A 57,671-nucleotide genomic window follows, 5' to 3' on the forward strand; every position below is an offset into this window, starting at 1 on the left:
AGGACAGGAACGCCGAATAGGGTTTTAGTATCCTCAATAGATTCAAGACCTAGAGCCATAAGAGCTTTATCAAGTGTTAGAGCATCCGCTTTATTAACCACTAACAAACGCCCCTCTACTTCACTAGGAAGGCTTTTAATCATTTCATTGACTTTATCTAGAGCTGCTGTCTCTGTAGCTGTTACAGTCTCAGCCATAGCTTTTAAATCCTCTAGAGCTTTGGTAGCACAGAGTTTATTAACTTCTGTAATAATGGCTTGCTCATAAGCATCTAGAGCCTGAGTATCGGCAATAGCTTGAGTAGACATGCGGATTAGATAAGTAACATCTGTAAGCTTAAGAGGCACCCATTCGAAGGAAGCACCAGAAGCAGTGATAGCATCAGCTTCATTAGCCTGTACGGTAGCAGGTTCAACAATATTAAGGGCTGTTAATGCTATTACACCATTAGGAGCAGCTAGGGTTTCTACAGCATCAAATAGAATTGATTCACGATAAGTATTATAAGCAGTAGTAGGAGTCTTAACAGAAGGCTGTTTACCTAGTACAGTGTTTGTAATATCTGTACTTCCCGCTTTAACCTCTAGACTACGCCAATGATACATAGGTGATCGAGTACTCTCTGAAATACCAATATAAGAACGCAGAGGAATATTAGAATCACCTTTAGAGATCATCTTAGATAGCTCGTTAACTGATTTCTTTTCAAAACCTTTAGTTTGTTTAAGAGCATGTACTTGGTTAGAGATCGCATCGATCTCTTCAATCCTTTTAGTAGATAGTTTCATAGTTATAAGTCCTTCTATAACTGTATTAAAATAAGTTGATGGGTTCTTTAAACTCTACCCATTAAAGAGCATTCCGTAGTTTTTATTGATTTTATATCGTTGTTTACTCAACTATTAGCATCACATAGCTAGACGCAAGATTTTCCAATAATCATATTAACTGTATAAGATAGCCCTTCTAGCTTTCTTAAATCATTTCTAATAAGATTCTCTTCTTTCTTGAATCGTGTGAATTCTTCATGTAAATCCTTCTGATAATCACTCATTACTGAAAAGATAATTGATTCAATTCCATTATTTGTTAAATTGACTATCTTATTATCATATAAACCTCTTTCAGCATAAGCTTGATACATCCCATTAAGGATTGATAACTTTTCTCTGATAGTAAAAGAACTAGAATAAATACCATCTACTTCAAACTTTTCATAAGCATTCGTATAAAGTGCCTTCTCTGTAAGATTATCTTTATCTACAGCGAAATTATTAAAAGGCTTCATAATCTGAGAATGTAGGAGTTTACGCTTGTCTTTAACTTGATTTAATTTCTTCCAAGTTACATTAGTAAGCTCTTTGATATCTTCTTTAGTAGTTAGCATTTCTTTGTTAACTTCTCTAATCTTGTCGATAATGCTTTCTCGTGTTGGTTCTTTCGGTGTTGTTTTGATAAGTTTCATAATATAATCATCCATGATATTAAGTGTTTCGTTGTAAGGTGTTAAAAAGAGAGGGGAAAAGGGAAGGAGTTAAAACCTTAACCCCTCTAAAACTAAGCGTTATGCTATATTAAAAGGAAAGGTAATTAGTAGGAGCTAAATAATTCGTAGTTAGAAGGTAACTAAAAGGAAATTTCTTAAGCATATATCTCAACCCCTACCCCTTCATATACTGCGGCTAAATCCCACACTTTTTACTATCTATCATATACTGCCCCTAAATGTGTGGTTTTTATTAAATCTAGGCTTATTCCAGAGGATAGATAGAAAGGCTATAGGGTAAATGCTCTAATAATAGCCACGGAAGCTCCTGTATGGCTCTCTAATAGACTTTAGGGCATTAAGATAATATATTACATTAGATAAAGAAAAAACCTCTTAGAATCACTCTTAGAGGCATATAGGTAATATGGGGATTAATTGGAAGTTACGTAAACTATTGAATTATTTTCTCTCTCTAGCTCTGTTACGTCTGTTATTTCCCATAGTTGGGATACTTTAGCTATTACTTTAAGGGGGTATCTAGGAGTAACAAAAGTCCTTACCTTCTCATTGTCAGTGAGTTTTAAAGTATAGGTATAGTTTTGAGAGTCTATTGTTAGTCCACTGAAACTAGATAGAATATCCCTTACCTTTAATCTAGCCTCTATTGCATCAGGCTCGTTATCTTCTCTTTCTGCATTGGCTAGTATGGTTCTCATTAGTTCCATATCTTGTAGGTGAGTAGTATCACCTTTATAGCCTTCTCTTTGTGTACCTAATTCTAACTTTCTCTCTTTAAGTTCGTGTAATGGTTTAGAGCCATTAATTAGAGTATCAATATCAATACCCATAGATTCAGAGACTTGTTTTAACTGGATTATAATTTTCTCTTTCTCTGTTTCAATCTTATCTAACTCTAAATCAATCTTCGCTAACTGTTCATTATTTACACTCCATCTGTGAGCATATAGAGAGGGGTCTAGTAAATGCTCATGTAAGAAGCGGTAGAACACTTTAAGAGATATGTTTTTACTTGGACAGCCTGAACCCTTCCTAGACTCTCTACAGCGTATATAGGGGATTCCTGCCCCCTTAATCATCACTAACTCTGAACCACAACAATTACATTTACCAATACCTTTTAAGATGTTCTTATGTGAAGTAGTAGAGCCACCCTTAGTATTTTTCATTGCAATAGCTGACTTATCTATCACAACTTGAACCCTATCAAATAAATCCTTGTCTATTATAGATGGGTAGTGATTACTAATTATTAATCCTGTAGGAGTTTTAATTTTATTATTGATGTAATTAGGACGGTACTCACCTAGCACAGCTCTATTTCTTAAGGTGTTAGAGATAGTAACAGCATTCCAAGTTTTACCAGTAGGAGAGGTAATACCCTCATCATTGAGTAGCTTTGAAATCTTATAAGCTCCAATACCCTTTATCCTTAAATTAAATATACGCTGAAGGATAATTACTTTCTCGTTAGGGATATATGATTTCTTATCATCAGAGACACTTAGCCAGAAAGGACAGGTTTTAGTTTTAATTGCGTTTTCTGGGTTATCTCTCTTAGCTTGCCATGCAGCCTTAACACGTTCTGATTTAAGCTGTGACTCTTTGTGAGCACGTTCCATATGAATAGAGGCAATGATAAAATGACTAGCATCCATCCCTTTACGATAGATTGTACCATCCTCGATAGTCACAATATCGACATACTGAACTAACTCTACTAGCTGTGTAATCGCTGTCTCAATGTTAGCTCTAGATAGACGGTCTAAGGATTCAACAATAAGGATAGAGCCTTTCTCAATAGCTCCACTCTCACAGGCTATTTTAAACTTAGATAATCCAGAGTCTTCTAACTGGTTTGCACCTGTCCAACCTGATACCCCCAAATCTTCATACCGTACATCTGATAATTGATGCCCGTTATCCTTACACCATTTAACCGCTAACTCTGTTTGTCGTCTGTATGAATCCCCTAGCTCCTGTTTTTTGGAACTGAAACGGATATAGCTATATGCTGCCATTGCCTAAACCCTTGTAGATACTGCTAAAGATTGGGCTTAGTCTACCAGAGCTTTTAGTTTATGCCTAGCATACGTCTTAGCGTGTTGTCTTTATTTATAAAGTGATGTTTAAGTGCGGCAAAGGCGTGGGCGGCAGCCATTAAAATTAGAGCCCATGCAGCGTAAAAATGGATTAGGCCAGCGGTATCTGCTTGATTTTCAAATAGTGCTCCAGCCCCTGGGACATTAAACCAATTGAAAACATCGATACCTCTACCATCTTCTGTAGAGATCAAATAACCTGAAACAAACAAAAGAACTAAGGTCACATACATTGCCAAATGCACCAGCTTAGCGCCCACCTTTTCTATTGCACTTCCTTCCAATTTTGGTGACGGCGTCACAACCTTCCAAACCAAACGGAAAAGTGTCAAACCAGCAAGTAAAAGGCCAATCGATTTATGCCAATGCGGTGCAGTACGATACCATTCGCTGTAATAAGATAAGTCGACCATCCACAGGCCAACAGCAAACATACCAATGACAACAAATGCTGACACCCAGTGAACTAAGCGGGCCACGGCGTTATAGTTTTTTACTTCCGGCTTCATTACATTTTCCAAGTTAAATGAATCTCTTTATCACAAAGAGTACTAATGCCCCTTTGTGTATAACAGATTATTTACCATTCTTTACATAGGGGAAACGTACGCGCCTTGATGATGTCGTTCGAAAATTTTGAAGGAACTTTTTTAATACAAGACTAATAAGCTATTGGTAATCGCTTATCTGCTCAATTTCGTAGAGTTCATCAGAAATATCCATCATTTTTCGCTCCATTATTGCCTGAGCATCTTTGATACCTTGGTTGTAAAATGCAGGACCAAACTTGGCGGTGATAAAATCAAGCATAAAATCAGCATCAAACTGACCGATCTCAACATCGAGCTCTTGTTCCATATAGTTCTGTAGCGCCGTTGCCATTGCCTGTTTTTGATGTGATGTAAATTCAATCTTAGACATAAACCCTTAACTCTATGCGTTTTTTTGAGTATTAAGTGTAACTGAGTTTAACAAGCGCGTGGTAATGTAAGCGCTTAAACTGGGAACTACGGAGAGGTTAACCTTGTTACTGGATGTGTTGATACAAAGTGTGAATGAATTCCAAGCTGATTGTATGAAGCTATGTGAAAAACACTACCCAACCATACATAACCGTGGAATGAGTGAGCATCATCTTGGTTTAGCATTTGCTCGTCGCCTTTCACGAACCTTAAAAGAGTTTGGTCATAGCTACGACTATCAGCCTCTTGATACCACCTCAACTTCGTCAGAGTATCCTCACCACTACCGCGTTACTTCAGAATTAGGCACAGTTTGGGTATTAACTTCGCACCTCGTGAGTGCCGGAAGTTCTTGTAGAAATAAGCAATTTAAAACGATTGCTCAATGGCAAGCAGAGTACGGTTATGCGGTGCAACCAAATGATCTTTTGCTCTTACTTACAGATCATTGGATTACTAGAAGCAAACAGAGTAGAGAATTACTCCACTGGTGGACAGGACAACTGCCTGATGAAATAGACGAATACCGTACCCAAGGGATAAGCTTGTTCGAAAGCGAATCTCAGCTATCTCTTTCTCTAGAGAACAATTTTGATTTAAGCCCCTACTACGTCAAGTTTACCCATCCCTTAAAACGCTCTAATGATCAGCAACTGGTGCGCAAATACATTCAGCTGTTTTCCGTCATTCAGCTAAGTTAGTTGCTAATTGTCACATTCAATTCATTTTATCCAACCATACTTTAACTATAGTTGGACGGAATGATGCCTTTGTGAAAAAACTTAAGCGATATCAATATGAGCGTTATGCAGTTCTATGTAACTTAGCCTATTCAAAAGTACTCAAACAAACCCGTTATGGTTTTTCTCCCAAAGGCCAGCGAGTCGTGTTTAATCGTTTCGGCCAACCAATGATGCGCGTTCTGTGGCACGATGATCATGAAGAGGTTATCGTGGTGATTAAAGGATCACATAATCTGCCTGATTGGCTTTTAAATCTCGCTTTATGGAAACGAAACCTAAAGCAGCTTGGATTAGACTATTCGGTGCATGCCGGTTTTCGGCACCAAATCCTACAACAATGTACCGCCAAGCATCCAAACGATCTCATCAACACCAGTGTTTATACGCAGTTGATGTCAATCCTTGAACCGCTACTTTCCAACGGAAAACGCGTGACCTTTACTGGACATTCATCCGGAGGCGCAATCAGTTGTATTTTGGCTGATGCTCTGGAGAAGAAACACACTAAATCAGTCAAACGTATCGTTACCTTTGGTCAACCGGCATTTGGCGGATATGCAATGACCCGCAATTACAAATTGAAGCATAAAACGTATCGTATTTGCTGTGATCTCGATATCGTGACCTTCCTTCCACCAATCCCAGGTCTATATCTCCACATTGGTAAGCTATTGTGGCTGTACAATGGTAAAATCTATGAAAACACATCAACCGTGGTACGTTTGGGGCGCTCAATAACTTCTTGGGTGCTACGACCTTTCTCTTACCATTTGATGTCCAAATACATACGAAATAAAGACTTTTTTGATGAACGTTAACTAAAGCTTGTTTGCGCGGGTTATCGTGTAGAAAAGTCTATCAATATCTGTTTTCAATGAGATGTACTTTATAGTTATAACAACTTAATCAATAAAGCATTGACACATTTACGTCGCAGTCAATATTATGTCAATTAGTTTGCACTATCTCATACGGAAAAGAGACCGAGGTCTGTTGTTTAATGATTCTCACAAGCAAAAGTCAATTTCAGCGATGCTTAGAATATACTCCCGAGCAACAGTTTATCGCTCGATACAAAGAGTTTGTTCTTTCAAGCGTTTACCAGCCTATATATGATTCTTTCGACAACGTTGTTGGTGTGGAAGCTCTCGTTAGGATCAAAGACTCGGCTGGCTCCGCATTGCGACCTGACTTGTTTTTCGGCTCTGATGAATATTCTGAAATAGACAAAATTAATGTTGAACGCCTAAGTCGTGTCATTCATATTCGCAATTTCGCACAATCTAAATACCATTCAAAGAAACTGTTTCTTAATGTTCTTCCAATCGCAGGAGAAAAGCTTGCTATTGAGGATTTGGAACACGGGCTGCTGGCGAAAAGAATCAAGAAGCTGAACTTGAAAAACTCTCAGATCGTGATGGAGCTCATTGAGTTAGATTGTCAAAACCAACAATACCTCAACCTAGCAATGGAGAAGCTGAACGAGAACGGCTTTAATATTGCTATCGATGATTATGGGGTAAACGCCTCAACACAAGAGCGTGTTCATCAAGTTAATCCCCACATACTTAAACTCGACCGTTCATTACTCATTAAGTACTGTAATAATGATCACGAGCCTTTAATGAATGCAATTACCCTAGCGAAACGCATCGGCGCATTAACCGTCATCGAAGGGATCGAAACAAAAGAACAACTAGAAATGATGCGATCTCTAAACATCGATCTCTACCAAGGATTTTTCCTTGCGATTCCCGAAAGCCTACCGCCTAATTCTATTGACAAAACTGGGTAACTTTTACTGGCCATTAGTTATCAAACAAATCATTTCAACACAATTATTAACATCTAAAATACAAATCATAAATAGATTTTCTCACTATCTTTATAAAACAAATTAATTTATTGCTCTAGATCATCAGACTCAATGTTAGCACTCGTGCTATTGGATGAAGTTTTGTACATTCCTGTTCATAGTTTGAAACAGTTTTATACAAGTCCAATAATTTTAAGGTGATTCTCATGCTGGAGCTTATTATAGGGTTAGCGATAACAATAGTCGTTGGCTACTTCATCGTAAAAGGGTACAAGCCTGCCGGGGTTCTTTTAACTGCTGGTATAACATTGCTGATACTGACGGGTGTTTTGGGCCACACGGTTCTTCCCGCTAAGGTAGCGTCTACAGGTAACATGGTTACAGATGCCCTTGAGTATGTGAAGTACATGCTTCAATACCGTGGTGGTGGCCTAGGTATGCAGATCATGTTGCTATGTGGCTTCGCTTCTTACATGACTCATATAGGCGCAAACAACGTTGTCGTAAAACAGTTTTCTAAGCCACTTTCAGTTATTAAGTCGCCTTATGCCCTTCTTGTCGCTGCGTACATCGTTGCTTGCCTCATGTCTTTGGCTGTAAGTTCAGCAACAGGCTTGGGTGTACTTCTTATGGCAACGCTTTTCCCAATGATGACCGCTATGGGGATCTCACGTCCAGCGGCCGTCGCCGTTTGTGCCTCTCCCGCTGCAATCATTCTTTCTCCTACTTCAGGAGACGTCGTGATTGCTGCAGAAAAATCAGGCTTAGACCTTGATGTGTTTGCAGTACAAACTGTATTACCGGTTTCAATTTGTGCGATTATTGTTATGGCCGCTGCCGCTTTTTTCTGGAACAAGTATCTCGACAAGAAAGATAACTCTCCGATGGAACGCGTTGATGTATCTGAAATTGAAGTAAAAGCTCCAGCCTACTATGCAGTTCTACCTTTCTTACCAATTGTTGGAGTGTTCTTGTTTAACGGCCGCACGATTCCAGGCTTGAAGCTCGATATCTACACAATCGTCGTTCTCTCAATTTTCCTTGGTGCTCTGATTGACTTCATTACAAAGCGATTCAAAGGTAAAGAGACGCTGGAAGACCTTGAAGCTTGTTATCAAGGAATGGCTGAAGCGTTTAAAGGTGTAGTAATGCTGTTAGTCGCGGCTGGTGTTTTCGCTCAAGGCCTGATGTCTATCGGTGCTATTGATAACCTATTGCACTTAGCTGAAACCGCTGGCGCTGGTGGTATTGCATTGATGCTGATTTTGACAGGCTTGACTGTCGCAGCCGCCATTGCGACAGGGTCAGGCAACGCGCCATTCTACGCTTTTGTGGAACTCGCGCCATCATTAGCAGCGAAGATGGGACTTAACCCTGCATTCCTCATCATCCCAATGCTACAAGCCTCTAACCTTGGTCGCACCGTATCACCAGTTTCAGGTGTCGTTGTTGCAACTTCAGGTATGGGCAAGATCAGTCCTTTCGAAGTGGTAAAACGTACTTCTGTACCCGTGCTTTGTGGTCTAATTACCGTTATCTTTGGCACATTGGTTTTGGTTCCGATGGCTGCCTAGTCCACTAATCGATAAATAAAGGGCGCAATATGCGCCCTTTCTGCTATCTGAATATGACCGTTATTTTATCTCGCCATAGCGTTCTAAGTAGAGTACTGTCGCTGCTGTACGCGAAGGTACTTTTAGCTTCTTAAGTAAACTCTTCATATGAACCTTTACCGTTGATTCAGATATGAACAACGTATCGGCAATCTGTTTGTTACGATCGCCTTTAGCCACCTCTTTCAGTATTTGCATTTCTCGATCAGTCAACTCGTCGAACACATCAGAGCTATTTTCCCGTTCAATTAAGTATTTAGCGACTTCTTGACTGTACGCTTTGTTACCACGTAATGAAGATTTCAACAGTTCTACTAACTCATCCGGTTCGGTATCTTTTAATAGATAGCCGTCCGCACCAGCTTTCACAATGGCTTCAATATCGGCAGGACTATCAGAAACGGTAAGAATAACGATTGCTGCATCACAGTCATCAGCACGAAGCGCATTAAGCGTATCTAACCCCGACATCCCCTTCATGTTTAAATCAAGTAGGACAAGATCGGGTTTATGTTCATGGTTCATCGCAACTGCGTCTGCGCCATTACTTGCTTCGGCAACGACTTCAAACTCGTCTTCAAAGCTGAGTAACTGGTGGATTCCTCGTCTCATCAGTGGATGGTCATCCACAAGCAATACTCTACATTCGCTCAATGTTTGTTTCCTTAGTTTTCGGATATTCTAACAATACTTCACAGCCTTGATTGGCTTTACTTGTTACCGCAAGCGTCCCACTCAAGCGGGAGGCTCGCTCGCGCATGATACTCATGCCGTAATGGTTTAGTTTCTCCAGCGACTCATCAAAGCCTACACCATCATCACATATCGATACTACTACCTTGGTATCGGTTTCATGACATTGGATACTAATTTGTTGTGCATTTGCGTGTTTAATTGCGTTAATGGTAGCTTCACGAATCAGCTGCAAAAGGTGTACCTGTTGATTAGCATCCAGTTCGATAGATGACAATTCGTTACGTAATAAGATTGCCGCTTCTGTTTGCTCTGCTAGCTGTTCTGTCATTTCCGTCAAAGCATGACCAAAGCTGCCTTCCTTAATCGACAACCTAAATGTGGTTAGTAGCTCTCTAAGCTGGGTATAAGCCGATGATAGTCCGGTATCTAACTCCGCAAGAATTGGTGTAGTTTTCTCTAACTGCTTAGATTCAGGCAGCTTAGAAATCCCTCTTTTTAACAACGACACCTGTATTTTAAGATACGATAATGACTGAGCTAATGAGTCATGGAGCTCACGAGCAATCGTCGCCCGCTCTTCCATCAGTAGTAATTGCTCTGCCTGCCTTTGAGCTTGGTTGTAGTAAACAGCCCTTGAGAGAATTTGAACAAAGTTATCAATTAATGCTTGGTCTGGGCATGGTAATGAGACTTTCCAATACAACGTGCCCAGTTCTACACCATCAAGAGATAGCGGCTTACTTTGACATTCACTTGCACAACCAGAACAAGCTTCTCCTTCGGTTAGAACTATCGTTCTCTCACCTTGTGCGGTGATTTCTAACTTAGCGGCTGCAATACCTTCCAAACTCACTATATGGGCTAATATCGCCTCAAAGTTATCTTGCCCAATTCTAGACGCTGTTAACTCTTGTGAAGATTTGTACAAAACCTTTAATGAGTCATTTGCGTGCTGAAGTTTTTGCGTTTTTTCGTTAACTGCTTTTTCTAGACCACGATAGAGCTTGCCCAGATCGGCCGCCATGGTATTGAATGTATGGGTCAAAATACCCATTTCGTTTTCACTACTAACGTTGAGCTCTACATCAAAAGAGCGGGATTTAATTTGCTCACTAGCACTAACTAAAGCATTGAGTGGTCTTACAATTTCTCGCCTGATGTAATGTACTACAAACAGGCTAACGATGAGTATTCCACCAAGGCCTAGTCCACCAACCCACGCTAGCTTGATTAATTTTTGTTCTGAAAAATTCTGCAGTTTAAAAACAAACGCATCGATCTGATTAACAAAACCAGCGACTAAAATCAGATAGCGTTCCCTGTCTTGGCTTTTCAGTACATGCTTCAACTCATGCCATCGAACGATAAGACTGTAATAGTCATGAGTAATATCTTCAGGAACTGTCCATCCTTGCAGCGCTTTCATAGATGGAGAGTAGATTGAGCGCTCGAACATGGCGATATGAGCGGCATAATTGACCGATTGAATCTGAATATCATGAGCTAAACGGTAGCTCTGCATACGCATGGAGCCGGCAACGTTAACCGCCTCAGCGTCATTGAGGCTCGATGCGAGAGTAATGATAGCAAAACTCGTAGTTGCAACTGACAAAGCAAGAATAAGTCCCATTGCTTTAGCGACTGTTCTTGTGACCGAGTTTTTCACACTTTTAAACACTATTTCACCATTTCCGGAGTAAACGGATTGTTAAATCTCCGAAGCATTCTACCTGACGAGCACAATATGTGATCAAAGCCTTCGGAATTTATTGATCTAAAACAAAAACCATTGCTGATTAACCCCTAAGGGGTATTTATACAAATGTGTCAAAACCTACAATTTATATGTACATAAATGACAGTTTATTAATAAGAATTCTGAACTATGCTTAGTTCATATTTAAGCAAGGTTGGGTGATTGAGTGGTAGACCTAGCAAAACGCAGTTTTTTTTCACGCAACAAGGTAGACGATTCATTAGTTCGACTTCCTTGGGTTGCTGATAACACACGTTTTACTGATTTATGTACTCGGTGTGGAAAATGCACTGATGTGTGTGAAACGAAAATTATCTCAAAAGGCGACGGTGGCTTCCCCACTGTCGATTTTCAGTTGGATGAATGTACGTTTTGCTATCAATGCGCAGACGTTTGCCCTGAGCCAATTTTTTTAGATAAGCACGAGCAACCTTGGAATGCAAAAGCGGCAATAAACACAAGTTGTTTAGCCCAACAAAATGTCGAATGCCGAAGCTGTGGAGATATGTGCGAGACCATGGCAATCAATTTCAAACTAGAGATCGGCAAAGTCGCACAACCAGTTATAGAGCTTGATGAATGTAATGGATGCGGTGCCTGTGTTGCTGTTTGCCCTACCTCATCAATCAATGTGAGCAATTAAAATAAAAACGGAATCAATCTATGTCACTTAACGAAGTGCACATTTCTAGCTTAGTTGTACATTGTGCTCCAGAGCACCTTGGCGAGATTAAATCGCAAATTGAACAGTATGACAACGCTGAGATTTATGGTGATAGTCCTGAAGGCAAAATTGTTGTTGTTCTTGAAACAATGAACCAAGGCTTCATTACTGACACTATCGAAACCATAAACAACCTACCTAATGTATTAAGTACAGCTTTGGTTTATCACCAAATCGAAACTGGGCTTGATGACGACGAAACAAACAATAACAACACTGGAACTCAACATTCCCAAACCGAGGGTGAAGTATGAAGATGACAAGACGAGCGTTTGTGAAAGCAAACGCAGCAGCATCAGCAGCAGCAGTCGCAGGTATCACTCTACCAGCGTCTGCTACTAACCTGATTGCTAGCTCAGACCAAACTAAAATTACGTGGGACAAAGCGCCTTGTCGTTTCTGCGGTACTGGTTGTTCTGTCCTAGTGGGCACACAAAACGGTAAGGTTGTTGCTACTCAAGGTGACCCAGAAGCACCAGTAAACAAAGGTCTAAACTGTATCAAAGGCTACTTCTTGTCTAAAATCATGTATGGCCAAGACCGTCTTACTCAGCCCCTACTTCGTATGAAAGATGGCAAATACGACAAAGACGGTGAATTCACTCCAGTTTCTTGGGACGTTGCATTCGACACAATGGCAGACAAGTGGAAAGAAGCACTGAAGAAACAAGGTCCCTCTGGTGTTGGCATGTTCGGTTCAGGCCAATGGACGGTTATGGAAGGTTACGCCGCGGCTAAAATGATGAAAGCTGGCTTCCGTTCGAACAACATTGATCCAAACGCTCGTCACTGTATGGCTTCCGCAGTTGGTGCTTTCATGCGTACTTTTGGTATCGATGAGCCTATGGGTTGTTATGATGACTTTGAAGCTGCTGATTCGTTTGTGCTTTGGGGTTCAAACATGGCAGAAATGCACCCAGTATTGTGGACTCGTGTTACTGACCGTCGTCTAAGTCATCCACATGTTAAAGTGAATGTACTTTCTACGTACTACCACCGTTCTTTTGAATTGGCGGACGAAGGCTACATCTTTAAACCTCAAACTGACTTAGTCATCGCAAACTTCATTGCAAACTACATTATCGAAAATAATGCCGTTAACTGGGATTTCGTCAACAAACACACTAACTTCAAGCAAACCGCAACTGATATCGGTTACGGCCTGCGTGATGATGATCCACTGCAAAAAGCGGCGGCTAATCCTAACTCTGGCAAGCTTTCTTCTATTAGCTTCGAAGAGTACAAAGCATCTGTTGCTCCTTACACGCTTAAGAAATCAGCGGAAATGTCTGGTGTTTCTGAAGAGAAGCTAGTTGAGCTTGCGAAACAGTATGCGGATCCAAACACTAAAGTTATGTCCCTTTGGACAATGGGTACAAACCAACATACTCGTGGCGTTTGGGTTAACAGCTTGATTTATAACCTTCACCTACTTACAGGTAAAATCTCGACTCCAGGTAACAGCCCATTCTCACTAACTGGCCAGCCTTCAGCTTGTGGTACAGCGCGTGAAGTAGGTACGTTTGCACACCGTTTACCAGCAGATATGGTGGTAGCAAACCCTAAACACCGTAAAGTCGCAGAGAAAATCTGGAACATCCCAGACGGCGTAATCCCTCCTAAGCCTGGTTACCACGCTGTACTTCAAGATCGCATGCTTAAAGATGGCAAACTGAATGCTTACTGGGTTATGTGTAATAACAACATGCAGGCTGGTCCAAACATTAACGGTGAGCGCCTGCCAGGCTATCGTAACCCTGAAAACTTCATCGTATGTTCTGACCCATACCCAACAGCAACAGCGCAAGCGGCTGACCTTGTTCTACCAACAGCAATGTGGATTGAAAAAGAAGGTGCTTACGGCAACGCAGAGCGTCGTACACAGGCTTGGTACCAACAGGTCGACACTATTGGCGAAGCAAAGTCAGACTTATGGCAAGTAATGGAGTTCTCTAAACGCTTCAAGATGGAAGAGGTGTGGACTGAAGAACAGCTTGCTGCGGCGCCTCAGTACCGCGGTAAGACAATGTACGACATGCTCTTTGCTAACGGCGTAGTAAACAAATTCCCGATTGAAGAAGCGCGTGAACTCAACGACGATGCACATCACTTCGGTTACTACGTACAAAAAGGTCTATTTGAAGAGTACGCGACATTCGGTCGTGGCAAAGCTCATGACTTGGCACCTTACGATGTATACCATCAAGTTCGTGGTCTTCGTTGGCCAGTTGTCGATGGTAAAGAAACGCTTTGGCGCTACAAAGAAGGCTCTGATCCATATGCTAAGCCAGGTAGTGGCTGGGACTTCTACGGTAAGCCAGATGGTAAAGCATTTATCATTTCTGCCCCTTACGAAGCTCCACCTGAGTCTCCTGATTCAGAGTTCGACATGTGGCTATGTACTGGTCGTGTTCTTGAGCACTGGCACACAGGCACAATGACTCGCCGCGTACCAGAACTCTACAAAGCAGTTCCAGATGCAGTGTGTTACATGCACCCTGCTGACGCAAAAGCTCGCGGTGTTCGCCGTGGTGATGAAGTCCTCATCGCAAACAAACGTGGTGAAGTACGTGTTCGTGTTGAAACCCGCGGCCGTAACCGTCCACCTGAAGGTTTGGTATTCGTACCGTTCTTTGATGCTCGTATTTTGATCAACAAGTTGATCCTTGATGCTACTGACCCACTGTCAAAACAGACAGACTTTAAGAAGTGTCCAGTTAAGATCACCAAGATTGCTTAATTTAATACGTTCTGACTACCACTCTCGTGGTAGTCAATCTCAAGAATTTAGCCATTAGGCGGAGAATGAATAATGAAAAAATTCCTACTTGCACTGTTATCTGTTGGTGCGTTAATGAGCGGTGCAGCTGTTGCTGAAATTGAAAATCCAGGTGGTATCGGTGGTTTGGAGTCGCTTCGCGGCGCAAGTGAGCTTGAAACAACTCGTCCAGCAGATGACTTTAAAAAGTACCCTAGAGAGCAAGTTGTAGATAGCAGCTTTGTATATCAGCCACCTTTAATTCCACACAACATTCGTGGATACGAAGTTTCTTTAAATGCGAACAAATGTCTAGCATGTCATAGCTGGAAAAACGCGAAAGAAATGGGCGCAACTAAGATCAGTGTTACTCACTATGTTAACCGCGAGGACGCTGTGTTAGCGGACGTTTCTCCACGCCGTTACTTCTGTCTTCAATGTCATGTTCCTCAAGCAAATGCAAAACCGCTTGTTGAGAATGAGTACAAGAGTGTTGATGCGCTTAAATAAGCACACGTGAGTAAATAAGAGGCTATCTATGAAATTATTGAAAGCGTTTTGGAAACGATTGGCAAGCCCAAGTAAAGCTGCGGTAGGCGTAGTGCTATTCATGGGGTTTGCTGGTGGTCTTCTTTTTTGGGGCGCGTTTAACACGGGAATGGAAGCAACCAATACAGAAGAATTCTGTTCAGGTTGTCACGCTCCTATCGTTGCTGAAATCCAAGAAACGATCCACTACTCTAACCGCTCAGGTGTGCGCGCAATCTGTTCAGACTGTCACGTACCACATGAATGGACCGATAAAATCGTGCGTAAGGTTCAGGCATCGAAAGAACTGTATGCACATTTTATCGCTAAGACGATTGATACTCCTGAGAAATTCCAAGAGCGCCGTGCGCACTTAGCAGAACGCGAGTGGGCTCGTTTGAAGAAAAATGACTCTCTAGAGTGTCGTAACTGTCACGAGTTTGAGTACATGGATTTTTCAGAGCAAGGCTCTCGTAGTGCTAAGCAACACTCAACGGCGCTCGCATCAGGAGAGAAGACGTGTGTTGACTGTCATAAAGGCATTGCACACAAACTGCCTGATATGCATGGCGTAGAAGGCTGGTAAGGAGACAGACAATGAGTACATTAGAATCCGTTATCTGGCACATCCTTGGTTATGGTGCCATGCCGTTTATCATTTTATCTGGCTTTGCGGTAGTAGCTGCAATCTCTATATGGATACTATCGCTGGGTAAAGATAAAGAGGTGGATTAATCATTGAAACCTCTACGCTGAAACAATTTTTGCCTATTTTGTATCAAGCGTTAAAAAGCCACCGCAATTGCGGTGGCTTTTTTATACTCGACCTATAATACGAGTGAAGCTCCTACTCTGGATAACCCTGAGGGTTATTAGATTGCCAGCGCCATGTATCTACAGTCATTTCTTCTAATGAGCGAGTCGCTTTCCAACCGAGTTCGTTGGTGGCCTTTGCAGGGTCTGCCCAGCATTCTGCAATATCACCCGGTCTACGCTCTACAATTTTGTAAGGCACCTGCTTTCCTGAAGCTTGCTCAAAAGCTTTAACCATTTCTAATACACTAGAGCCATTGCCAGTGCCTAGATTGTAAATGTGTAAGCCAGACTTAGCGCCTACTTTCTGTAATGCAGCAATATGGCCGTCAGACAAGTCCATAACGTGGATGTAATCTCGAACGCCAGTACCGTCCGGAGTAGGATAATCATTTCCAAACACTGATAAAAACTCTCGTCTTCCCACCGCGACTTGAGAAACAAACGGCATTAGGTTGTTCGGAATGCCTTGTGGATCTTCACCCAGTTCACCACTTGGGTGTGAACCAACTGGGTTGAAATAACGAAGAAGCGTAATACTCCAATCTGGATTCGCTTTTTGGAAATCCGTTAAACACTCTTCTACCATCAGTTTGCTGCGACCATATGGGTTAGTCGCACTAGTTGGAAAGTCTTCGGTGATTGGAACAGACGCCGGATCACCATATACCGTCGCTGATGATGAAAAGACCAGCGTTTTAACGCCGACTTCACGCATTGCGTCCACCAGTACCAACGTACCGTTAACGTTGTTGTCGTAGTACTCTAGTGGCTTTTCAACGGATTCTCCAACCGCTTTTAAACCTGCAAAGTGAATCACCGCTTTGATATCGTATTGTTTAAGTACATCAACCAATGCAGCTCTATCGCGAATATCCCCTTCGACAAAGTTTGGTCGAGTACCCGATACTTTTTCGATGCGCTCAAGAACAGATGATTTACTGTTGTACAGATTATCAAAAATGACTGGCGTCATTCCCGCGTGAATCAATTGAATAGACGTATGACTACCGATGTAACCCATACCGCCCGTAACCAAGACGTTCATAGATATAACCTTTTGAATAATATAGGCGAATGTTAACTAACTCTATCTAAAAAATATAGTTCAATCTTGAGACGGTATGATTTAGAAAGTTTCGCTTAAGACAAACTGTCCTTTTCCTAAGCTTTTGGCCTTGTACATAGCTTTATCTGCTGCTCGGATCAACTGATCCATTGGCACATTTCGCTGATCAACATAGTGGACACCGATACTTGCACCAACATTAAGAACACGCCCTCTGTAAACGATATCCTGCTTTATCAGGCCAATGAGGCGTTCCGCCAAAACGGGGATGCTATCCCGATCTGTTGCCGTTAAGAGCACGACAAACTCATCACCGGATAATCGAGCGACCAAATCATTACTTCTAACTTGTGAGAGTAGTCGCTCCGCCACTTGTTTGAGTACTTCATCACCAGCGTCATGACCATAGGTATCATTCACTTGTTTAAAACCATCGAGATCCAAATAAAGCAATGCTAAGCCACTTTTCGCCTGCCTTTCGTCTTTCAGCGAGTCGTCTAATACACGATATAGGTGAGCTCGATTAGCAAGGCCAGTCAGTGAATCGTGGTGTGCCAAGTACTCTAAGCGCTCCATTTCTTTCACGCTAGACAAGTCAGAAAGAATATATACGTAATCACATTTAGACTCGTTCTCACGACTCAAAATACGAGATACTTTTACAAACATCGGTACTTTATGGCCAAACAAGTGTTTCTCCCAGATCTCACCTTGCCATTGACCATATTGAATAACGGACTCTTTGATCGTAGGCATAAGCGAACAGAACTGTTGCCATTCAAATGTATCTTCAGGTTTTCTTCCCAAGAGCGCTTCTTGGGAGTAACCCAGTAGGCGTGTCACTGATGGGTTGACCATCGTAATAACATCGTCTTGGTCTGTAACCATCAGTCCATCTTGGCTATTCTCAAAGACACCTGCCGCTAAGCGTTGTCTACTTTGTGCAGCTTCTACTTCGGTAATATCTTGAATCGCGAATAGAATCTGCCCTGCTTTGCTCAATTTGGTACAGCTTATTTGCAATAGTTGGTCTTGCTTGAAGACGTCTCTAATCCACAATTTACGATCTGTGAACTCTAAACCTTGGTTGATCACCTCATGAACAATGTTTACTTCGTCGCTCTCAATCAGGTCTTCTAAGTTCGCGCCTTTTAAAAATGCACTCGTACAACGGAATACATCGCAAGTCGCGCCGTTAAAGTGAACAATTTTCCCCTTATTATCGACAACAATCAGAGCATGTTTTACTGTTTCTACAACTTCATTTGCGAAGGATTTTTCTTCTTCTAACTTGTCCAATGTGTATGCAACTTGCTGCTCCCGTTGGCTAAGTCGGTCAAGCATGGTATTGAATGCTCTAACTAGATCGCCAATTTCGTCATTTGCTGCAGGTAACACGTTAAAGTCACGCTGTTTACGATTGATAAATGCGTTCATTCCTAAGTTTAAGTTGTAGACCGGCCCGACTATGAACTTGTCTACAGTCATATATAAAACAAAGCCTGCACTAACCAAAAGAACTAGGAATATGAAACTATTACTGAGCGCGGAGTTGTAAAGTGTCTGGAAGGAGTCTTTAGAAACTATCACGCGCAACTTAGCAATGGTTTCTCCTTCCATATCAACGGGAACCAGAATAAATATGTATTCATCACCAACCGCGAATTGATTCTCTCGTATTTCTATTCTTTCTCGTTCTGTTGGTACTGGCGCTGCAGTGCCATCGCGCTCGTACATCGCAAATAGTTGCCCATTGGCTGTATATAATTTAACTCTGACAACTTCTTCATCTGCAGAGAAAGCATCGAGTACTTCATTGGCACTGTAGTTGTCATTAAACAAGATCGCAGCTTGAAGGTTGTAAGCTACACCTTTAGCCAATACGCTCACTCTATCGATAAGGTTGTCGCGCTGCGTTTCGACAGCATTGAAAAAAGCATAACCTTGAGAGGTAAAGAAAATGATCCCTGTGAAGATCACGATAGGAAGAATGAGTTTACTCTTAAGAGACAGATTACTGAGAAGCTTCATTTTTTGCCTCCCACAATATCCGCGACTCTAAGGAAATTTGCGGACAACGTATACTGGCCTACGTTGTTTAGATTAACCTTTGGTTTGATTCGCCCACCCAAGGTTGTCAGCTCTACTACGCCACCCAGTTCAGTAAAGCTTTTAATATCACTGATAGAAACTGTGCTAGCTGGCTCCGAGGAGAGGAGACTCAAGCTCTCTTTCTTAGTGATATACAGAACGTCGCACTCACTATCGACAATATGGAGAGGTTTGTTTCTTATTTCTTTGTCTCGTGTTATGTCAGTAAGTATCTCTCTAACTTGCTCGTCATCAGGCGCACAGATTTTAATGTCACTCATCTGTTCATCGGCGTTCCAAAACACAAAGCTCGCAATACGATAAATATAAACCGCTTTTACTTGTTCAGGCGTATACTTAGCCGCCACTGCGGGCGAAAACGCAGCAGCGCTAATAAACCATAAAAAAATCCAGCGCTTAAAACTCATGTGAGAGCCTTACATAAACAAGTTGTTCATTAGGGTACAAACTCCATGAGTCGTAGACTTCGTGAGCAAATATCTTTTGCGCAATAATTTCTATTAAAGGTGAGCTGTCGTTTTTTTGCCAACCAATTCGGCTATCAAGAGTGAAGTGAGGCTCAACATCATCTAGCGTTGGACCATAGTTATTCTCGTAGTCAGCCATCATCTCATCGGTATAAGTCGTGTGGTTGTACCTTAGAACAAAGTCCCATTCTATGCTGTCAGTAATATTCCATAACGCCTGAACACTCGCTAAATGTTGACTTGGTAACGAAAGAGAACTCTCGTTACCGCCATTAGAAAAAGTACCTTTTTCCCAATCCGCGTCGACACGTAAATAGCTATAACTCCCATATAAGCTTAAGTTTTCAAAAACTTTAAGGTGACCAGCTAATTCTAGCCCGGAAGTAACAGCGCTGTAATCATCAGACGTAAAACAGAACCAAAGGTGTTCATATCCCTCATACACCAACGAATTGAAACAATCATTGCCACGAATATTGTCGTATTTGCTATAGAATACCGTCGTGTCCAATTCGAACTCTTCTGAAGCCATAAAACGGTACCCTAACTCAGCGGTCCAGACAGATTCGTTTTTGAGGTCTTCGTTGGGCAAAGTAACAAAGGTATAACCGTAAGGCGTATCGCCATACCATTCGATATAGGTCTGCTGATAAACTGAATTTGAATCCATGTAAGATGGGGACATTACTGCTCGCCCCACTCCCGTCCAAAAACTATGCTTTTCATTTAGATTGAGCAGCAATCTTGCCTGTGGAGATAACTCGAACGTACCGTTCTGCTCGAAATACTCACCTTTCATACCAATTACACTCGATAACTTGTCACTTAATTGGTAGGTAGATTGGATAAACGCGTTAGCGATGTAGTCATTTGCTCCATCAATATCGTACGTCCTAGAAAAGCCGGGCAAGCTAAACAAGTCCGTATCTTGCCAGCGCTCTTTGAAATCTATTCCGACGTAACGTATCCCTCCGCCAACAATCAAATTGTGTCTATGAGTCAAAGAACTTGAATAGTTAGCTTCAAGATCAACAGTCGTGTACTCCCCTGGAGCATCCGGAGATTCGTCTGTTACATGATCAAACCAAATGCTAGTTTGTAACTGGCTGTCATCGGAGAGTTGCTTCTGATGATTGAATTGCACATAGGCGCTGTTTGTTTCAATTGCTTCTTTGTCGATTGTTATTGCAACTGGCTGGTAATAAGGATCATTACGGTCGTAGTCAACCGTCCACAACTCTGCTTTATTATGCAGCTTAGTACCACCTATTCTCAGCTGCCAAGTACCAATACTACTGCGATTATTGATGTCTATACCAGCAGTTGTGGTCTGCCACATTTCGGATGAATTGTTTAGATAGGCAGGATTGCTTTTAGACTTATAGAATGCTCGCGCATACATATCGTCATTCAGTTGTAACCCGTGTCGGATTGAGTAGTCATAGGCGTTATAACGGCCAGCGGTTCCACTTAAATAAGTCCCTTGAGTACTCTCTGCCGATTTAGTGATAATGTTAACAACGCCATTCGCCGCATTTCCTCCCCATATGGCACCGCTAGGTCCTCGGAGAACTTCAATTCGATCGATGTCGGCAAGAACGTAATCTAAAGCGGTCCAATAAACCCCGCCATACACAGGACTGTATACACTTCTCCCATCAACCATAACGAGCATTTTGTTATACAGTCCGTCGTGGAAACCACGTGAAGAAACATGAAAGGTATTCTCGTTCCACTTAGAAACATACATTCCCGGAATGAGAGAAATCGCTTCCTGAATACTCGTGGCGCCACTTCTCAATATGCGCTCGTTTGTAAGAACATAAACCGATGCAGGGATATCTGAGAGTTTTTGCGAAAATTTAGATGCTGTTTCCATCTCAACATCTAACATGGAGAGTTCCTCCAGACTCATCGACATCAACTCGTCCAGATTGTCATTCGCGTATGCGGTAACGCCCGCTAAAAAAAGAGAAGAAAAAAGTATTGAGCGCCTAAACATTAAGTTACCTAGCTATATTAGCAGTCTCTATTATTTCACCTATCAGTAATAATTGATATATAGAACAGCATGTTTTTGTTAAGTTGTTGATCAAATAATGAAACTGATCACTGTTTGCTGTGTAGAATTGAAACATGGTTATAGGTTCAATTATTAGAGTAGCTCGCGAATGAAGAAAACCACAATTAAACTCAATTGCGACATGGGAGAAAGTTTTGGTCAATGGAGCATGGGTTGCGATGAACACGTGATGCCATTTATTGATCAAGCAAGTATCGCTTGTGGCTTTCATGCCTCCGACCCAATGATCATGAACTCAACGGTTAAACTTGCGATTAACCACGATGTACAGATTGGCGCCCACCCTAGCTACCCTGACCTACAGGGTTTTGGCAGACGTAGCATACCTTTCAACAGCCATGAGATTTCCAACATGATCATTTATCAAGTTGGTGCTCTTAAAGCGATATGTGAAAGTGAAAACACGACACTCAGTTACGTTAAACCCCACGGAGCTTTATATAACGACATGCAAAAAGATAACACCATCTTTGAAGCTGTTGTTGATGCAGTGTCATGTTTTAACCTACCGCTTATGACACTCGCGGTCAGAAACAACCAAGAAATGTTGAATATTGCAGACGACTACGAAGTTCCTCTGTTATTCGAAGCGTTCGCTGATAGAAGGTACATGTCCTCTGGGCAGTTGGCGCCGAGAACCATGCCTGGTTCTGTTATCCACGATACCGATGAAATAATCGATCAAGTGATACAAATCGCCCAGTACGGAAAAGTGCGAACGCTAGATGGTTATACGATCCCTGTCGATGCAGACACGATTTGTGTTCACGGAGATAACTTAGATGCGGTCCATATGATCGAGAGAATCCGTGACGCCCTATACTCGGAGGATTCGATATGAAGATAGAAACTACAGTAGATCCTGTAGCGGAATGTTCTGTTTTAGTTCGATTCGAAGCGGAGCCAAGCCCAGAATTATCTTGGGTGATCGGTGAAATCAGCGTCTACCTTCGTAACCAACTTGGCGCATGGGTAATGAATGTCACCCCATCATTCAATACAATATTGATCGACTACCTTCCTCACCGTGTATCAATATTCGAGTTCATTCCTTACTTGGAAAAAATCGTCACGCAGTCATTGATTCACTTGCCAGAAAAGCCTGATTCGCAGGTCATTGAATTACCAGTTTACTATCACCCGGAAGTGGGGCCTGATCTCATCCTCTACGAGGAACAAGGGGTGGACTTAAAGCAAGTGATTAAACTTCACTCGCAGGGAGAATACAGTGTTGGTGCAATAGGGTTTACCGCTGGTTTTGCGTTTTTAACCCAGGTAGACCAAGCCCTACATTTACCGAGACGTAATACGCCCCGCGTCAAAGTAGCAAAAGGCAGTGTCGCAATAGCAAACGATCAAACAGCAATCTATCCAAGTGCATCACCCGGCGGTTGGAATATCATAGGTAACTGTCCAGTAGATCTCTACACTCCGAAAAGTAATCATATTCTCCCATTTTCTATTGGCAGCATTATCAAGTTCTACTCAATCGATCGCCACGAGTTCATTGAATTAGGTGGCGTTTTTACTAAGGAGTGGCAATGAACGTACACGAGTCGATTACGGTTATTAAACCGGGGCAACAGACCCTTATTCAAGATTTTGGTCGGTTTGGGCTCGCGCATTTTGGCTTGGCGCAAGGAGGCCCTCTGGATGACTACGCTTACAGTTGGGCTAATCATTTATTAGGCAATACCGTTAACGCTCCCACTCTCGAAATCACGCTAGGTCAAGCTGAGTTCCTAATTAATCACCACTGTGAAATGGCCATTGCAGGGGGTGATTTGAACGCTAAACTGGACGATCAATTGGTCACTAATTGGTCGACTTTTTCCGCAAAACCAGGTCAGAAGCTCTCATTTGGTTTACCCAAAAATGGCTTGAGGAGTTACTTGGCAATCAAGAATGGCTTCTCTGTGCCAGAAGAGCTTGGCAGTTCGGCGACCGTAACACGAGATGAACTAGGTGGGCTCAGTGAGGGACGCGCGCTAGCTGCCGGAGATGTATTACCCATCTCACCCCATTTGGTCTCCCATAAACCCGTACAAATGACTTTTCGCTATAAGCCTGACTACAATAGGACATTAGAATTGCGAGTTATAGAGGGTTATCAGGTAAATGACTTTGCACAAGACGAAATCGACCGATTTTTTAATCAAGAGTTTGAAGTGAGCCAGTTTATCGATCGAATGGGTTATCGTTTAACTAACGGCTCTATAAGTCCGCCAAAGCGAGAGTACCTTAGTGAAGGTATTGCTTTAGGAGCTATCCAGATTCCACCAAATGGAGAGCCCATAATACTGCTTAACGACCGACAAACTATTGGAGGCTATCCAAAAATCGGTTGTGTTGCGCGTATCGATATACCCCGTTTGGCACAAGCTAAACCCGGCCAAAAAGTTCGCTTTGTCAGAGGTGACTTGCTCGGTTTACAAGATGTATGGAGCCAATGGGCGCGCTACTTTGGTTATTAGGACGCTGGGCAGCGAACTGCCCAGTATGAGTTTTATTCGCCGTAATAGGCAGCAAGCTCAACGGGATAACTTCTTTGTTGAGCTAAACTCTTCGCTTTTTCTTCCACTTCATCCAGTGACCAAGAGATATTCACTGGGTGCAAGCACTCTATCGCTTGCGAGCCATAATCATATAAGCCCCACTGCTCTACTAGCTTCTTCGCGGCTTCCAATGCAGAAGATCCTTTAACGACTTCCATTCGCGCGTAATTGTTGCCACAAAAAGTTACGTCGGCGGCACGAAGCGTCTCGTCATTGCCGGGGATTTGCTGTGCGCCAAAAAGCGGAGTGCCATACTCTGAAGCCAAGTGGTAGCCCGGAACAAAACGCGCCATATGCTCAATAGCTCGACGTGAACGTTCAACCACCGTTTGGTCATCCCACCCAGAAATGATTTTTTTCTCTAAACGGCCCGGTAATTTTGGTTGAGATGATTGCGGGCATGACGCAACAAGGCCATCATCAAATAACGTAATATCTTTCGTCATGCCATGAAGTTGAAAAACACCGTTAGGATATGGCGTTAATTGAGCCATTCCATTTGGCGTTCCACGCGGACCGTGAAAAATAACCTCTGGCCAAAGCTCGTCGCATTCTTCCCATCTAGTGACATACGCGGCTTTAAACTCAACGAGCCTATCGCGCGGTTTCTCTGCTAAATCGTCAATGCTTCCCGTCTCATATCCACAGGCGTTGATTAGATAATCAGCGTGAACGGAGAACCGCTCCCCTTTCTCATCCTGACATTCAACAGTCCAGCCGTTTTCTTGGCTCAAACCAACGACTTTTGTATTGAGTAACAACTGACAATTTTGGGTTTCTTCAAGAGTTAACGTGGCTGATGCAGCGATTCGAAACACGCTCCAGCCAGGCTCTTGTACGACTGCAATTGGAAACCTGAGAGTATCTAAATCAACATTCTTGGCAAAAGGTATTAACCAATCCTCAAAACTTGAGGGAACATCAGGTTGAGGCTTCTGAGCAAGAGCATCTAATTCATCGCGACTATAAAAACGATAATAATCATCTGGTTCACCGAGTACCTTATTGCGACTATCTTCAAGTACGAGTTGGCGATACGCTTGTTGGATTGATATCAGGCGTTCATATAGCTCTTCAGGAGTACCACCATCGAGATAAGGAACAGCAATGATCGTCGGGCGGTTATTAATCGTTTGAGGATACAGGCGCGCAGTATCAATAGATTGCTTAAGCAACTCTAAACACTGCTGAGTAGAAATCTCACGGTACAAATTGCCACCAGCGTGAAGGTGGCAGATAGGTGGACCAGAAACTAACCCGTCTTTCTTTTCAATAAGAGTGACATTAAGGCCAAGTTCCGATAAGTGGACCGCAGCGGTCGCACCTGCAATTCCCCCGCCAATAATGGCAACGGAAGATACACTAGTTTGAGGTTGTTCAGACTGCATTCGTATGGTTAATCCATTCATTCTAAGTGCATTTTACTGTTATCTGGCGGAGAAGAAAAACACAATTTTTGCAAGGAAAATTAATTACATTTTAACGACAAAAAAATTAAAAAAGTTCTTGACTCGAATTCTGAGAATCAGACAAATATCGGTGGTGTGAATAACAAAATGTCTGCACACGTTATCCCTACAAGGGCTGTGCCCATTTCAAAGTTATCTACAGGCTGACTTATCCCAAACTTTATCCACCGTTTTTGTGGATAACTGGAAAAGTCAGCCCATAAACATTTAGCTAAATGCTTTATTTATAGGGGTTAGTAGACGTTTTAGCATACTGTTAACAACTAACGCTAAAGTTAAGAATGTGACCACAGGGAGTGCAATCCAAAGCATAATATGGAGGTTGGGAGTAAGTTCGAAGCCAAACTTCATCAAAGCTCCAACGACAATTTCAGCACCGATCGCAGCGATGAAACCCGCTACCAGAGACATGACTCCATATTCTGCCCAAATAGTTCGTACTACCCGCTTTCTACTCGCGCCTAAGGTGCGGTAAAGTTGAATTTCTGTTTGACGTTGACCAATACTCAACCGCAGCAGTGTGAAGATTAATAACACACCAGACATTACGCCTAGAGCTGCAAGAACTGTGATAGACCAAACAATTTGCTTTAGTAGCTCCTGAATTTTCGCCCCCATGCTTCTTATATCCATCAAACTCACTGTTGGGTGGTTTCGAGATAGCACGTTAATTAACTGATCGTGCTTATCTTCTAACCTGAAGCTGACTAAGTAAGTAGAAGGGATCGACTCAAGTACATCTGGCGAAAAGATAAAGTAGAAGTTTGGTTTCATATCACGCCACTCTACATGGCGTATCGAATTGACCTTTGCGGACACAGTTTGGCTGTTGATTACAAAGCTGAGCTCATCTCCCAATTCTAGTCCAAGGGCCTCTGCAACTTCGGATTCAACTGAAACACCCTTGCTTGATGTCCATGCTCCCTTTAAAAGATCATTATGGCTTGGTATACCGTCACCAAACGTAAAGTTAATCTCTCTTCTTAACGCGTCGGTCCCTTCACCACCATTTGCGTATTCCTTCGCATCTTTACCGTTAATAAGAGATAGACGACCTCTAATAATCGGGTAAGCATCGGAACGTTCAATCTCGTTGTCATCGAGTGCGTTTAAATAGGCATCTTTTTCATACGGTGCAATATTCAAAGCAAAAGCGTTCGGCGCATCTTCTGGTAACGTGCGTTGCCAATCAGTGAGCAGATCCGTTCTTACCAACCACATAATAGCTAGCAACATCAATGAAAGGCCTAAAGCACCAAATTGAATCCCTGTCGCAATGGAGGAGCGATTAATTCGACTAAGCGCTAATTTCATAGAAGTAGGCAAAGGCATTTTACTGAGTGCTTTTGTTAAAAGTAAGCTCAGAGCTCCAAGAACAAAAAACAGTATCACTATCCCACTTAGCACTATCCACACTAATGTATTTTCATAGTACATAAGCAACATAGGAATGAGCGGGACAGCCATAAGCCAATAATAGGACCGACTTTCGCCGCCCGTTACATTCGATTGCATCACATTGGCTGCACTGACCTGTAGCAGTCCCAACAACGGAATCCCGAGAGCAGGTACAGCAATTAATACACTGGTCGACACCGCAATTAACGCAGGCTTAAGCCCATAACTTGGTAACGGATTAGGAAGCAGATCGACCAAAGGTATTCTTAGTAAAACTTCTAATCCAATACCGATTGCGATGCCCATTATTGTTGCGCTTACCATGAGGATAAGAACTTGCGTCCACAGCCATCGACTTATCCACCTGCGACTTGCGCCCAAACTCTTGAGCATCGCAATAGTTTTCTTCCGGGTCGACACGTAGTGTTGGCAAGTTAAAACAAGGGTTGTTGCAGCCATAATGATGACTATCGCCACTGTGAGCGAAAGGTATTGCTCAGTACGTTGGAACACTTCATTTGTTCGACTTGCGCTATTTTGGTCTCTCCAACGATCGCTCGGAGTCAATTCTACGGACGATTTAACCACATCTATCACGTCTTGTTCACCGTTTAAGTACAAGTTAAAACGGACTCTACTGCCAAGTTGAATAGCACCAGTTTTATCTAAGTCATCACTGTGAATAAACGCCGTTGGCATCTGTTGAAACGGATTAAAACTCAACCCAGGCTCTTCGACTATTCGACCCGATACGACAAAGTCAGCATCGCCCACTGTGACAGCATCACCAATTTCGACATCTAGCTGTGCAAATAGCCTTTCATCTAACCACAGCTCCCCAGGGTTAACACGCTGGTACAATTGATTATCATCCGTGAGAAGAAGCTCGCCACGCAGAGGGTATAAGCTATCTACCGATTTCACGGTAATTAGCTTCATTCCTCTGTCACTGAATGCCATGGTAGCAAAGCGGGTTTGAAGAGAGCTTGTGAGCCCCTGTTGATCAACCGCTGCATATAGAGCTGGAGGAACAGGATTGGACGATGAGTAGACCGTATCGGCCGTCAGTGCTTCTTTGCCTTGCTTCACGACTACTTGCTCCATTCGCTCAGCTAATGCCGTTAACGCAAATATACAAGCAATGATCAAAGTCAACGCGATTGATACTGGCCACAGTTGCCCATGCCGAATTTCGTTCAGACTCCAAGAGAAGAGACGTCGATTAAGTGCTGTTGTTTGATCCACTTACCTCACTCCTCTTCGATGCGTCCAGCATGGATTGTAATACGTCGTTTGCATCGCTTTGCCAACGTCATATCGTGCGTCACTAAGACAAGTGTTGTTCCATGCTGTTCGTTTAGTTCAAAAAGAAGCTCGATCACTTTCTCAGCAGTTTGTTGATCTAGATTCCCAGTAGGCTCGTCTGCAAACAAAACTTTCGGTTCAATCATAAAGGCGCGAGCTAGTGCTACTCTTTGTTGCTCGCCGCCCGATAGCTGCGCTGGAGAATGCTCCATACGGTGTTCGAGCCCTACTGAAGCTAATAATGATTTAGCGCGCTCAACGTTCTCGTCACCACCATTAAGAAGGCACGGCAACGTTACATTTTCTAAAGCACTTAAACTAGGAATAAGTAAGAAGCTCTGAAATACAAACCCAACTGATTTACTTCGTATTGCTGCACGAGCTTCATCGTCCAATTCAGACAGCTCCTTCCCCATCAACTCTAGGCGACCTGACGTGGGAGTATCTAACCCCGCCATTAAGGTCATTAATGTTGACTTACCTGCACCTGAACTTCCGACAATGGCAACCGTCTCTCCTTCTTTGATATCAAGATTTATATCTTTGAGGATTGTTAATTGCTCTTGATTAGTAGAGACTGTTTTAGTTATAGAATTTGCTTTAATTACGGATGTTTGCATGTTTCGTTTACTTTCCCTTGCTTTTATTCTTCTATTCGCTTTCTCAGCCAACGCGAACAAACTATTGATCTTAGGAGACAGCCTAAGTGCAGGCTATCAAATGCCGATCGAAAAAGCATGGCCTTCTTTATTACCGGATGTGTTGTCATCAAAAGGTAAATCCGTTGAGGTGATAAACGGAAGTATTTCTGGTGATACAACAGGTAATGGAATCGCCCGGCTTCCTCAATTACTGGCAGAGCACCAACCGAGCTTTGTGCTAATCGAACTTGGTGCAAATGATGGGTTACGAGGTTTTCCTCCCCAACTCATTCAAAACAACTTAGAAACGTTAATCCAACTTACTCGAGACTCAGGCTCAACTCCTCTTCTAATGCAAATTCGCGTGTTGCCCAATTACGGTAAACGTTACAGCGATGCGTTTTACGACCTCTACCCAAGAACGGCTAAAGAAACCAACGTACCATTACTTCCTTTCTTTCTTGAAGGCGTGATTACAAACCCAGACTGGATGATGACAGATGGACTGCACCCCAAACCGGAAGCTCAGCCATGGATTGCAAACTTTGTTGCAAATGAGTTAATTAATCACCTCTAATTGGTCTAGCTCAATAAAATTTACCTAGCTTTACGTTAATCTGGCTCAATTCCCCCTTCTAAAGGACATAACAATGATAATTGAGCCAGTTATTAAAGGCGTAGTTGCTAAGGCCGCTCACCCTTACGGCTGTGAGAAGGCAGTTGTTCAACAAATTCAATACGTAAAACAGTCTCAACCGATCAGTAAAGGCCCCAAGCGTGTACTAATTATTGGTGGCTCATCTGGTTTTGGGCTTGCATCAAGAATCGCTCTCACATTTGGCGGGAGCAAATCAGATACTATATCGGTTTCCTATGAACATGGACCATCAAGCAAAGGTGTTGGTTCCGCTGGCTTTTATAATGATATCGCGTTTAAAAAACTTGCCGAAGAAGAAGGTCGAATCGCGGTGAACATTCAAGGCGATGCGTTTTCAAAGCCGATCAAAGAGCAAGTCGTTGAAGCGATCGAAACCTATTTCGAAGGAGAGGTAGATTTAATTATCTATAGTGTCGCAAGCGGTGTTCGACCAAAACCGGACAGCGATGAAATGTGGCGTTCTACCATCAAGCCAATTGGAGAAGCGGTTACCGGCGCAAGCATTATTTTAGAAGACGACTCTTGGCATGATGTGACTCTCCCTTCTGCAACAGAGCAAGAAGCTGAATCTACCGTTAAAGTAATGGGGGGAGAAGACTGGGAGTCTTGGGTTGATACACTGATAAACTCTGAGTCGATAGCGCAAGGATGTAAAACCATTGCCTTTTCCTATATTGGACCTGAGCTGACTCACCCAATTTATCTTGACGGAACATTGGGGCGCGCAAAAATCGATCTGCATCAAACCAGTCACTCTTTAAACCTTAAGTTAGCAAACTTCAACGGCGGCGCGTACGCGAGTGTATGTAAAGCCCTGGTTACTAAAGCGAGTGTATTCATACCAGGGCTTACTCCCTATATCCTTGCTTTGTACAAAGTGATGAAGCAGCAAGGCACTCATGAAGGTTGTATTGAGCAGATGCAACGACTATTCCGTGACAAGCTCTATTCCGGTGCTAAGGTTCCTGTCGATTGTGAGCGTTTGATTCGCATGGATGACTGGGAGTTAGAAGCTCAAACTCAACAGCAAGTTAGAGAGCTAATGAAGCAACTAAACTCGTACAACTTTAAACAACTTGGTGATTACGAAGGGTTTAAAAACGAGTTTTTACATATAAACGGTTTTGGGTTTGAAGATATTGATTACAGCCTAGACGTGGATATTGATAGCTTTATAAAGTAAAGTCTCTGTTATTAAAGGTGTCTCACTTTTAAGAATTAGTAAAAAGCTTATCGCCCTCGGACATACGAGGGCTTTTTTTTAAGTCGACTATAATGCATTCTTATTTTTAGGACTGTTTTGGCCCCTCACCGTCAATGTTGGCAAAATAACGACTATTATTAAAACGAGAGCACGGATAGCTCTACACCACTTGCTATTTCCCACAGGGATTATGTATGTCAAAAATTAATACCGCTGATATTGGTATTCCAGATGAAATGCTAACGAGTTGGCAGACTATCGTTAATCTACTTGCTGAAATCATTTCTGTTCCAGCAGCTTTAGTAATGCGTGTCCATAAAGAGAGCATCGAAGTTTTTGCAGCCAATACCAATGCCAAGCATCTCTACCAGGCTGGTGATTCGGAATCCTTAAACCAAGGTTTGTATTGTGAGACCGTGGTAAACGAGATGCGACAACTCGTTGTTCCTAACGCTGAAGTAAGCCCTGAATGGAAAAACAACCCCGATATGAGATTTGGGCTTCTTGCCTACTGCGGCTTACCCGTATGCTGGCCTAATGGTGAAGTCTTTGGCACCATTTGTGTCCTAGATAACAAAGAGAATGAGTTTGCCCAAACTTACCAAGATTTACTCAAGTCATTTCGTGATTCAGTAGAAGCTCATCTAGAGACGCTTTATCAAAAGCATCGTCTACAACAGCTTAATGATGAGTTAAAGTCGAGAGTACATACGCGTACCCAAGACCTTGTTGACTTAAACTATGAACTTAATGTTGAAATAGATAAAAGACGAGCAGCAGAACAGAAAGTTCGCTACCAGCAACGTCACGACCTTGGTACCGGTTTCTTGAATCGTTCTGCACTCGAATTTGAAACAGAAACCCTACTAAAAACCATCAACCATCCACAGGCAGGTCAAGTTGCAGTGGTGCACATTGGTTTTGCAAATGGCCGACGCATTCAATCAAAATATGGTTATTCCGTCTGGGATCATATTTTAGTGCAATTCCGTCATCGTCTTGGGGATCTGTCCAAATATCATTTGCTCACTGCGCGCCCAACTTCAACAGATTTGGCGTTCTTATTTGAATCTAAACATCTAGAAGCAGACATCCAAGCACTTTGTACCTTGTTAATAGAAATCAGTCGTTCTGAGTTTGAAATTGAAGGGGAAAAGCTTCATCTACATAGCTACATTGGTATCGCGACATCTAACGATACTTTATGTACAGCAAGCATTCTAAAATTTGCCGTTGAAGCAATGCAATCTTGTAAGGATTCTGGCCATAAATTTAGCTTCTATTCTCAGGATATCTCTGACATCCAAAAGAATATCAACCAACTAGAAAGCTACTTATTGCAAGCTGTAAGAAACGATGACCTACTGCTCTATTTCCAACCAAAAGTCTCTCCGACTACCCATCAGTGGTTGGGAGCCGAAGCCCTGCTTAGATGGCGTCATCCTATCTTAGGTGATATTTCGAATGAAACCTTGATCCATTTAGCGGAGCAAAACGGTTTAATTTTTGAAGTCGGCAGTTTTGTGCTTCGATCTGCGATTCAAAAAGCGGCGGAATGGGTAGATCACATACCGGACTTTAAACTTGGCGTAAATGTATCGGCAGTACAGCTGCAAAGTCCCCAGTTTGTTACTCAAGTGAGAGACCTTTTGACCACATACAAGCTCCCAGCACATTATTTGGAATTGGAGGTAACGGAAAGTGGCTTAATTGCCGACGAAATCGTTGCTCGAAACACACTCACTGCGTTGAGTGAGCTTGGTGTTACGCTATCGCTAGACGATTTTGGTACTGGCTACGCTTCATTTAACTATCTTAAGAAATTCCCATTTGACGCGATAAAGATCGACAAGAGCTTCGTTCATCAACTGGATGAAAGTGTCGAAGATCGAGAGATCGTTCGTTCAATCATCAATATTGCCAAAAAACTCGACCTCACCGTCACTGTTGAGGGGATAGAAAACGAAGAGCATGAAGCTTTTATTATTCAAGAAGGCTGTGAAGTCGGCCAAGGCTACCTTTACGGAAAACCAATGCCTTGTGATCTTTTTGAATCTAGTTTTCTGCAACAGAATCTTTCCAATGTAGATGGCTACAATGAGAGTGCTCATTAATCTCCACTTAACCCGTCATCTAGTGTCCCTCCACAACACCTTGGTTCTTCTCGCATTGGGCGGTTTTCCCGTATATAATTCCGCCCTTTATTTCTCAACCCAGTGAATGTCTCATGGATCAGTTAACCGCTGCACTAAAAAAAATCGAAAAACAGAATTATCGCGCTTATCAGCAAATCAAAGGTCAATATGACTTTAGCGACTTCACTTTCTATATTGATTACGTTCAAGCAGACCCATATGCTTCACCTTCTCGAGTACAAGCAGTCCGTCCTTGGTCTGTAACGGGACTTCAATGGCTTAGAGATAAATCTACTGCTTATCAAGTTGCAGCACGTGATTTTATCGCTCGTAGCTTTGCACAGCTTGCTAAACAGGAATCCAGTGTTAGCATCGCGTTAACGGGTCAGACAGTTTTAGACAGTACCGCAGTTCTATTCACTGAAGAAGGTATTGAACTTCGTTTTCGTATTGATCTACCTGCTGAAGGACGTAGTGTTTTAGGTAAAAAAGCCGACAACATCTTAACTTTCCATCTACCAAAGTACATCCGCCGTGCGACTCTTGAACGAGAGTTAGATATGGATGCCCTTACGCACCATTGTGAAATTGTGGAAGATCAAGAGTTCATGCGCAGTCAGCTCGACAAGCTTGGTTTAATGGCTTTCGTTGCAAACGGCTCTGTACTCCCACGCATCGCTGGTAACTGTGACTTACCAATGAAAGATGCCGTTTCAATCACTTCGCCAGAATCATTAGAAGTAACAATTGAGACGCCAAATCAAGGGCCAATTACAGGCCTAGGAATTCGTAAGGGCATTACGCTAATCGTGGGTGGCGGCTTCCACGGTAAGTCAACGTTGTTGACCGCCATTGAAAGATCGATCTATAACCACGTTCCTGGAGATGGACGTGAACGAATTGTAACTAGCGTAAACTCTATGAAAATCCGCGCCGAAGACGGACGCTGTGTTCATAACTTGAGCCTTGCGAACTATATTAATCATTTACCAATGGGCAAAGATACCCAGGACTTCTCAACTCAAGACGCATCTGGCTCTACCTCTCAGGCGGCCTGGCTACAAGAGTCTATTGAAGCTGGTGCTAATGGTCTGTTGATTGACGAAGACACATCTGCCACCAATTTTATGATTCGTGATGAACGTATGCAGGCACTTGTCAGCAAAGGCGACGAACCTATTACACCGTTAGTTGATCGAATCGGCCAGCTAAGAGATGAACTCGATATTTCAACAATTATCGTTATGGGTGGCTCGGGGGACTATTTAGATGTGGCCGACAATGTCATCCAAATGCACGATTATCAGGCTGTGGATGTCACTGAGAAAGCAAAACAAGTCATTAAACAGCACCCAACTGAACGCAATAATGAATGTGAATCAGAGCTAGCGACTTACCGTCCACGTTCATTAAATCGAGTTGCAATGCAAAAAATATTGGCTGAAGGTAAATTCCGAGTCTCATCTAAAGGCGTTGATTCACTGCGCTTTGGCAAGGAGTTTACAGACCTGACTGCGTTAGAACAGCTTGAATCAAGCTCTGAGATTAACGCAATTGGTTGGTTATGGTTCCAGCTTTCTCAACTACCTGGCTGGTCTAACAACCCAGCTAAAGAGTTCGGTGAAATGCTCCAAGGAGAGTGGTACAAAGCAATGCCGAACCAAGGTGACTTGGCAAAACCTCGCGTATTAGACGTAATGGCGGCATTAAATAGAATGCGTAAAGCCCAATTTAAATCTGCAAGTTAATCGAAAAAGCGCCATTACTGGCGCTTTTTTAACGTCTTAACACATTCCACGCTTCACACAGCACCCTAAAGCGATCACTGTCGCCGTTATCCCTATCTGGGTGCCACTTCAGCGCTAGCTTGCGCCAGGTTTTGCGGATCTCCGTATAACTCGCGTCGTGAGGAAGCTCGAATAACGATAGAGCTTTGGTACGGTCCATGTCCTTACAATCTCCGCTACCCACAAACTCACGATAGCGACTCCAAAACTCATTGAGAAGTCGCTTAACCTCACCCTCTTCAGCTTCGTAGTTATGCCAGTCTAAGTAGTAATCCCGAAGTGGGTCGTGATGATCAACTTCATGGCCAAAGACTTGGCTTTGGGGCATCAAGATAATATCCATAGCCTGAACCTGTAACCAATTATCTGGATATAGCGTTTCTTGAAGCTGATACAACGCATTCATAATAAGGAAGTTGCGTTTAAACAGATCCTTATCCGGTGATGCATCCAATAGAGGCATGATCTCAATCTCAGTTAGATGAGAAGCAAGTGTATGTACTTTCCACCCACTTGGCTGTTTTCTAAGCACCTCAAGAATGGGCCAAAGTAATGGGTTTTCCATGTATTGCTGAAATTGAGCTGCAAGTCCAGATTGCTGTGGCATACGAATTACTAATTGAAGAACGTAATATAATTGAAAGCCACACGGAACGATTTGTCGAGTCTATTAATATCAAACAGCCTTATTTTGTGCGCTTTTGAGATTCTACTCCCTATTCTCACCTTACCAACACGGTGGCACTCACTAATGATAAAGTTGATATTTATCACCTTATAATCTAAACCTTAGTTATAGTTTTTGTTTGCTTTGTACGCTTCAAGCCACCTTGTTCGATAGAGGACCTAGACAAACGTTATGGAATTCGAAAAGTACTGCTTCGCGCCTTCCGACCTCCCTGTCGAAACACACTCTACCGCTCTATGGGAAATCCTGGTCGTCGACGACGAAAAAGATGTACACGATGTAACTAATCTAGTTCTCGGCAAAAATGAATTTCTTGGTCATCGGCTTAATTTCACACATGCATATTCAGCCCAAGAAGCAAAAGAAAAGTTTCTAAACGGGCCTGACTTTGCCGTCATTTTGCTTGATGTTGTAATGGAGACACGCCAAGCAGGACTTGACCTAGCTAAATGGATTCGCAATGACTTTGGCGATAAACACTGCCGAATCATACTTAGAACAGGTCAACCCGGTGACGCGCCAGAAGAAAAAGTCATTTTAAACTACGATATTAATGACTATAAAACCAAAACCGAACTCACCTCTACACGGTTACTCACCACTATCTATTCAGCCATTCGGTCATATAGTGACATTGTCACAATTGAGAACACTCGTGACGGATTAAAAACGATCATCGAATCAACCTCAAACATTTTGACCACTGATACCAGTGACACCTGGCTTAAAGGCATTCTTCAACAAATCGTTGCTCTGCTAAAACTGAATGATGCCCATACGCTTCACTTTGGTGCCTCCGAGATAAATGGTGATTGGACCATAGTCACTTCAACTGATGAAAACAAAGTTCCGATTGGCCAAGAGCTTACTCAACATATCGATGCTTCTCACTTAGAGCGTTTTTCAGGCCATGGATTAGTCGAACTCACTTCGACCAAGTTTGCTCTGCCCATAGAAGTACATAACCATCGGGGCGTCATTATCATTAACTGTAGCAAGCATGTGATTGATAAACGCAAAGAGTTGATCGAGCTTATGGTAAAAAATGCGTCGATTGCATACGAAAAGCTCTACTTACTGAATGACATGCTAGAAACACAGAAAGAGATAGCGTACCGGCTGGGTGAAGTGGTTGAAACGCGCTCTAAAGAATCTGGCAGTCATGTTAAACGGCTTTCGTTGTTATCCCACCTACTCGCCCTTGAAGCAGGAATGGGCTAGAAAGCAGCAGAACAAATTAAACTCGCGTCGCCGCTTCACGACATTGGCAAAATAGCCATACCCGACAATATACTCCACAAACCCGGCAAACTGACCAGTGAAGAATGGGAAGTAATGAAAACCCATGCATCAATCGGTGGGGATATTTTGTCTGGCTCACACTTAGAGATCCTTAAAGTAGCCGCTGTCATCGCATCCAATCATCACGAAAAATGGGATGGAACGGGATACCCTAATGGTCTGTCTGGTACAGATATCCCAATAGAAGGCAGAATCACTGCTATCATAGACGTGTTTGATGCTTTGGCTACCAAGCGAAGCTATAAAGAGCCCTGGCCTGATGACAAAATTATTGAGCACTTTCATCAGCAACGGGGCCGTCACTTCGATCCTGAACTGTGCGACATATTTCTCAACATCTATGAAAAATGCGTTTCGCTTCGGAACTCATACCCAGATTAAAAGGAGCACGCTATGCTGCATTCCTTATCTCAAACTTTTGTGATTCTTTTACTTTCTATCTTCTTAGGTTCGATTGTTCACGCTAAACAAGAGTTTAGGGAGGATACAAGCTTGCTCACAGCGACAGGGAAGCTCAAGCCCGGTTCTCATGTAAAAGTCTTTTTGCCCAACTTACCCTACATTGCAAGTTCACATTCGATAAACGGCGCCTTGTTTCGTCCTGCTAACAATGAACTTGGTTGGGAGTACGACATGGCGGTGAGCCATAAAATTATCACCCCAAAACTGTATGAATTTACATTAAGAGAGGGCGTCAGGTTTCAAGATGGTACACCTTTTAACGCGGATGCTGTTCTGCTCAATATGGATTATTTTGTGAAGCAGCCCTATACCTTCACTAAGCTGCATCGAATACTAACTAAAGTCGAAAAAGTCTCTGAGCATCTCGTCCGCTTCCATTTGAGTGAAGATTACGGCCTACTCCTTTACGATGCAATTTGGCTGCAGTTTTATACCGAGCCATACCTAAAGAAATTCGGCTGGAATGGCAAACCATTCTGCCCCAATCTAGCAGAAGCCGGTCCTTACGGGTTGGGTCCTTATATCCTTAAACAAGGATATATCGAAGGCGACCGTCGAAGTGAAACCGCGGTTCTTGAACGTAACCCCCATTATTGGGATAAAGATGCAGCCAAGGTTGAAAAATTTACCCTTTATATGGGGATGACCCAAACCGAAGCTAAAGACTTAGCGTTACATGATGAAGGAAAAATCGATATCACCCCTGTTTTGTTCTCAGATCAACTTGAGTCGATCTTCGCTCCCTACTCCAAAATTCGCCGGCTTCAATCGACTAACACTTATATTGCGAGATTTAATCTCTTTACTGGAAATCCCATCTTCAAAGAGCGCGAAGTTCGAGAAATAGTCAACAATCTTATTGATCAAAACTCCTTAGTTTCACTTTCTATGAATGGTGAAGGCAGAACAACATATGTTTCGATTCCAGAGCAATTCTATGGAATGGAGCCTGCCCTTGCGATTATCAAACGTAATCAACAGCAGCACATAAATTCGGATATTAAAGCCGCCGCTCAACGTTTAAACCAATACAAATCCAAATACGGCTACGCGAAGAATGAGAAAATTCCACTACGATTTTTAGCCCAGGAAAGCATGCGATACATGCTCAACGATATTAAGTTCTTCTTAGAGAAATTAGACTTTGAAGTAGAGCTCATCATTGCCAACTCTGAGTCAGAAATGTTCGCAAGCGCAATTGGTGCTAAGAACAAAAGCAATGACATAGACTTTGATCTGGTTTTATGGCCAAACTTTGATTGGTTGAGAAACCCGTGGGTGTCATTTTTCATTTTCGATACCAGTTCTGACTGGGCAACAACCGAACCAGAGTTTCACTTAGATGAATTGATAAATAACTTTATCGCTACGCCTTATACATCTGAACATTATATTGATCGATTGCACGACTTGCTCAAGCACATTCGTTTTATGAACTATCAGTTGAGCCTACCCAGCCCCTTCAATATCATCGCGCTGAACAAAGAAATCATTTTTGAGCCTCGCACCTCCGCGGTCTTCCCCCTTTGGGAAATTCAAGTCAGCGATAATCATTGGTCGATAAGAGGAGCAAGCGAATACCCTCAAGAGCTAAAAGTCCCTGTAAAAGTAAAGACTTTTGGAGATGAATAAATATGACCAAATTCGCGGAAGATAGCTTATCGAAGAAGATATTAGTTCTATTTATCACAACGACTTCTGTCTTGATACTTCAAGGGCTTTACAACACATACAACATCAACGATGTCAATCATTCGATTAGGCAAGTGCATGATTCAGTATTTCTTGTAAATCAAAACAATAAAGAGATTTCATATCCCGTGTCTGAACTTAGGCAACTCACTATGTTTTTGGTTATGGCTCCGGATCTTCAAGCAAAGCAAGAAATCATCGTACTGATCAACAAAGATATAGAGCTTATCGATAAGGGAATACAGCGTGAAATCGATAACTCTAACTTTGACCCTACGATTGCAGGACTATCTAACCAAATCAAAGAGTCTTGGTTAGACTACCGACACAGTGTCTTACAAACATTACGATATTCAGAAAATGGTATTCGTATCGCTGAGTTCATGCATATAACAACTGACGCTAAGGAAACTTATGATGAGCTGATCGCAAATGTTGAAGCATATAACAATCATCTTGTAACGCTAAGCGACGGTATTTATATAGAAGCTCAGGAAAGCTCAAGATGGGCGTTTTGGGCGGTTATTATCACAACTGTAACCGAAGCGTTTATCTTGAAAGTCATTTTGTTTTACGTGTTGAATCTGGTTAAAAAGCGTTTGGACGAGAGAAAACAACACGCGCTTGAACTTATGAATAAAAACGCTGAGCTTCAAGTCAATATCAAGCAGCTACAAACGGTTCAAAACCAACTCCTTGAGGCAGAAAAACAGGCATCGTTATCTAAATTGGTCGCAGGGGTTGCTCATGAGATTAACACGCCAGTTGGACTTGGTATTACGACTTCCACTCATTTAAAAGGGCTTACCGAAACAATAGAGGACAAGGTTACTCAAAATACGTTGACCAAACCTGATCTCGATGAGTTTATAGAACAGTCGCATGACGTGACGCGTATTCTAATCAGTAACCTGACCCGAGCTGCGGAAATCATTCAACGATTTAAGCGCCTTTCGTCCGACAATATTCACTCCTTAGTCGAAAAACTCAATATTGGTCAAAAGATTAATGACACCATCTTAGCACTAGGCCCGAACATGAAAGGGATCAAGATTAACTGTGAGAATTTTCAGGATATCGAGGTTAAAACTGACTCTGGTGCTATTTACCACACTATTTCAAATTTGGTGCTAAACGCGAAAAACCACGCTTTTGAAAATGTTGAAGACCCGACAGTTACCATAAGAATGGAAGACTATGACGAGAAAAGCGTTCGTATTACAGTTACAGATAATGGGAATGGAATAAACAAGGACGATCAAAATAGGATCTTTGATCCGTTTTTCAGCACCAACAGAGAGAACGGCGGAACGGGGTTAGGATTATCGATTGTTTACAATGTGCTGGCCAGAATCGATGGCTCAATAGAATGTGAAAGTGAAGAAGGCCAAGGAACGACATTTACCATCGAAATCCCTGGCCCTGCAAAACTCATCACCGCTGAATGATTGCGTTTATACGAGTTAAATTACGCCAAGCTCTCTCAGGCGCTCCATTAAATAGCTATGGGCAGTGTAACGCTCCGATAGCACGACATCAGGTTTTGGGTGTAGGAACAATGGCAGTGAAATACGTGACTGCTCTTGGCGAGCACCTGTAGGGTTGATCACGCGGTGCGTCGTTGATGGAAAATAACCACCCGATGCTTCTTGCAGCATATCGCCAATATTGATGATCAAATTACCAAAGTCACAAGGTACATCGATCCAGTTTCCATCTTTACCAAGCACCTGAAGCCCAGGCTCATTTGCTGCTGGTAATACTGTCAGCAAGTTGATGTCTTCATGCGCAGCAGCACGAATAGCGCCCGGCTCTTCCTCGCCTGTCATAGGTGGGTAATGAAGAATACGAAGTAGTGTTTTATCACTACCGTTAATCATTTCTGATAGCGCGATAGAAAATTTCTCTTGAACCTCTTTTGGTGCATGAGCTTCTACCCAACCAAGTAGCTCTTCTGCAAAAGCATTGGCTCGCTGGTAATATTCCATGATTTGCTCTTTGAGCTCTTCTGGCATTTGCCCCCAAGGATAAACATGAAAATATTCTTTAATGTCTTTTACTGTATGGCCCTTTGCTACTTCAGATACTGAAGGTGGGAAGTAACCATCTTGCGTCTCTACATTAAAAGTGAACTCATTTTTACGCTCGGACATAAAGAACTTGTACCAGTTCTCGTAGATAGACTCGACAAGCTCTTTTGGGATAGGGTGATTTTTTAATACACCGAAGCCTGTTTCACGCAAAGAAGTTACAAATTGCTCCGCTGCATTGTCAGCAAGATAATCGACAGTTTCCAGTTTCATGACTTTTCTTTTTCATTATTGATATTAGAGCCGAGATTCTAAGTGTGAGATTTAAGTAAATCAAACTTTGATGAAATGAAACGGCAAGTTTAACGTTTAATTGTGCGTTATCGTTCTCTTTCAACAGCTTTGGTTATCTGCCTTACAACATTAAGTTACATCGACAATTGAACATTGTTCAATTGAGTGTCATTATGCGAGTTTTGTTAAGGAAGATCTTATGCCGTTTGAGCGTTCATCCCTTCTAAAAGCACTAAGTGTTACTTATGTTTTTGTCTTTATTTTCTCCGCAATTGAGCCAAGTTCACGGGCGGTTTGGATTGCTGAAATTGTACCAGCATTGGGCGTTTTGGCTGCGATTTGGTGGGTATCGCGTGTACACCGTTTTACATCAACCGCCTACTATCTGATGTTCGTTTGGCTATTTCTTCACACAATTGGCGCTAAATACACGTTCGCTGAAGTTCCCTTTGACTGGTTTAACCAACTGATCAGCTCTGAGAGAAACAATTTTGATCGCGTCGCACATTACTCAATTGGTCTGTTTGCTTATCCTATTGCGGAGTACCTCGTCGTTAAAAATAAAATGGCGCTTAACTACGCTCTAGCATTTGCGCTGTTTGCGATCATGTCTCTGGCCGCTGGGTATGAGATTATTGAGTGGTGGTACGCAGCCCTCGCCGGTGGAGACGAAGGCATTGCATTTTTGGGGTCACAAGGTGATATTTGGGATGCTCAGAAAGACATGCTGATGGATACTTTAGGTGCCCTAACTGCCCTTACTCTGTTTAGTTATCAACAGCGTGTGTTTTCTTCAATCCATGTTAAATAAGGGTTGAAGCCCTCTACAAAGGGAACTTGAACAACTTGTGGTACTTCATATTCATGGGCCTCTACCACAACTTGTTCAAGCTCGGCGTAACAGGCCTTTTTGGTTTTGATGATTAGCAGTATTTCGTCGTCACTGCAGACTTCGCCTTTCCATACATAATGGCTCTGAATTGGCATAGTTTGTATGCAAGCTGCAAGGCCCTTAGAGAGTATTGCTTCAATGAGCTCACTTTTATTTTTGTCGGTGTTCGTCGTGGTCAACGTAATGCAAAACTGTCCACTCATTAATCGATCCTACCTTGTGATATAACGTTAACTGAAACTACTTCTGAATAATTACTGGATAATTTTGTCCAACTAGCTCTTTAACAAAGCTAGAGCCATCACCTTTATACGTAACCCAGGCTTTTTTCTTCGCTCGTGTTAAAGCGACATAAAACAACCGACGCTCCTCGGCATAAGGGAAAGCATCACTAGATTGGGTCAATGCGCTGTCCAAATGCAATGTCTTCACTCTGGTCGGAAACTGCCCTTCGTCTACCGAAACGATAATGACGTAATCAGCTTCTTTGCCCTTACTTGCATGGCATGTCATGTATTCGATAGACAACAAACCAAACTGCTTTTGCCAGTCACTCAAAAGATCCGGCTTATGGTAATGGTTGCGACCGAGTATCAAGACGGTTTGAGTCGCTTTCGCCTTACGGTTAAGATCGTCCAAGATCTTTTCTACATTGGCTGTTGGTGCAAGCACCACGGCTTTCGCTTTTTGCTGCTTGTGGCTATTTAGTGTTTTCTCTAGCTGAGTAGGGTTTTGCTGCACAAACTGATTGGCAACCTCTCCCAACTGGTTATTGAAACGATAGGTTGTATCTAAATGGTGGACCGTAGAATGAGGAAAGCGCTCAGAAAATCCAGTCGTTAGATCGACATCCGAACCTGCAAACTCGTAAATTGATTGCCAATCATCACCTACGGCAAAAAGAACACATTCTTGATGCTTATCTTGCTGACACAAAGCCTCAACCAGGGCTAAACGCTGCGGCGAAATATCTTGATACTCATCAATCATGATAAATTTCCAAGGACAACGGAACTTGCCCTTCTCCACCAGCTTGGTCGCTTGGGTAATCATGATATTGAAATCAATATGCCCCTCACTCTTTAGCATATCCTGCCAAGCGGTATAACATGGCCATACAAGTGCAAGTTCACTGTTTAGGCGAGTATACTCAGGGTGTTCAATCAATGATTGCTGAATTTCTTTCTTGCTCGTCCCCATTGCACTCAACTGCGATAACTGCTTTTCAAGCCACGCAATCAATTTTGGGTTTTCAACATGACTGCCAAGTTCTTCATCACCGGCAAGGTAAGCAATAGGCCATTTTTGTAAGTGTTTTTGCCAACGTTTAAACGCCGTCGGTGTCATCCAATGTTTCTTAAGCCAATCGACACACCACGCTGTGCGCATTCCATCATCAAGCGCGATTGGTGAAATCGTTACATCTTGCCCTTCAACTTGCTTAAGAATGTACAAACCAAGCTGGTGAAAGGTGTTAACACGAACTTGCTCTGCGCTCAATCCAATTTTATCGCTTAAGCGTGTTTTCATCTCATTGGCGGCATCGCGGCCAAAAGCAAGCATTAATATTTGCTCAGCTTGAGCCAAATGACTTTGGAGCAAATAGGCAACTCGTGCGGTTAACACACTGGTTTTTCCTGAGCCTGCACCTGCTAGAATCAAATTATTGTCATCATTTAGCAAAACGGCTTGTTGTTGAGTATGATTGAGCGGAGAAGATTCAATCTGTGAGAATAAAACCTTCCAGTTTTCTAACTCATTCACCATCCAATCTTGGTTTCGCTCAGATAGCGTTTTGTCAGTTTCAACAATCCATGGAAGCAACTCCGATACCCGGTCTGGCATACGTAACATTGCGTCTTCAAGGTCCATTTCCATCTTGTCAAAATCGTTATCCAACTCCGCTAGCCAGGCATTAACTTTTGAGTGCGTAAGAAATGAAGGTTGACGCTTGAATCCGCTAATCGCACTTTCCCATTTCGGAAGGTACTCAACAAGTTGTCTACATTGATTCTGATGCCATTGCTGATACGACGCTACAGCGTAACGAGCAAACTCTCTACAGCGCTCCCAATCTAAACCTTGAACCAGCCATGACTGTTGTTGCCCTTCTTCTTGGTGGGCAAAAAATTGTAACCCGCCCCAAAAAAGGCCTCTTTTGAGTTTTACCTTCCCACTCCATACATTAAATGGAATGCGTTCTTCACTCCTATCGGAGCTTAACACTAGGTAATCAGATTCGAGTTTGACTTGATGGTATTCGTTTTGAATTAAAAACTGTGCAGTCTTGTTAGCGATTAGCTGCATTGATGTCGTATCCATGTTTTGCATGGCACACATCATAACTCAACACTGACTGAGTTTGAAAAGATCATGTAAATATCCGCAGATTACTTCACGCTGTCTAATCAATGCGCAAATGAATAGGTTTCTTTATCTGTATCAGAAGTTTACCATTGACTATTAGCTACAATGCTTTTATCGCAATTAATAAGTAGAAGATACGTGCAATTTTTTAGTCAGTTACGCCTTTATTGGGCCAACAAAACCATCAACTACAGCTTGCTGATTCTCGTAACCCTATTGGGTGTGGTCATCCCTGCTTGGTATTACGAACTAAATTCGCTGATTATCCCCTTAATCCTTGGCATTATCGCAGCGGCTCTTGCGGAAAGTGACGACAAGTTTACTGGCAGGCTAAAATCAGTCACTTTGACCTTGATATGCTTTGCCGTCGCTTCCTTCTCAATCGAGTTGCTGTTTAGCACCCCTATCTTCTTTGCCATAGGTCTATTTGTATCCACTTTCGGATTCATTATGCTTGGTGCTATTGGACCTCGTTACGCCAGCATCGCTTTTGGTTCACTTTTGATTGCGATTTACGCCATGTTAGGGGCCCACGAAAGTACCAACCTCTGGTTCCAGCCATTGCTGCTTTTATCCGGGGCTGCGTGGTATTTCTTTATGTCGATGGTCTGGTCTGCATTTTGGCCAATGCAACCTGTTCAGCAAAGTCTTGCCGCTGTTTTTCTTCAGCTTGCAAACTACCTGGAATCCAAAAGCCAACTGTTCCACCCGGTGACTAACTTAACGCCTCAACCCCATCGTATAGAAGAAGCTCGGCTTAATGCCGCAACGGTTACAGCCCTCAACACGTGTAAAATGACGTTACTAAACCGCTCCAAAAGAGGCCATGTTGACGGCGCTTCCGACCGCTTCCTGAATATTTACTTTCTTGCACAAGATATCCACGAACGTGTGAGTTCAAGCCACTATCGGTATCAGGAGTTATCGACTCATTTTGAGCGCTCAGATGTCCTTTTCCGTTTTAAGTACCTATTGGAAAGCCAAGCGAAAGCATGTCGTGAAATCGCTAAATCCATACGTTTAGGTAAAGAGTACCAGCACAGTGATGAATCAGTTCTCGCGTTGGATGAGCTACTCAACTCTCTTAATTTCCTACAAGAGCAAAATAAGCATGAGTGGCGCTCCTTGATTAATCAGCTCAATTACCTATTCAATAACCTGGCTACTGTCGAGAAGCAGTTAAGCAACGTGAATAACCCTGATGCGAATCGACTGGAAGAAGAAGTCCTTGATGACACTGAGGCGCATACAATTAAAGCGATGTGGCTTCGAATTAAGTCGAATTTTAACAAAGACTCGATGCTATTTCGTCACGCAATCCGTATGTCCATTGCACTAACAGCCGGCTATGGCATCATTCAGGGGTTCGATATAGAGCGTGGTTACTGGATTCTCTTAACCACATTGTTTGTGTGTCAGCCAAACTACAGTGCAACGCGCCAGAAGCTCGTAGCCCGAGTTATTGGTACATTAGCGGGTTTGCTTGTCGGTGTCCCATTACTCACATTCTTCCCATCCCAAGAGAGTCAATTAGTCTTCATCGTTCTTTCTGGTGTTGCTTTTTTTGCTTTCCGATTGGCAAACTACGGCTACGCGACCGGTTTTATCACCCTTTTAGTACTCTTCTGTTTTAATCAACTTGGCGAAGGGTATGCCGTCGTCTTGCCTCGATTGGCTGATACTCTTATTGGATGTGCACTAGCAGTAGGCGCAGTCGCTTTTATTCTTCCTGATTGGCAATCAAAAAGACTGCACAAAGTAATGGCTGAAGCCATCGGCTCTAACCGGGCTTATCTAGCACAAATCATTGGCCAATATCGTATCGGTAAAAAAGATAATCTCTCCTATCGAATTGCTCGTCGTCATGCACACAATCAAGATGCAAACTTAACTAACGCCATCAGCGCAATGCTAGCGGAGCCAGGAAAATATCGCTCAGCAGTAGATGAAAGCTTTCGTTTTCTGACACTCAGCCACGCTTTGCTAAGTTACATTTCAGCCCTGGGCGCACATCGAAGAAGAATTGACAACGAAGATACACACCAACTGGTACTTGATGCCCATAGAACCATCCACCAACATTTAGAAACACTGTTTGATCAACTTAACGATCATTGTGACAGCTGCGACGCTGTTCACATTGACGATCCTAATTTAGAAGCGCGCCTTTCAGAATGGCGCGAAGAAGATGACAGCTCAGTCCGTATGGTGCTCCAGCAACTCTACCTTATCTATCGTATGCTGCCGGAGCTTCATTCGCTTGCTTCAAAATTTGCGGTACGAGTAAATCATTAGGCTGTTATTTGAGCAGTTTATTGTTGGAGGTGACTCTTCGCCTCCTTCACTTTCCCCTTACACTACCTGACAGTTTTCGGACAATTATTAGCCACCTCAGCATAGACTAGAAACAAATGAACTTACCGGAGTAAGAGTGTGAAAGGAGACAACTCTCTATTCTCGGCCCAATACCAACATTTGATTCGGAGGCAAACTAATATGACCCCAATCCAATTTGAGCTATTTAAACAGCAAATAAGTAAACTTTCTCCGCAACAGTTGAAAGCACTTCGCGGAGAAATAAACACTACACTAGAGCACTCCTCAGAAGCGGCTTTGGTGACAGAAGAAGAGCTGAATCTAATTTCGAGCCTGTTCTCCTAGCACAACTTGCTCAAAACACAAACTCGCCTTAAGCTTAAGTTAGAGGGAGGTGTTTATGGCCGTATCTGTAATTCAATCAGGACATCAATTGATTGAACAGTCATCTAAGATGGCAGAGGAAGCTGCGCTCGAAATAAATCAAACTCCTGTAAATCAAGTTATTGAAAAAGACCAAGCACTCGATTTCAACAAAGTTGAATTCAAAGCCCCCGAAGTGCCAGACCCTTCCTATGTTGATTCAATGCTAAAACTCAACCAAGCAAGCCAATACAGCAAAGTGGGGACAAATATGCTGCAACGCGATCAAGATATGATAGGCACGCTACTCGATATTCATATTTAAATTGTACCAATCCATAAACAGGTATTGTTATCCCTCGCTAAGCCGTTAGAATCCCCCGATAACCTTTTTTCTTTATTTCGCTATGCCCAAATTAAATTTGTCTTACCGTGGCCGCCATCCGATTTTTGATCAAGGCTCACATACGGACGAGTTAGAACAATTACTCAGCCCTCGTTTTGAACGACCTTCCTTAAGATTAACCCCTAGCCCGTACATCAGTGAAAAAACCCTTTCCAAACGTTGGGATAAAATCGCTCCACTGACAGACAAAGCTCACTTATTCGATCCACATACGCAAGTGCACGCAGATTTATATAATAAGAACATTGAGCACTTCGTTGGGACGGTTAAATTACCAGTCGGAGTCGCGGGTCCACTAAGGGTAAATGGCCTTTTTGCCAACAATGATTACCTCGTTCCCTTAGCGACAACAGAAGCAGCCCTTGTCGCTTCATACAATCGCGGAGCGCAATTGATCACAGCAGCAGGTGGTGCAAGTGCAATGCTGATAAATGAGGGAGTAACTCGTACCCCCGTTTTCGCTTTTCATAATATTGCTGATGCTGGTCAGTTTGTCGCTTGGGTCGTTACTCAATACGATCACTTCAAACAAGTGGCAGAATCAACGACATCACATGGCAAGCTGCACGATATCAATATCAATATCGAAGGTAATCATGTTTACTTAGTATTTGAGTTTCATACTGGAGACGCATCTGGGCAAAATATGGTTACGATTGCAACCAATGAAGTCTATCACTACATTCTAGAGCACGCGCCTATTGAGCCAAAAGAGTCTTTCCTCGATGGTAATCTTTCTGGAGATAAGAAACCTAACGCCCACACCATGCGTCATGTGCGCGGTAAAAAGGTCACCGCAGAGGTCAGTTTATCCCGCCAGTTAGTAGAGAAATTTCTCCACACAACACCAGATAAGATGGTGAAGTTTGGTCAAGTGACGACAAGTGGAGCAGCGCTAAGTGGCGGCATCGGTGTTAACGCACATTATGCAAATGCTCTAGCTGCCTTATACATAGCGTGTGGACAGGATGCCGCTTGCGTTTCAGAGTCAGCGATTGGAATAACTCGTATGGAGTTGACTGAACAAGGTGGCCTTTATGCATGTGTTACCTTGCCTAACCTAATGGTCGGCACTGTTGGGGGCGGTACTGGGCTTCCAAGTCAAAAAGCATGTCTCGACATTATGGGATTACATGGTAATGGGAAAGCTAAAGCCCTAGCAGAAGTCGCCGCTTCTCTATGTTTAGCTGGTGAACTGTCTATTGTGGGAGCTTTTTGCGCCGAGCACTTTTCGCGCGCCCACCAAAAGCTCGCTCGTTAACTTTCATCTACAGTGCGAGCAGTTCCCACTGTTCGCACACCCTATTTCTACTCCCACTCATTGCCAAAAACCATATAAAGTGTGCGTAATATCAATTACTCACCCTTCACATATGCGACGAATCGCAAAACTTTGTATATTCTCGCATACTCATTAACATGCACTACCACAAAATGCCTACTAAAGAAGATTCAATAGAAGAGCTTGCCAATTTGCTGCAACCCGGAAGTAAGTTATCAGCAACGATTCATTTTGGTCCCGATGATCACTACTCGTTTAGTACTGTCTATGTGGGTTGCAAGCTGCCACAGTTTTTGATTGTCGATCTTCCGTCGAAAGCTCGTGAAGCTTTGATTATTAGAAAGTTGAGCAATACTGAAATCGTCGTTAGAGCGATTACTAATACAAAGCTTGGTCATATCATCGCGTTTAAATCGACCATCATTGTTAAATCCTCCACACCATCCGCACTGTTGTTTCTACGCATGCCGACTCACTTCGCCTCGAAGCCTGTACGGCAGCATGAACGCCATAGCATGAACATTCCTGCTGAGGTCAAATCACAGGATGTCTCTTATCACGGTAAACTTGTCGATTTTTCTGCTTCTGGCTGTGGCGTATTTCTACCAGGTGAGAATGAGCTCTCTTCTAATAGCTTAATTGAAATGCAATGTGCTTTATCACAATACCTTCCAGATGAGCTCAAACTCAATATTGTCAGTGTCTCTAGGGAAAGAGGCGGGAATAAACTTGGGATTAAATTCAATACTCCATTAGAAGTACATGATGACCTGAAACAAGCTTTAGTTGAGCACGCTTATCTATCTAGTCGCTACTAACTTCAACAAAGTTCTCTTTGAAATAGATCATCGCTTTGTTCAATGCGAGCTCTTTAATAGGCTTAACGATAACGTAATCAGCCCCATTGGCAATAAATGCTCGTTTGGTGTCTTGCATTCCATCTGCGGTACAGGCAAAGATTGGAATCTTTAAACCAAGTTCTTCGCGAATAATTCGTGTTGATTCTATACCACCGAGGCTTGGAAGCTGATTATCCATCAATACCAATGAAACGTTTGGATTGTCTCTTAAATAGTCGATGGCATTGTGTCCATCTTGGACCCAAGTAACGCTCATGCCGTACTTCTCGCAAAATGCTTTGGCAATAAACGCATTCGTGTGATTATCTTCAACCAACAAGACTTGTAATGAGTCAGAAAATAGAGTGCTTGGGTCAACGAGTAGGCTATTTGATTCAACACTCCTATCACCCAAGTAGATTTCTAGTGGCAATGTTGCAATTACCCGAGTTCCTTTTCCTGGCTCACTATGAATTGTAATCTTACCTTGCATCAACTCGACCAGGCTATGAACTATCGCCAAGCCTAAACCACTACCGCCATATTCTCGAGTCGTTGTCGCCTCCGCTTGGATAAATGGTTCAAAAATTGTCGCAAGTTGGCTTTCTTCTATCCCTATACCAGTGTCATCAACTACGATTTCCAGCTCATATTGGTCGTTGCGTTGTTCACAAGACAGTTGAACGCGCACTTCGCCTTCGTGGGTAAATTTAATCGAGTTGCTAACTAGATTAAATAGAATCTGATTCAAGCGGACTTGGTCACTATTAGCCCACATTTGAGAGCCAATACTACTGCGCATGTTCAAGTTGATACCCTTCTCGACGCAAAGTGGACGGAAAATCTTTTCTACCGTCGTTTCAAGTTCGACTAAGCGAAATTCATTGCTTTGTATATTGAATTTGCCCTGCTCAATTTTTGAAAAGTCGAGAATATCATTCAGTACAGCTAACAGGTGCTCACCACTATTACATAAAACATCTACATGCTCTAAAGCTTCTCGCTCATGTAGGCTGTGCTTAAGTAGCTGTGATACACCTAAAATACCATTCAGAGGTGTTCGTAATTCATGGCTCATCTTCGCTAAGAAATCTGCACGAACTCTTGCTGACTCTTCAGCCTCTTCTTTGGCTGCTTGGCTTTGCTTCTCAGCTTCAACGAAACTTGTGATGTCTTGGCCTTGTGCCATGATTTGCTTGGTGGTGTTATCGCTAATGATAGGAGATAGGTTCCAACGATAAGTCTTACTCCCAATCGTCGTGTTTACCCCCGTTAGCGTAGCCCCCTGTGCACACATTTTGACGTGAGGAGCCAACGCTTCTACCAGGCTGTTTCTTAAATTTTCATCATTGAAACATCGTTCCGCCGCAGGGTTATAGCGCATTAGACTCGCGTCACGCGTACTCCATAAGGTGACTGGTGAGAGTGAAAAGTTAAACAGATCAGCAAATTGTTTTTCATGTTCATTGAGTCGTTTAAAGGAAAGCTCAAAGCTTTGGCCAATTTGGTTGAACTCTTCAATCCCGGAGCCTCTAAACCTCTTAGTCTTTTGCGTTGAAAACGCCGACTCAATAAAACCCATCAGCTTTTTGAGCTCAAAAGAAACGCGTTTGCGCAGCCATAAGCGAGTTGAGACGGCGATAAAGGCAATCATAATTCCGGTAAACAACATCCACAGATACTGGCTTTTCACAAACCGTTCTATGTGATTATTACCCTGAACCGTGTAAACAGATAGAAATGTCGGTACGTCAGATATTTTCAAGTCTGTACGTGACACCATGTAACTACTGGCGTTTAGAGACTTGGAAGACTCCTCTAGCAGCTCTATATGGCGAAAGTTTTCCACCTTATTGCTTGATGCGATGACTTGGGATCCAACAGCCAAAAACAATTCGTCGGCATTGCTTCCTTTGGTTATAGCATTAATAAGAGAGAAATTATTGTTTAGTACAACGCCAATATAGAGATGCGCAATCACTTCGCCATTTCTTAGGTTTACTACCGGCGAGCGACGCATCATCAAATAGCGCATTCCCATAGTCGAAGGCGTTTGCGAAATGTGCCAAGAGTTTCCCGTGACAATATCGCTATTCAAATGACTGAGTTGAAAGTGTGAAATACCATAAAACTCGGCGTTGCCATCGTCCCAAAAGACTCCGTCGCTATTTGTCAAAAAACGGATATCTGGGGCTAGGTTCGGTAACACCTGATCGATACTTGAAAAGAAACGGTCGACAGCTAAATGATCATAACTGGCGATACCATTAACCAAAGAAACGCTGCGCGAGTAACTGTCTTGTTGGATTTCTAACGCTTTAAGGCGAAAATTAAAAATTTCTTGTACCAAACTCTGCGTTTGAGTTTTAGTACGCGCCACTTCCTGTGCTACCACTTCACGATTAACTTGGTAGTTCTGTAGCACCATAACCAAGGTAAGAACACCTATGGTTAAGAATATGGAGTTGGTAAGAAGCGTGGCTAACTGATAACGCCTGCCACGCTTAAATAATTTCGTCATTAAAGATCAGAATACCTAAAAGCGCGTTGTTTAAATGTCTCTATTTTTTTCGGACTGTCTTCGGATGTTACAACTTCAAAATCCCCGGAATAAACGTGAGGAACTTGCTTACCTTCGATGTCCCACTTAATTGCTTCTGCCATTGCAATGCCTGTATCGTCATTCATTCGCATTACAGTAACATCAAGATCGCCATTCGCTATCGCATCCAGTTCAGCGGTACCGCCGCCCCAACCATTTAGCATAATGTCTGTACGGTTTAGCTCTCTCAAAGCATCTGCCGCACCTAGAGCGACATCCGTAGAACATGCGTAAATAAAGCTTAAATCTGCGTCACTTTTGACAGCCTGAAGCGCTGTTTTGTAACCGGATTTTCGTGTTGCCGTGGTGTAAAATGAAGACGATAGCTTATAGCTGTCGTGATGACTCATCTCTTCAATAAACGTGTCACCACGAGCATAGCTAACATAGCCCTCAGAAAAGTATAAGACAGAATAGCGACTTTCTTTTTCTACTTTATCTTTGTAGTACTGCTCTAATAAGCGCGCACCGTGAATATGATCAAACCCAACATAAAGGAATGGCTGATGATCATCCCAAGCTCGAACAGGAGTCGTAATATTTTGCAAGATCAACTTAGTATCTGTTGAACTCATCACGTGTTCGATAAACTTACGGTGGCGGGTGGTATCTAGAGTGAAAATTAGGTAATCGGTGTTATTTTGAATAGCTTCTAATAGCGACAGGCTTTGTTGTCTTACATCAACGTTGGGTCGAGTAAAAACCTGATTTATTTTATAACTAATACCAAGCTTCTCGAGTCTAGTTTCGAAAGCCTTGATATTACGACTCCAATAGTCTGAAACCTGCTGCCCTGGATAGACGACCGAAATAGAAATGGGTTCATTTTGTTTGATTCCCACTGGTATCGGGTAGTCTCTAACAGCATTTGTTAACTCTTCTGTCAGTTTCTTCTGTTGAGGGAATTCTTTAAGGTAGTCCTCATATTGCCAGTAGCCATTAAGGACTTGCGTCGTGTGCGCATATGACATTGCTGATACTAGGGTTAGCATTGAGAATAGAGACGTTTTATACATCGGTTATTATTCTTCCCACTCTTGCCAGAATATACCTCAAGTATAATGATTCATGTCGATCTTGGTAGCATTAAAAACACAACAGCCAATCAATTGTTCAATTAAACGACGAATTAAATAAATCCTATATCTCGTTGAACTGATTAATTAAATACCGTGTCAAAATTAAATCCCAGCCATTAATTTGACACGGTTTTTTACATTATTTCCCAGCCATTAGAATGTAAATGCTAAATTACCAGACAGGCCGAATTGGTTATCCCCCGCATAGCTGCCCGCAATATCAACGCTAACCAAATCTCCTGGGCTGATGCCTAAACCAGCGGTGAAAGAACTGTCTAACGTGTCTTCCATATCGACTTCGTAACCCGCTCTTAACTGGGCCCAACCCCACGCATTGCCCTCAACACCTAAACGGAAAAACTGTGTGTCATCGTTTGAGCCAGAGAAACGTTTTTGCTTAGTAACGTCAAAATCAACGGTCGCTGTAAGCAGCTGCGTCGCGTACGCACCAGACAGCGTAACTTGAGTGTCTAGCTGATATTTATCACTCTTATCTTTCGTCTTTATTTCCTGAGAGAAGAGATCTTTAATCGCAATACCTGCACGAAAATCGTTTAAGAACCAAATAGCACCTAAATCTAGGTTAAAAGCACTCTTATTTGTTTCACTTTCATCATAATCATTGAGGTCAAAATCCTCTACGGTCAACGTTTCGCTATATGTAGTGAGTTGTTGGTATTTGGGCGTAACACCGAAAGAAAACTCTTGTCCCGCTAGCTTAACTCGCTTCGCTAAAGCCACACCATATTCCGAGTAGCCAAAAGCCGCCATGTTAACGTTAGAGTTGTTATATCGGTCAGCCACTCTTAGGTCTTCATCAACGATGCTAGTGTCAGATTCAGCGATATCAGTTTGAGCAATAATCTCGGCATATCCTCTCATATAAAAGTTACCTGAAACCATTCCAAAAGGAACCGCTACAGCTAGCCCGCCCCCTACACTAACAGCAAGAGGTTTGTCATCTGAGAGCTCATCTAGATGTTTATTAAGATCATTCCTTAAACTAGCGTCACTACTACCGCTATCTTCGTAGTCCTCAATCGTAGTTTGCAAATCATCGAGTGTTGAAAGGCTTTCGTCGGTGTCGCGAGCGTTTACGCCAATAGCAGGGGCTAGGATACCGAAATCATCTTCATCTCGATACACAGCAGTTAATGCGGGGTTATAGAATGGAGCAAGTAAGTAGTCGGCACTCGTGACGCCGGTATTACCCATTGCATTTCCGCGTCCATCCGCGACTACATTTGCAGCAACTGCAGACGTTCCGAACAAGGTGCAAGCCACTGCCAAAGGTAAGATTTTTAGTTGTTTCATAGTCCGTACCAACCTTCTTATTTGTTTTCATAAGCAAGATTAATACATTTCTATCATTTTGAGAGTGAATTATTCCACTTGTGTCACATCAATCACATTAATTAACGGAACTTCTCCTCGAACCAGCAGCTCTTTCTTCGCTTTAGTTAACCGTTTAATTCGGTATTCAACTTTAGAAGCGACACTTCTGCTGCTCATATCATCACTTTGCCATACCAGCTTTAGAGGCCCTTTCCCTTTTAATGCCTTAGCCCCTCGCCCACTTGCATGTTCAGCGAACCTTCGCTCTACGTCAGTGGTGATACCGCAGTATAGAGCATTAGAAGAAGTGCGAATTAGATACACAAACCAATTCGCACTGTTGTCTGATTTAGATGACATTAGCTAGTAAGCTGTTCAACCAGTTCTTTGAGCTCGGCTAACTCAGACTTTAACTCAGAGACTTCTTTTTCTAACACGTCTAAACGTTCGTTATTCGCGCTGCCATTAACAACTGGCGTAGATACCGTCGTAAGTGCTTCGATATCAACTTCGCCGCTAAACAAATGCATGTAACGAGATTCACGCTTGCCTGCTTCTCTAGGTAATTTGACAACCAAGGCGCCTTGTTCACGTGCCGCCATTTTCTCTAGCACCGCTTCAACTTCTTTAACGTCTGAAAAGTCAGCTAAACGGTTTGTTCGCGTACGCAATTCACCCGGGGTCTGAGGGCCACGCAACAATAAGCAGCAAGTAATGCCTTTCTCTTGTTTGGTCAGTTTCAAATCACCAAATTCAGTGTTGCAGAAACGGTGTTGAAACTTATTCGCGCGACTATTAAAACCACTTTCATCACTCACTAAACGACGGGCTATTAGAGCATCTACCGCTTCCTGTACTTCGCCGTCACTTAGAGACATCACGGGCTCTCTATTACTCTTTTGATTACAAGCGGAAGTTAAGCTGTTTAACGTCAGTGGGTAATAGTCAGGAGTTGTGACTTCTTTTTCAATCAGGCAGCCGATGACACGTGCTTCAATAGGACTTAGTTCGATATTCATTGTTATTTCCTTATTATACGCTTGCTAAAATGGCCTAATGTTCAGCAAGGAGGGGAACCTTTTTCATGTTACCGTTTTCATCAATCATCACGATTTTAGTACGGTTTAACTCAACCTCTGTAATTTCTTGTTGAGTTCGCTCGCTACGATAAGCTTTCACGAGTTTATCAGCTCGCGATGGCACAACAGTTTGTTCTTCTTTCGGAACTATAATGTCAGAAGTTCGCATGATTTCTTAGTCATTGATGTAACTCTATCTCGGAATCATATATCGAACTACAGCCTTGCCTCAATCACCAAATAAAGAGATTGGCGATAAAACCGTCAACATACTGTAATGATTGATCTTAAGACTGTTATCGGCCCCAATGTTGTGATTTAATCATTGGCAGTTAAAGGTAAAATCAGGAAAGAAAACCTATGAGTGGTGTATTTGAAATCGTAGCTCAGGCGCGTCGTAAGAATAAACTTAAACGTGAGCTTCTGGACAATGAGAAGAAAGTTCGCGATAACCGCAAACGTGTTGATCTGCTAGAGAACCTACTTGACTACATCAAGTCAGACATGAGCCATGACGAAATCGTCGGCATTATCAAAAACATGAAAGCAGACTACGAAGATCGCGTAGATGACCACATCATCAAGAGCGCAGAAATTTCTAAAGATCGTCGTGAAATCAGCCGTCGAATCCGCGAACTGACAGAAGAAGATAAGCAAGTACTACAAGGTAAGAAAAAGTAATCATTACTTTGTTAAACTCTGTTTACAGGCCTACACATTAAGTGTGGGCCTTTTTATTTTTTTGTAATTTTGGCAACAACTCACCAACACAATTGGTTATTATAAATCAGTAAATAACGCTAAACGTTTGCGTAATCGCTAACCTTCTCCGTTCCCCAAATTTGGACTTTCATCACACATTTAGCCCTGTTATATTTTACCCCAGATAAACAATTAGACCATTCGAGGCACGGAGCTTCCTCACTTATCTCACGAAGAGAAGAATTGGTACCGACACTGTTCGGCAAACTTTTAGAGGGTCAAATTATGGAAATGAATATGGTTGAAATTCTGGGCTACGCAGCGTCTATCATGGTAGCTATCTCATTAACCATGAAAGATATCGTTAAACTACGCGTTCTTAACTTTATCGGTTGTGCTCTATTCACAGCATACGGTTTGATGATTGATGCTTGGCCAGTTGTTGTTACAAACGGCTTCATCGCATGCGTTAACGTCTACTTCCTAGCGAAAATGCAAAGCGAAAAAAAGTCTGACGAAGCCAAAAGCGCCGCTTAACCTTTCCTAGACCCCAGACTTGTTCTGGGGTTTTCTTTATCTTTTTTATCCAAATTTCAGTTACAAAAAAGCCCAGCGATATTGCCAGGCCCTCTAAGTATCTCAACAACAATCTAGTTGTTAGAGACAATAAACAGAACTTCTACTCTTCGATTACACGCTTTACCAGCCTTAGATGCATTCGAGCAAGCTGGTACGTACTCTCCGTACCCACGGGTAAAAATGGAATCCATGGCGACATTATTGCTGACTAACTGTTGTTTTACCGCTTTGGCTCGACGCATAGACAAGCTGTCATTAAATGAAGGTGCCCCTGTACTATCTGCATGACCATCAATCACGATGTCGATACCCGGTTGCGTCGCCAAGTATTCACCCATCATATCTAACCAGTACTTAGAATCAGGCATCACCTTTGACGAGCCCGTGTTGAACTTAATGGTATCGGTCAATTTAACCATTATATGGTTACCTGGGAGAACTTCGTAGTCGACGCCATTTTT

At 42.6% G+C, this 57,671-nt stretch carries 53 protein-coding genes and 1 pseudogene (2 of these 54 running past the window's edge); 29 read left to right on the plus strand and 25 right to left on the minus strand.

What is annotated here, in order from left to right:
- The 5 genes from AC4MRV_RS04840 to AC4MRV_RS04860 form a co-directional block, all read right to left on the minus strand.
- Positions 1–788, minus strand: partial view of a hypothetical protein gene (locus tag AC4MRV_RS04840; protein ID WP_491186294.1) — the 5' portion only. 196 nt of this gene lie to the left of the window's left edge; only the first 788 of its 984 coding nucleotides appear in the window; its start codon is at positions 786–788; the stop codon falls past the left edge of the window.
- Positions 789–916: 128 nt separating this feature from the next.
- Complete coding sequence (locus AC4MRV_RS04845; protein WP_491186295.1) at positions 917–1,465, minus strand: hypothetical protein; 549 nt, start codon at positions 1,463–1,465, stop codon at positions 917–919.
- Positions 1,466–1,920: 455 nt separating this feature from the next.
- Positions 1,921–3,528 carry a recombinase family protein gene (locus AC4MRV_RS04850; protein ID WP_491186296.1) on the minus strand — a complete coding sequence of 536 codons (1,608 nt, stop codon included), beginning with the start codon at positions 3,526–3,528 and terminating at the stop codon, positions 1,921–1,923.
- A 53-nt stretch (positions 3,529–3,581) separates the two neighbouring features.
- Entirely contained in the window at positions 3,582–4,118 is a 537-nt protein-coding gene (locus tag AC4MRV_RS04855; RefSeq protein WP_491186297.1) for a cytochrome b, read from the minus strand.
- Positions 4,119–4,278: 160 nt separating this feature from the next.
- Positions 4,279–4,530 (minus strand): DUF2164 domain-containing protein, encoded by a 252-nt coding sequence (locus AC4MRV_RS04860; protein ID WP_491186298.1) that lies wholly within the window; start codon positions 4,528–4,530, stop codon positions 4,279–4,281.
- A 103-nt stretch (positions 4,531–4,633) separates the two neighbouring features.
- On the opposite strand from AC4MRV_RS04860, the gene AC4MRV_RS04865 reads away from it, so the two are divergent.
- From AC4MRV_RS04865 to dcuC, 4 genes are all read left to right on the plus strand, one after another.
- Entirely contained in the window at positions 4,634–5,272 is a 639-nt protein-coding gene (locus AC4MRV_RS04865) for a hypothetical protein (protein WP_491186299.1), read from the plus strand.
- Positions 5,273–5,343: 71 nt separating this feature from the next.
- Positions 5,344–6,132, plus strand: coding sequence for a lipase family protein (locus AC4MRV_RS04870; protein WP_491186300.1), 789 nt, complete (start codon positions 5,344–5,346; stop codon positions 6,130–6,132).
- 182 nt (positions 6,133–6,314) lie between these two features.
- Positions 6,315–7,109, plus strand: coding sequence for an EAL domain-containing protein (locus AC4MRV_RS04875; RefSeq protein ID WP_491186301.1), 795 nt, complete (start codon positions 6,315–6,317; stop codon positions 7,107–7,109).
- Between the two features lie 227 nt (positions 7,110–7,336).
- Positions 7,337–8,704, plus strand: a complete 1,368-nt coding sequence (dcuC, locus tag AC4MRV_RS04880; protein WP_491186302.1) for an anaerobic C4-dicarboxylate transporter DcuC — start codon at positions 7,337–7,339, stop codon at positions 8,702–8,704.
- 60 nt (positions 8,705–8,764) lie between these two features.
- Here the strand turns inward: dcuC and AC4MRV_RS04885 are convergent, their stop codons facing one another.
- Positions 8,765–9,397: a response regulator gene (locus tag AC4MRV_RS04885; protein WP_491186303.1), complete on the minus strand. Its 633-nt coding sequence runs from the start codon at positions 9,395–9,397 to the stop codon at positions 8,765–8,767.
- Entirely contained in the window at positions 9,384–11,117 is a 1,734-nt protein-coding gene (narQ, locus tag AC4MRV_RS04890) for a nitrate/nitrite two-component system sensor histidine kinase NarQ (RefSeq protein WP_491186304.1), read from the minus strand. The genes AC4MRV_RS04885 and narQ overlap by 14 nt, the downstream gene beginning before the upstream one ends.
- A gap of 244 nt (positions 11,118–11,361) precedes the next feature.
- Here narQ and napF point away from each other — a divergent pair, with 244 nt between their 5' ends.
- The 6 genes from napF to AC4MRV_RS04920 all read left to right on the plus strand — a co-directional run bounded on the left by napF (position 11,362) and on the right by AC4MRV_RS04920 (position 15,940).
- Complete coding sequence (gene napF, locus AC4MRV_RS04895; RefSeq protein ID WP_491186305.1) at positions 11,362–11,838, plus strand: ferredoxin-type protein NapF; 477 nt, start codon at positions 11,362–11,364, stop codon at positions 11,836–11,838.
- Between the two features lie 20 nt (positions 11,839–11,858).
- Positions 11,859–12,173 carry a chaperone NapD gene (locus tag AC4MRV_RS04900; protein ID WP_491186306.1) on the plus strand — a complete coding sequence of 105 codons (315 nt, stop codon included), beginning with the start codon at positions 11,859–11,861 and terminating at the stop codon, positions 12,171–12,173.
- Positions 12,170–14,659 carry a periplasmic nitrate reductase subunit alpha gene (napA, locus tag AC4MRV_RS04905; RefSeq protein ID WP_491186307.1) on the plus strand — a complete coding sequence of 830 codons (2,490 nt, stop codon included), beginning with the start codon at positions 12,170–12,172 and terminating at the stop codon, positions 14,657–14,659. The genes AC4MRV_RS04900 and napA overlap by 4 nt, the downstream gene beginning before the upstream one ends.
- A 72-nt stretch (positions 14,660–14,731) precedes the next feature.
- Positions 14,732–15,187, plus strand: coding sequence for a nitrate reductase cytochrome c-type subunit (locus AC4MRV_RS04910; protein ID WP_491186308.1), 456 nt, complete (start codon positions 14,732–14,734; stop codon positions 15,185–15,187).
- Between the two features lie 28 nt (positions 15,188–15,215).
- Positions 15,216–15,791, plus strand: coding sequence for a NapC/NirT family cytochrome c (locus AC4MRV_RS04915; protein ID WP_491186309.1), 576 nt, complete (start codon positions 15,216–15,218; stop codon positions 15,789–15,791).
- A gap of 11 nt (positions 15,792–15,802) precedes the next feature.
- Positions 15,803–15,940: a TIGR02808 family protein gene (locus AC4MRV_RS04920; protein WP_491186310.1), complete on the plus strand. Its 138-nt coding sequence runs from the start codon at positions 15,803–15,805 to the stop codon at positions 15,938–15,940.
- Between the two features lie 112 nt (positions 15,941–16,052).
- Here AC4MRV_RS04920 and galE read toward each other — a convergent pair whose 3' ends face one another.
- The 4 genes from galE to AC4MRV_RS04940 form a co-directional block, all read right to left on the minus strand.
- Positions 16,053–17,066, minus strand: a complete 1,014-nt coding sequence (gene galE / locus AC4MRV_RS04925) for a UDP-glucose 4-epimerase GalE (RefSeq protein ID WP_491186311.1) — start codon at positions 17,064–17,066, stop codon at positions 16,053–16,055.
- An 81-nt stretch (positions 17,067–17,147) separates the two neighbouring features.
- Entirely contained in the window at positions 17,148–19,118 is a 1,971-nt protein-coding gene (locus AC4MRV_RS04930; protein ID WP_491186312.1) for a sensor domain-containing diguanylate cyclase, read from the minus strand.
- Complete coding sequence (locus tag AC4MRV_RS04935; protein WP_491186313.1) at positions 19,115–19,606, minus strand: YfiR family protein; 492 nt, start codon at positions 19,604–19,606, stop codon at positions 19,115–19,117. The genes AC4MRV_RS04930 and AC4MRV_RS04935 overlap by 4 nt, the downstream gene beginning before the upstream one ends.
- Positions 19,596–21,560 carry a TonB-dependent receptor plug domain-containing protein gene (locus AC4MRV_RS04940; protein ID WP_491186314.1) on the minus strand — a complete coding sequence of 655 codons (1,965 nt, stop codon included), beginning with the start codon at positions 21,558–21,560 and terminating at the stop codon, positions 19,596–19,598. Before AC4MRV_RS04940 ends, AC4MRV_RS04935 begins: the two co-directional genes overlap by 11 nt.
- 277 nt (positions 21,561–21,837) lie before the next feature.
- Between AC4MRV_RS04940 and AC4MRV_RS04945 the strand changes: the two genes are divergently transcribed.
- Genes AC4MRV_RS04945 through AC4MRV_RS04955 form a run of 3 tightly spaced genes read left to right on the plus strand, consistent with a single transcriptional unit; the run spans position 21,838 to position 24,223 of the window.
- Positions 21,838–22,590 carry a 5-oxoprolinase subunit PxpA gene (locus AC4MRV_RS04945; protein WP_491186315.1) on the plus strand — a complete coding sequence of 251 codons (753 nt, stop codon included), beginning with the start codon at positions 21,838–21,840 and terminating at the stop codon, positions 22,588–22,590.
- Entirely contained in the window at positions 22,587–23,294 is a 708-nt protein-coding gene (locus tag AC4MRV_RS04950) for a 5-oxoprolinase subunit B family protein (protein WP_491186316.1), read from the plus strand. Before AC4MRV_RS04945 ends, AC4MRV_RS04950 begins: the two co-directional genes overlap by 4 nt.
- Positions 23,291–24,223 carry a 5-oxoprolinase subunit C family protein gene (locus AC4MRV_RS04955; protein ID WP_491186317.1) on the plus strand — a complete coding sequence of 311 codons (933 nt, stop codon included), beginning with the start codon at positions 23,291–23,293 and terminating at the stop codon, positions 24,221–24,223. Before AC4MRV_RS04950 ends, AC4MRV_RS04955 begins: the two co-directional genes overlap by 4 nt.
- 32 nt (positions 24,224–24,255) lie before the next feature.
- Here AC4MRV_RS04955 and AC4MRV_RS04960 read toward each other — a convergent pair whose 3' ends face one another.
- From AC4MRV_RS04960 to AC4MRV_RS04970, 3 genes are all read right to left on the minus strand, one after another.
- A complete protein-coding gene (locus AC4MRV_RS04960) occupies positions 24,256–25,692 on the minus strand; it encodes an FAD-dependent oxidoreductase (RefSeq protein ID WP_491186318.1) in 1,437 nt (478 codons plus the stop codon).
- 288 nt (positions 25,693–25,980) lie between these two features.
- On the minus strand, positions 25,981–28,416 hold the full coding sequence (locus AC4MRV_RS04965; RefSeq protein WP_491186319.1) for an ABC transporter permease: 2,436 nt from the start codon (positions 28,414–28,416) through the stop codon (positions 25,981–25,983).
- 5 nt (positions 28,417–28,421) lie between these two features.
- Positions 28,422–29,096, minus strand: a complete 675-nt coding sequence (locus AC4MRV_RS04970; protein ID WP_491186320.1) for an ABC transporter ATP-binding protein — start codon at positions 29,094–29,096, stop codon at positions 28,422–28,424.
- Between AC4MRV_RS04970 and AC4MRV_RS04975 the strand changes: the two genes are divergently transcribed.
- The 4 genes from AC4MRV_RS04975 to AC4MRV_RS04990 all read left to right on the plus strand — a co-directional run bounded on the left by AC4MRV_RS04975 (position 29,095) and on the right by AC4MRV_RS04990 (position 34,862).
- Entirely contained in the window at positions 29,095–29,694 is a 600-nt protein-coding gene (locus AC4MRV_RS04975; protein ID WP_491186321.1) for an arylesterase, read from the plus strand. The genes AC4MRV_RS04970 and AC4MRV_RS04975 overlap by 2 nt on opposite strands.
- Before the next feature lie 73 nt (positions 29,695–29,767).
- Entirely contained in the window at positions 29,768–30,958 is a 1,191-nt protein-coding gene (gene fabV, locus AC4MRV_RS04980; protein WP_491186322.1) for an enoyl-ACP reductase FabV, read from the plus strand.
- A gap of 215 nt (positions 30,959–31,173) precedes the next feature.
- Complete coding sequence (locus tag AC4MRV_RS04985) at positions 31,174–33,093, plus strand: sensor domain-containing phosphodiesterase (RefSeq protein WP_491186323.1); 1,920 nt, start codon at positions 31,174–31,176, stop codon at positions 33,091–33,093.
- Between the two features lie 113 nt (positions 33,094–33,206).
- The gene (locus AC4MRV_RS04990; RefSeq protein WP_491186324.1) at positions 33,207–34,862 is read left to right on the plus strand and encodes a P-loop domain-containing protein; all 1,656 of its coding nucleotides are present in this window, start codon (positions 33,207–33,209) and stop codon (positions 34,860–34,862) included.
- 28 nt (positions 34,863–34,890) lie between these two features.
- Here AC4MRV_RS04990 and AC4MRV_RS04995 read toward each other — a convergent pair whose 3' ends face one another.
- Positions 34,891–35,508, minus strand: coding sequence for a DNA-J related domain-containing protein (locus AC4MRV_RS04995; RefSeq protein WP_491186325.1), 618 nt, complete (start codon positions 35,506–35,508; stop codon positions 34,891–34,893).
- A gap of 252 nt (positions 35,509–35,760) precedes the next feature.
- Here AC4MRV_RS04995 and AC4MRV_RS05000 point away from each other — a divergent pair, with 252 nt between their 5' ends.
- Genes AC4MRV_RS05000 through AC4MRV_RS05015 form a run of 4 tightly spaced genes read left to right on the plus strand, consistent with a single transcriptional unit; the run spans position 35,761 to position 40,493 of the window.
- Complete coding sequence (locus tag AC4MRV_RS05000; protein WP_491186326.1) at positions 35,761–36,810, plus strand: DUF3369 domain-containing protein; 1,050 nt, start codon at positions 35,761–35,763, stop codon at positions 36,808–36,810.
- Positions 36,811–36,825: 15 nt separating this feature from the next.
- Positions 36,826–37,272, plus strand: coding sequence for an HD-GYP domain-containing protein (locus tag AC4MRV_RS05005; protein ID WP_491186430.1), 447 nt, complete (start codon positions 36,826–36,828; stop codon positions 37,270–37,272).
- A gap of 12 nt (positions 37,273–37,284) precedes the next feature.
- Positions 37,285–38,985: an ABC transporter substrate-binding protein gene (locus AC4MRV_RS05010; protein WP_491186327.1), complete on the plus strand. Its 1,701-nt coding sequence runs from the start codon at positions 37,285–37,287 to the stop codon at positions 38,983–38,985.
- Between the two features lie 2 nt (positions 38,986–38,987).
- A complete protein-coding gene (locus AC4MRV_RS05015; protein WP_491186328.1) occupies positions 38,988–40,493 on the plus strand; it encodes an ATP-binding protein in 1,506 nt (501 codons plus the stop codon).
- A 15-nt stretch (positions 40,494–40,508) separates the two neighbouring features.
- Here AC4MRV_RS05015 and AC4MRV_RS05020 read toward each other — a convergent pair whose 3' ends face one another.
- The gene (locus AC4MRV_RS05020; RefSeq protein WP_491186329.1) at positions 40,509–41,348 is read right to left on the minus strand and encodes an isopenicillin N synthase family dioxygenase; all 840 of its coding nucleotides are present in this window, start codon (positions 41,346–41,348) and stop codon (positions 40,509–40,511) included.
- 220 nt (positions 41,349–41,568) lie between these two features.
- Between AC4MRV_RS05020 and AC4MRV_RS05025 the strand changes: the two genes are divergently transcribed.
- Complete coding sequence (locus AC4MRV_RS05025) at positions 41,569–42,180, plus strand: DUF2238 domain-containing protein (RefSeq protein WP_491186330.1); 612 nt, start codon at positions 41,569–41,571, stop codon at positions 42,178–42,180.
- Here the strand turns inward: AC4MRV_RS05025 and cutA are convergent.
- Together cutA and helD are read right to left on the minus strand one after the other, a co-directional pair.
- Entirely contained in the window at positions 42,144–42,464 is a 321-nt protein-coding gene (cutA, locus tag AC4MRV_RS05030; RefSeq protein ID WP_491186331.1) for a divalent-cation tolerance protein CutA, read from the minus strand. The genes AC4MRV_RS05025 and cutA overlap by 37 nt on opposite strands.
- A gap of 37 nt (positions 42,465–42,501) precedes the next feature.
- Positions 42,502–44,568 carry a DNA helicase IV gene (gene helD, locus AC4MRV_RS05035; protein ID WP_491186431.1) on the minus strand — a complete coding sequence of 689 codons (2,067 nt, stop codon included), beginning with the start codon at positions 44,566–44,568 and terminating at the stop codon, positions 42,502–42,504.
- Between the two features lie 198 nt (positions 44,569–44,766).
- On the opposite strand from helD, the gene yccS reads away from it, so the two are divergent.
- The 5 genes from yccS (at position 44,767) to AC4MRV_RS05060 (ending at position 49,813) form a co-directional block, all read left to right on the plus strand.
- Complete coding sequence (gene yccS, locus AC4MRV_RS05040) at positions 44,767–46,923, plus strand: YccS family putative transporter (protein WP_491186332.1); 2,157 nt, start codon at positions 44,767–44,769, stop codon at positions 46,921–46,923.
- A 201-nt stretch (positions 46,924–47,124) separates the two neighbouring features.
- Entirely contained in the window at positions 47,125–47,289 is a 165-nt protein-coding gene (locus AC4MRV_RS05045) for a hypothetical protein (protein WP_491186333.1), read from the plus strand.
- A 55-nt stretch (positions 47,290–47,344) separates the two neighbouring features.
- Positions 47,345–47,632, plus strand: a complete 288-nt coding sequence (locus AC4MRV_RS05050) for a hypothetical protein (protein ID WP_491186334.1) — start codon at positions 47,345–47,347, stop codon at positions 47,630–47,632.
- Between the two features lie 82 nt (positions 47,633–47,714).
- Positions 47,715–48,974, plus strand: coding sequence for a hydroxymethylglutaryl-CoA reductase (locus AC4MRV_RS05055; protein WP_491186335.1), 1,260 nt, complete (start codon positions 47,715–47,717; stop codon positions 48,972–48,974).
- 173 nt (positions 48,975–49,147) lie between these two features.
- Entirely contained in the window at positions 49,148–49,813 is a 666-nt protein-coding gene (locus AC4MRV_RS05060; RefSeq protein WP_491186336.1) for a PilZ domain-containing protein, read from the plus strand.
- Here AC4MRV_RS05060 and luxQ read toward each other — a convergent pair.
- The 6 genes from luxQ to AC4MRV_RS05090 form a co-directional block, all read right to left on the minus strand.
- Complete coding sequence (gene luxQ / locus AC4MRV_RS05065) at positions 49,800–52,355, minus strand: quorum-sensing autoinducer 2 sensor kinase/phosphatase LuxQ (protein WP_491186337.1); 2,556 nt, start codon at positions 52,353–52,355, stop codon at positions 49,800–49,802. The two genes, AC4MRV_RS05060 and luxQ, sit on opposite strands and share 14 nt — an antisense overlap.
- Positions 52,355–53,452, minus strand: coding sequence for a substrate-binding domain-containing protein (locus AC4MRV_RS05070; protein WP_491186338.1), 1,098 nt, complete (start codon positions 53,450–53,452; stop codon positions 52,355–52,357). The genes luxQ and AC4MRV_RS05070 overlap by 1 nt, the downstream gene beginning before the upstream one ends.
- Positions 53,453–53,668: 216 nt before the next feature.
- Entirely contained in the window at positions 53,669–54,829 is a 1,161-nt protein-coding gene (locus AC4MRV_RS05075) for a conjugal transfer protein TraF (protein WP_491186339.1), read from the minus strand.
- Between the two features lie 69 nt (positions 54,830–54,898).
- Positions 54,899–55,210: a GIY-YIG nuclease family protein gene (locus AC4MRV_RS05080; protein WP_491186340.1), complete on the minus strand. Its 312-nt coding sequence runs from the start codon at positions 55,208–55,210 to the stop codon at positions 54,899–54,901.
- On the minus strand, positions 55,210–55,869 hold the full coding sequence (locus tag AC4MRV_RS05085; protein ID WP_491186341.1) for a YceH family protein: 660 nt from the start codon (positions 55,867–55,869) through the stop codon (positions 55,210–55,212). The genes AC4MRV_RS05080 and AC4MRV_RS05085 overlap by 1 nt, the downstream gene beginning before the upstream one ends.
- A gap of 34 nt (positions 55,870–55,903) precedes the next feature.
- On the minus strand, positions 55,904–56,098 hold the full coding sequence (locus tag AC4MRV_RS05090) for a hypothetical protein (RefSeq protein WP_491186342.1): 195 nt from the start codon (positions 56,096–56,098) through the stop codon (positions 55,904–55,906).
- 188 nt (positions 56,099–56,286) lie between these two features.
- Between AC4MRV_RS05090 and AC4MRV_RS05095 the strand changes: the two are divergent.
- Both AC4MRV_RS05095 and AC4MRV_RS05100 read left to right on the plus strand, forming a co-directional pair.
- Positions 56,287–56,610 (plus strand): annotated as a pseudogene (locus AC4MRV_RS05095) (DUF496 family protein); the annotation flags it as partial.
- 306 nt (positions 56,611–56,916) lie between these two features.
- Complete coding sequence (locus tag AC4MRV_RS05100; RefSeq protein ID WP_491186343.1) at positions 56,917–57,168, plus strand: YgjV family protein; 252 nt, start codon at positions 56,917–56,919, stop codon at positions 57,166–57,168.
- A gap of 113 nt (positions 57,169–57,281) precedes the next feature.
- On the opposite strand, the gene AC4MRV_RS05105 is transcribed toward AC4MRV_RS05100, so the two are convergent.
- Positions 57,282–57,671: the 3' portion of an OmpA family protein gene (locus tag AC4MRV_RS05105; protein WP_491186344.1), read on the minus strand. It continues 228 nt past the right edge of the window; the window shows 390 of its 618 coding nt (coding positions 229–618); the start codon falls outside the window, past its right edge; its stop codon occupies positions 57,282–57,284.

This window comes from Vibrio sp. (assembly GCF_984391705.1).

Bases quoted from the DNA above. Each gene is read 5' to 3' on its own strand.
- AC4MRV_RS05085 (WP_491186341.1), bottom strand. From the start codon at position 55,869: ATGAATATCGAACTAAGTCCTATTGAAGCACGTGTCATCGGCTGCCTG.
- AC4MRV_RS05060 (WP_491186336.1), top strand. From the start codon at position 49,148: ATGCCTACTAAAGAAGATTCAATAGAAGAGCTTGCCAATTTGCTGCAA.
- AC4MRV_RS04855 (WP_491186297.1), bottom strand. From the start codon at position 4,118: ATGAAGCCGGAAGTAAAAAACTATAACGCCGTGGCCCGCTTAGTTCAC.
- dcuC (WP_491186302.1), top strand. From the start codon at position 7,337: ATGCTGGAGCTTATTATAGGGTTAGCGATAACAATAGTCGTTGGCTAC.
- fabV (WP_491186322.1), top strand. From the start codon at position 29,768: ATGATAATTGAGCCAGTTATTAAAGGCGTAGTTGCTAAGGCCGCTCAC.
- AC4MRV_RS05025 (WP_491186330.1), top strand. From the start codon at position 41,569: ATGCCGTTTGAGCGTTCATCCCTTCTAAAAGCACTAAGTGTTACTTAT.
- AC4MRV_RS04955 (WP_491186317.1), top strand. From the start codon at position 23,291: ATGAACGTACACGAGTCGATTACGGTTATTAAACCGGGGCAACAGACC.
- AC4MRV_RS05050 (WP_491186334.1), top strand. From the start codon at position 47,345: ATGGCCGTATCTGTAATTCAATCAGGACATCAATTGATTGAACAGTCA.
- AC4MRV_RS04910 (WP_491186308.1), top strand. From the start codon at position 14,732: ATGAAAAAATTCCTACTTGCACTGTTATCTGTTGGTGCGTTAATGAGC.
- AC4MRV_RS04970 (WP_491186320.1), bottom strand. From the start codon at position 29,096: ATGCAAACATCCGTAATTAAAGCAAATTCTATAACTAAAACAGTCTCT.
- AC4MRV_RS04875 (WP_491186301.1), top strand. From the start codon at position 6,315: ATGATTCTCACAAGCAAAAGTCAATTTCAGCGATGCTTAGAATATACT.
- AC4MRV_RS04915 (WP_491186309.1), top strand. From the start codon at position 15,216: ATGAAATTATTGAAAGCGTTTTGGAAACGATTGGCAAGCCCAAGTAAA.
- luxQ (WP_491186337.1), bottom strand. From the start codon at position 52,355: ATGACGAAATTATTTAAGCGTGGCAGGCGTTATCAGTTAGCCACGCTT.
- AC4MRV_RS05010 (WP_491186327.1), top strand. From the start codon at position 37,285: ATGCTGCATTCCTTATCTCAAACTTTTGTGATTCTTTTACTTTCTATC.
- AC4MRV_RS05020 (WP_491186329.1), bottom strand. From the start codon at position 41,348: ATGAAACTGGAAACTGTCGATTATCTTGCTGACAATGCAGCGGAGCAA.
- AC4MRV_RS05045 (WP_491186333.1), top strand. From the start codon at position 47,125: ATGACCCCAATCCAATTTGAGCTATTTAAACAGCAAATAAGTAAACTT.
- AC4MRV_RS04945 (WP_491186315.1), top strand. From the start codon at position 21,838: ATGAAGAAAACCACAATTAAACTCAATTGCGACATGGGAGAAAGTTTT.
- AC4MRV_RS04985 (WP_491186323.1), top strand. From the start codon at position 31,174: ATGTCAAAAATTAATACCGCTGATATTGGTATTCCAGATGAAATGCTA.
- AC4MRV_RS04940 (WP_491186314.1), bottom strand. From the start codon at position 21,560: ATGTTAGATGTTGAGATGGAAACAGCATCTAAATTTTCGCAAAAACTC.
- AC4MRV_RS04960 (WP_491186318.1), bottom strand. From the start codon at position 25,692: ATGCAGTCTGAACAACCTCAAACTAGTGTATCTTCCGTTGCCATTATT.
- AC4MRV_RS05000 (WP_491186326.1), top strand. From the start codon at position 35,761: ATGGAATTCGAAAAGTACTGCTTCGCGCCTTCCGACCTCCCTGTCGAA.
- AC4MRV_RS04900 (WP_491186306.1), top strand. From the start codon at position 11,859: ATGTCACTTAACGAAGTGCACATTTCTAGCTTAGTTGTACATTGTGCT.
- galE (WP_491186311.1), bottom strand. From the start codon at position 17,066: ATGAACGTCTTGGTTACGGGCGGTATGGGTTACATCGGTAGTCATACG.
- AC4MRV_RS04860 (WP_491186298.1), bottom strand. From the start codon at position 4,530: ATGTCTAAGATTGAATTTACATCACATCAAAAACAGGCAATGGCAACG.
- AC4MRV_RS05015 (WP_491186328.1), top strand. From the start codon at position 38,988: ATGACCAAATTCGCGGAAGATAGCTTATCGAAGAAGATATTAGTTCTA.
- napA (WP_491186307.1), top strand. From the start codon at position 12,170: ATGAAGATGACAAGACGAGCGTTTGTGAAAGCAAACGCAGCAGCATCA.
- AC4MRV_RS05055 (WP_491186335.1), top strand. From the start codon at position 47,715: ATGCCCAAATTAAATTTGTCTTACCGTGGCCGCCATCCGATTTTTGAT.
- AC4MRV_RS04845 (WP_491186295.1), bottom strand. From the start codon at position 1,465: ATGAAACTTATCAAAACAACACCGAAAGAACCAACACGAGAAAGCATT.
- AC4MRV_RS05100 (WP_491186343.1), top strand. From the start codon at position 56,917: ATGGAAATGAATATGGTTGAAATTCTGGGCTACGCAGCGTCTATCATG.
- AC4MRV_RS04995 (WP_491186325.1), bottom strand. From the start codon at position 35,508: ATGCCACAGCAATCTGGACTTGCAGCTCAATTTCAGCAATACATGGAA.
- AC4MRV_RS05090 (WP_491186342.1), bottom strand. From the start codon at position 56,098: ATGCGAACTTCTGACATTATAGTTCCGAAAGAAGAACAAACTGTTGTG.
- AC4MRV_RS05080 (WP_491186340.1), bottom strand. From the start codon at position 55,210: ATGTCATCTAAATCAGACAACAGTGCGAATTGGTTTGTGTATCTAATT.
- AC4MRV_RS05070 (WP_491186338.1), bottom strand. From the start codon at position 53,452: ATGTATAAAACGTCTCTATTCTCAATGCTAACCCTAGTATCAGCAATG.
- AC4MRV_RS04950 (WP_491186316.1), top strand. From the start codon at position 22,587: ATGAAGATAGAAACTACAGTAGATCCTGTAGCGGAATGTTCTGTTTTA.
- AC4MRV_RS05075 (WP_491186339.1), bottom strand. From the start codon at position 54,829: ATGAAACAACTAAAAATCTTACCTTTGGCAGTGGCTTGCACCTTGTTC.
- helD (WP_491186431.1), bottom strand. From the start codon at position 44,568: ATGCAGCTAATCGCTAACAAGACTGCACAGTTTTTAATTCAAAACGAA.
- cutA (WP_491186331.1), bottom strand. From the start codon at position 42,464: ATGAGTGGACAGTTTTGCATTACGTTGACCACGACGAACACCGACAAA.
- AC4MRV_RS04935 (WP_491186313.1), bottom strand. From the start codon at position 19,606: ATGAGTTTTAAGCGCTGGATTTTTTTATGGTTTATTAGCGCTGCTGCG.
- AC4MRV_RS04850 (WP_491186296.1), bottom strand. From the start codon at position 3,528: ATGGCAGCATATAGCTATATCCGTTTCAGTTCCAAAAAACAGGAGCTA.
- AC4MRV_RS04975 (WP_491186321.1), top strand. From the start codon at position 29,095: ATGTTTCGTTTACTTTCCCTTGCTTTTATTCTTCTATTCGCTTTCTCA.
- AC4MRV_RS04990 (WP_491186324.1), top strand. From the start codon at position 33,207: ATGGATCAGTTAACCGCTGCACTAAAAAAAATCGAAAAACAGAATTAT.
- AC4MRV_RS04920 (WP_491186310.1), top strand. From the start codon at position 15,803: ATGAGTACATTAGAATCCGTTATCTGGCACATCCTTGGTTATGGTGCC.
- AC4MRV_RS04930 (WP_491186312.1), bottom strand. From the start codon at position 19,118: ATGAAGCTTCTCAGTAATCTGTCTCTTAAGAGTAAACTCATTCTTCCT.